44 protein-coding genes, 1 tRNA gene and 1 pseudogene (2 of these 46 cut by a window edge) are annotated in these 57,671 nt (G+C 62.5%); 21 read left to right on the top strand and 25 right to left on the bottom strand.

Translation table 11 applies throughout. The features are described from left to right. The 5 genes from ACMAUO_RS12195 to ACMAUO_RS12175 all read left to right on the top strand — a co-directional run. Positions 1-39 carry the 3' end of an NAD kinase gene (locus ACMAUO_RS12195; protein ID WP_420357128.1) on the top strand. It extends 765 nt beyond the left edge of the window, so the window shows 39 of its 804 coding nt (coding positions 766-804); its start codon lies beyond the left edge, outside the window; it ends in the stop codon at positions 37-39. 195 nt (positions 40-234) lie between these two features. Continuing rightward, positions 235-2,454 carry a TonB-dependent siderophore receptor gene (locus tag ACMAUO_RS12190; protein ID WP_420357127.1) on the top strand — a complete coding sequence of 740 codons (2,220 nt, stop codon included), beginning with the start codon at positions 235-237 and terminating at the stop codon, positions 2,452-2,454. 22 nt (positions 2,455-2,476) lie between these two features. Further along, positions 2,477-2,737, top strand: coding sequence for a hypothetical protein (locus ACMAUO_RS12185; RefSeq protein ID WP_420357126.1), 261 nt, complete (start codon positions 2,477-2,479; stop codon positions 2,735-2,737). Continuing rightward, positions 2,734-4,173: a PepSY-associated TM helix domain-containing protein gene (locus tag ACMAUO_RS12180; protein ID WP_420357125.1), complete on the top strand. Its 1,440-nt coding sequence runs from the start codon at positions 2,734-2,736 to the stop codon at positions 4,171-4,173. Before ACMAUO_RS12185 ends, ACMAUO_RS12180 begins: the two co-directional genes overlap by 4 nt. Before the next feature lies 1 nt (position 4,174). Then, the gene (locus ACMAUO_RS12175; protein WP_420357124.1) at positions 4,175-4,510 is read left to right on the top strand and encodes a hypothetical protein; all 336 of its coding nucleotides are present in this window, start codon (positions 4,175-4,177) and stop codon (positions 4,508-4,510) included. Here the strand turns inward: ACMAUO_RS12175 and ACMAUO_RS12170 are convergent. From ACMAUO_RS12170 to ACMAUO_RS12155, 4 genes are all read right to left on the bottom strand, one after another. After that, positions 4,483-7,188 carry a TonB-dependent receptor gene (locus ACMAUO_RS12170; RefSeq protein WP_420357123.1) on the bottom strand — a complete coding sequence of 902 codons (2,706 nt, stop codon included), beginning with the start codon at positions 7,186-7,188 and terminating at the stop codon, positions 4,483-4,485. The genes ACMAUO_RS12175 and ACMAUO_RS12170 overlap by 28 nt on opposite strands. A gap of 129 nt (positions 7,189-7,317) precedes the next feature. Then, the gene (locus ACMAUO_RS12165; RefSeq protein WP_420357122.1) at positions 7,318-8,253 is read right to left on the bottom strand and encodes a FecR family protein; all 936 of its coding nucleotides are present in this window, start codon (positions 8,251-8,253) and stop codon (positions 7,318-7,320) included. Beyond that, entirely contained in the window at positions 8,250-8,720 is a 471-nt protein-coding gene (locus tag ACMAUO_RS12160; protein WP_420357121.1) for an RNA polymerase sigma factor, read from the bottom strand. Before ACMAUO_RS12160 ends, ACMAUO_RS12165 begins: the two co-directional genes overlap by 4 nt. A 143-nt stretch (positions 8,721-8,863) precedes the next feature. After that, a complete protein-coding gene (locus ACMAUO_RS12155) occupies positions 8,864-9,457 on the bottom strand; it encodes a cupin domain-containing protein (RefSeq protein WP_420357120.1) in 594 nt (197 codons plus the stop codon). 200 nt (positions 9,458-9,657) lie between these two features. Between ACMAUO_RS12155 and ACMAUO_RS12150 the strand changes: the two genes are divergently transcribed. Both ACMAUO_RS12150 and ACMAUO_RS12145 read left to right on the top strand, forming a co-directional pair. After that, entirely contained in the window at positions 9,658-11,655 is a 1,998-nt protein-coding gene (locus tag ACMAUO_RS12150; protein ID WP_420357119.1) for an FAD-dependent oxidoreductase, read from the top strand. 56 nt (positions 11,656-11,711) lie between these two features. Then, the gene (locus ACMAUO_RS12145) at positions 11,712-13,052 is read left to right on the top strand and encodes an amino acid permease (protein ID WP_420357118.1); all 1,341 of its coding nucleotides are present in this window, start codon (positions 11,712-11,714) and stop codon (positions 13,050-13,052) included. Positions 13,053-13,128: 76 nt separating this feature from the next. Here the strand turns inward: ACMAUO_RS12145 and ACMAUO_RS12140 are convergent, their stop codons facing one another. The 4 genes from ACMAUO_RS12140 to aroE form a co-directional block, all read right to left on the bottom strand. After that, positions 13,129-15,324 carry a pyrroloquinoline quinone-dependent dehydrogenase gene (locus ACMAUO_RS12140; protein ID WP_420357117.1) on the bottom strand — a complete coding sequence of 732 codons (2,196 nt, stop codon included), beginning with the start codon at positions 15,322-15,324 and terminating at the stop codon, positions 13,129-13,131. After that, on the bottom strand, positions 15,324-15,620 hold the full coding sequence (locus ACMAUO_RS12135; protein WP_420357116.1) for a glycerol dehydrogenase: 297 nt from the start codon (positions 15,618-15,620) through the stop codon (positions 15,324-15,326). Before ACMAUO_RS12135 ends, ACMAUO_RS12140 begins: the two co-directional genes overlap by 1 nt. Before the next feature lie 369 nt (positions 15,621-15,989). Continuing rightward, positions 15,990-16,583, bottom strand: a complete 594-nt coding sequence (locus ACMAUO_RS12130) for a DedA family protein (protein ID WP_420357115.1) — start codon at positions 16,581-16,583, stop codon at positions 15,990-15,992. Between the two features lie 268 nt (positions 16,584-16,851). Beyond that, entirely contained in the window at positions 16,852-17,709 is an 858-nt protein-coding gene (aroE, locus tag ACMAUO_RS12125) for a shikimate dehydrogenase (protein ID WP_420357114.1), read from the bottom strand. Between the two features lie 207 nt (positions 17,710-17,916). Here aroE and ACMAUO_RS12120 point away from each other — a divergent pair, with 207 nt between their 5' ends. Next, positions 17,917-19,074: an SMP-30/gluconolactonase/LRE family protein gene (locus ACMAUO_RS12120; RefSeq protein ID WP_420357113.1), complete on the top strand. Its 1,158-nt coding sequence runs from the start codon at positions 17,917-17,919 to the stop codon at positions 19,072-19,074. Between the two features lie 128 nt (positions 19,075-19,202). Here ACMAUO_RS12120 and ACMAUO_RS12115 read toward each other — a convergent pair whose 3' ends face one another. Continuing rightward, positions 19,203-19,763, bottom strand: coding sequence for a phosphate-starvation-inducible PsiE family protein (locus ACMAUO_RS12115; protein ID WP_420357112.1), 561 nt, complete (start codon positions 19,761-19,763; stop codon positions 19,203-19,205). Positions 19,764-20,126: 363 nt separating this feature from the next. Further along, positions 20,127-20,414, bottom strand: a complete 288-nt coding sequence (locus ACMAUO_RS12110) for a hypothetical protein (RefSeq protein WP_420357111.1) — start codon at positions 20,412-20,414, stop codon at positions 20,127-20,129. Positions 20,415-20,563: 149 nt separating this feature from the next. On the opposite strand from ACMAUO_RS12110, the gene ACMAUO_RS12105 reads away from it, so the two are divergent. Further along, a complete protein-coding gene (locus tag ACMAUO_RS12105; protein WP_420357110.1) occupies positions 20,564-23,104 on the top strand; it encodes an ABC transporter permease in 2,541 nt (846 codons plus the stop codon). Positions 23,105-23,258: 154 nt separating this feature from the next. Further along, positions 23,259-23,558: a hypothetical protein gene (locus ACMAUO_RS12100; protein WP_420357109.1), complete on the top strand. Its 300-nt coding sequence runs from the start codon at positions 23,259-23,261 to the stop codon at positions 23,556-23,558. A gap of 222 nt (positions 23,559-23,780) precedes the next feature. On the opposite strand, the gene ACMAUO_RS12095 is transcribed toward ACMAUO_RS12100, so the two are convergent. After that, positions 23,781-25,664, bottom strand: a complete 1,884-nt coding sequence (locus tag ACMAUO_RS12095) for a hypothetical protein (protein ID WP_420357108.1) — start codon at positions 25,662-25,664, stop codon at positions 23,781-23,783. 24 nt (positions 25,665-25,688) lie between these two features. Next, positions 25,689-29,657 carry a tetratricopeptide repeat protein gene (locus tag ACMAUO_RS12090; protein WP_420357107.1) on the bottom strand — a complete coding sequence of 1,323 codons (3,969 nt, stop codon included), beginning with the start codon at positions 29,655-29,657 and terminating at the stop codon, positions 25,689-25,691. Between the two features lie 387 nt (positions 29,658-30,044). Here ACMAUO_RS12090 and ACMAUO_RS12085 point away from each other — a divergent pair. Continuing rightward, a pseudogene (locus ACMAUO_RS12085) lies at positions 30,045-30,836 on the top strand (IS5 family transposase). A gap of 6 nt (positions 30,837-30,842) precedes the next feature. Here the strand turns inward: ACMAUO_RS12085 and ACMAUO_RS12080 are convergent. From ACMAUO_RS12080 to ACMAUO_RS12040, 9 genes are all read right to left on the bottom strand, one after another. After that, positions 30,843-31,337: a metallophosphoesterase gene (locus ACMAUO_RS12080; protein WP_420357106.1), complete on the bottom strand. Its 495-nt coding sequence runs from the start codon at positions 31,335-31,337 to the stop codon at positions 30,843-30,845. 187 nt (positions 31,338-31,524) lie between these two features. Then, on the bottom strand, positions 31,525-31,887 hold the full coding sequence (locus ACMAUO_RS12075; RefSeq protein WP_420357105.1) for a site-specific integrase: 363 nt from the start codon (positions 31,885-31,887) through the stop codon (positions 31,525-31,527). A 20-nt stretch (positions 31,888-31,907) separates the two neighbouring features. Beyond that, positions 31,908-31,964, bottom strand: a complete 57-nt coding sequence (locus tag ACMAUO_RS12070) for a hypothetical protein (protein WP_420357287.1) — start codon at positions 31,962-31,964, stop codon at positions 31,908-31,910. Positions 31,965-32,113: 149 nt separating this feature from the next. Beyond that, positions 32,114-32,199, bottom strand: a tRNA-Leu gene (locus tag ACMAUO_RS12065). A gap of 63 nt (positions 32,200-32,262) precedes the next feature. Further along, on the bottom strand, positions 32,263-32,985 hold the full coding sequence (locus tag ACMAUO_RS12060) for a M48 family metallopeptidase (RefSeq protein ID WP_420357104.1): 723 nt from the start codon (positions 32,983-32,985) through the stop codon (positions 32,263-32,265). Then, complete coding sequence (locus ACMAUO_RS12055; RefSeq protein WP_420357103.1) at positions 32,982-33,464, bottom strand: YcgN family cysteine cluster protein; 483 nt, start codon at positions 33,462-33,464, stop codon at positions 32,982-32,984. Before ACMAUO_RS12055 ends, ACMAUO_RS12060 begins: the two co-directional genes overlap by 4 nt. Before the next feature lie 48 nt (positions 33,465-33,512). After that, the gene (locus tag ACMAUO_RS12050) at positions 33,513-33,959 is read right to left on the bottom strand and encodes a hypothetical protein (RefSeq protein WP_420357102.1); all 447 of its coding nucleotides are present in this window, start codon (positions 33,957-33,959) and stop codon (positions 33,513-33,515) included. Then, positions 33,956-34,984 (bottom strand): extracellular solute-binding protein, encoded by a 1,029-nt coding sequence (locus ACMAUO_RS12045; protein ID WP_420357101.1) that lies wholly within the window; start codon positions 34,982-34,984, stop codon positions 33,956-33,958. Before ACMAUO_RS12045 ends, ACMAUO_RS12050 begins: the two co-directional genes overlap by 4 nt. 1 nt (position 34,985) lies before the next feature. Next, positions 34,986-36,050, bottom strand: coding sequence for an ABC transporter ATP-binding protein (locus ACMAUO_RS12040; RefSeq protein WP_420357100.1), 1,065 nt, complete (start codon positions 36,048-36,050; stop codon positions 34,986-34,988). A 405-nt stretch (positions 36,051-36,455) separates the two neighbouring features. Between ACMAUO_RS12040 and ACMAUO_RS12035 the strand changes: the two genes are divergently transcribed. From ACMAUO_RS12035 to ACMAUO_RS11990, 10 genes are all read left to right on the top strand, one after another. After that, positions 36,456-36,893 carry a hypothetical protein gene (locus ACMAUO_RS12035; protein ID WP_420357099.1) on the top strand — a complete coding sequence of 146 codons (438 nt, stop codon included), beginning with the start codon at positions 36,456-36,458 and terminating at the stop codon, positions 36,891-36,893. 479 nt (positions 36,894-37,372) lie between these two features. Continuing rightward, positions 37,373-39,607 (top strand): FUSC family protein, encoded by a 2,235-nt coding sequence (locus tag ACMAUO_RS12030; RefSeq protein WP_420357098.1) that lies wholly within the window; start codon positions 37,373-37,375, stop codon positions 39,605-39,607. After that, positions 39,607-39,801: a DUF1656 domain-containing protein gene (locus ACMAUO_RS12025; RefSeq protein WP_420357286.1), complete on the top strand. Its 195-nt coding sequence runs from the start codon at positions 39,607-39,609 to the stop codon at positions 39,799-39,801. Before ACMAUO_RS12030 ends, ACMAUO_RS12025 begins: the two co-directional genes overlap by 1 nt. 42 nt (positions 39,802-39,843) lie before the next feature. Continuing rightward, positions 39,844-40,755 (top strand): HlyD family secretion protein, encoded by a 912-nt coding sequence (locus tag ACMAUO_RS12020; protein WP_420357097.1) that lies wholly within the window; start codon positions 39,844-39,846, stop codon positions 40,753-40,755. Between the two features lie 22 nt (positions 40,756-40,777). Then, a complete protein-coding gene (locus ACMAUO_RS12015; protein WP_420357285.1) occupies positions 40,778-42,289 on the top strand; it encodes an efflux transporter outer membrane subunit in 1,512 nt (503 codons plus the stop codon). Positions 42,290-42,626: 337 nt separating this feature from the next. Further along, positions 42,627-43,043 (top strand): hypothetical protein, encoded by a 417-nt coding sequence (locus ACMAUO_RS12010; RefSeq protein WP_420357096.1) that lies wholly within the window; start codon positions 42,627-42,629, stop codon positions 43,041-43,043. Positions 43,044-43,073: 30 nt separating this feature from the next. Beyond that, entirely contained in the window at positions 43,074-46,085 is a 3,012-nt protein-coding gene (locus ACMAUO_RS12005) for a glycosyltransferase (protein WP_420357095.1), read from the top strand. A gap of 26 nt (positions 46,086-46,111) precedes the next feature. Further along, positions 46,112-49,060, top strand: coding sequence for a glycosyltransferase (locus ACMAUO_RS12000; RefSeq protein ID WP_420357094.1), 2,949 nt, complete (start codon positions 46,112-46,114; stop codon positions 49,058-49,060). 75 nt (positions 49,061-49,135) lie between these two features. Continuing rightward, a complete protein-coding gene (locus tag ACMAUO_RS11995; protein ID WP_420357093.1) occupies positions 49,136-50,239 on the top strand; it encodes a glycosyltransferase family 61 protein in 1,104 nt (367 codons plus the stop codon). Positions 50,240-50,440: 201 nt separating this feature from the next. Continuing rightward, positions 50,441-51,817, top strand: coding sequence for a hypothetical protein (locus ACMAUO_RS11990; RefSeq protein ID WP_420357092.1), 1,377 nt, complete (start codon positions 50,441-50,443; stop codon positions 51,815-51,817). A 57-nt stretch (positions 51,818-51,874) separates the two neighbouring features. On the opposite strand, the gene ACMAUO_RS11985 is transcribed toward ACMAUO_RS11990, so the two are convergent. From ACMAUO_RS11985 to ACMAUO_RS11970, 4 genes are all read right to left on the bottom strand, one after another. After that, positions 51,875-53,293 carry a glycosyltransferase family 2 protein gene (locus tag ACMAUO_RS11985; protein WP_420357091.1) on the bottom strand — a complete coding sequence of 473 codons (1,419 nt, stop codon included), beginning with the start codon at positions 53,291-53,293 and terminating at the stop codon, positions 51,875-51,877. A 233-nt stretch (positions 53,294-53,526) separates the two neighbouring features. Next, entirely contained in the window at positions 53,527-55,896 is a 2,370-nt protein-coding gene (locus tag ACMAUO_RS11980) for a phosphoketolase family protein (protein WP_420357284.1), read from the bottom strand. Positions 55,897-56,083: 187 nt separating this feature from the next. After that, the gene (locus ACMAUO_RS11975; RefSeq protein WP_420357090.1) at positions 56,084-57,286 is read right to left on the bottom strand and encodes an acetate/propionate family kinase; all 1,203 of its coding nucleotides are present in this window, start codon (positions 57,284-57,286) and stop codon (positions 56,084-56,086) included. 224 nt (positions 57,287-57,510) lie between these two features. Then, positions 57,511-57,671: the 3' portion of a nucleoside phosphorylase-I family protein gene (locus tag ACMAUO_RS11970; protein ID WP_420357283.1), read on the bottom strand. The gene runs 466 nt beyond the window's last position; the window shows 161 of its 627 coding nt (coding positions 467-627); its start codon lies off the right edge, out of view — the gene reads right to left on this strand; its stop codon occupies positions 57,511-57,513.

Raw genomic sequence — 57,671 nt, 5'->3', positions numbered from 1 at the left:
CTGTCCGAACGGATCCTGGCCGAGCAATTCACGGTCTGACCTGAATCGCACCTCAGAGACTGACCTAAAATGCGCGCTGGCGGCGATCCAGCGCGCGTTTTAGGTCAGGCTCTCAGACATGACCGCTCCACAAACCTGCCAGAAGGCACACGCATACAAGTTTTGTTTCATTAAATGTAGTTGAGATTAATTATCATATGCATGATAGTGCGCCCCCTGAAGCGGAGAGCGCAATTGACTGCCGAAACACGTCGCCCCAGATCCTTTTCCCTTGCCGTCGGGTTGCTACTAGCAACGACACCGGCCCTGGCGGCAGAGAGCAGCCAGCCCGTGCCGGCCAAACAGGTGCAGGACGGGAAAACGCAGGCCACTGGAACGAAAGCAACCGGCACGAAAACCAGCGCCACGGAGGCCGAACATATCGTCGTCCGCGCGCACCGTGCCGCGACCGTGGCCGCCTCGGCCACCAAGAGCGACACCCCGCTGATCGACACCGCGCAATCCGTCACCGTCGTCACGCGCAGCGAAATGGACGTACGCGGCGTGCTGAACCTGAACCAGGCGGTGCGCTACGCGGCGGGCATCACGCCGGACCTGCGCGGCGGGGGCGTGGGCTCGCGCTACGACCAGTTCCTGCTGCGCGGCTTCATGATCCCGACCTTCCTCGACGGGCTGAAACTACAGGACAGCCCCACCGGATACGCCATCGCCCAGACCGACACCTCGCGCCTCGACCGGCTCGAAATCCTCAAGGGCCCGGCATCCTCGCTCTACGGCCAGTCCAGCCCCGGCGGCCTGGCGGCGCTATCGAGCAAACTGCCGACCGACCTGCGCTCCTACGGCAGCGTGGCCGCGACGGGCGGCAGCTTCGACCTGTATCGCGTGGATGCCGATGTCGGCGGCTACGCGACCAATGACGGCCTCGTCCGCTACCGGATCTACGGCACCGCCAACGGCCAGCACACCCAGCTCAGCAAGACGGGCAGCCGGCGCTTTTCCATCAGCCCCTCCTTCACCTTCGGCGGCGACGGGCCGACGACGCTGACGCTGCTGGGCAATTATCAGTACGATCCCGAAAGCGGCACCTATGGCGGCGTGCCGCTGGTCGGTTCGCTCAAGCCCGCGCCCTTCGGCTACCTGCCGCGGAACTTCTATGACGGCGACGTGCCGTTCGAGAAGTTCAACCGCCGGCACGGTTCGGTCACCTATATCTTCAACCACCGCTTCAACGAGGACTGGAGCTTCACGTCGCGCGGGCGGTACGACGATATCATGACCGAATATCGCAGCGTGTATGACAGCGGCTACTACAATCCCGACGGCACGCTGGCCCGCTCCGCCTTCGGCACCAACGAACACACGCACAACCTCGCCTTCGACAGCCAGTTCAAGGGCCATGTGCGCACCGGCCCCCTGCAACATATGCTGATGGTCGGCTTCGACTACATGCAGCAGAGCGCAACGGAGCAGGGCGCCTACGGCAGCGCGCCCGACATGGACGTGTTCCACCCCGATTACCACATGGCCATCCCCGCGATGACGCCCTACGTGAATTATCGGACCAATTCGCATCAGGTCGGCGTCTATGCGCAGGACGAGGTCCACTGGCGCGGCCTGGTGCTGACCGGCAGCCTGCGCAACGACTGGTACCGGTCGCACCAGACCGAATATCTCTCCCAGTCGACCTCCAACCAGAGCCCGAGCCAGATCACCTGGCGCGCCTCGGGCCTGTATCATTTCAATTTCGGCCTGGCGCCCTACATCAGCTATTCGACATCTTTCCAGCCGCAATCGGGCCTCGTTTCCCCCGATGGCGGGCAGACGTTCCGCCAGGCCAATCCCTCGATGGGCAAGCAGCTTGAAGGCGGCCTGAAATACCAGATTCCGGGGACCACGGTCCTGCTGACCGCCGCCGGCTTCCATATCGAGCAGACCAACGTCCTCGTTCCCGTCAGCAACACCGTCTACAATATCGCAAGCGGCCTGGTGCATTCCGACGGTTTCGAGTTCGAAGCCCACGCGGAAGCCTTCAGGAACCTGATGATCGACGCGGCGGTCAGCGTCCAGAAGGTCCATGACGATTCGACCGGCAAGCCGCTGATCCAGTCGGGCAAGGGCAATGCCTCGCTGTTCGCCTTCTACACGATGCCGTCGGGCCCCGTAAAAGGCCTGGGCTTCGGCGGCGGCCTGCGCTACACCGCCAAATCCTATGGCGGCGAGGCCGATTACGGCAGCGTCTGGGTGCCGCAATATGCCGTCTTCGACGGGTCGCTCCGCTATGATCTGTCGAATGCCTCCCCCGCTCTTCACGGCTGGACCCTCTCGGCCAGCGTCCGCAACCTCTTCGACAAGAAGTTTGTCGCCAACTGTCTGGCCTATGCGTCCTATGGGCAGGAATTCTGCTACTACGGCGAACGCCGCAATGCCCAGGCCACTATTGGCTACACCTGGTAATTCCCGCCAGGCCGCCATGCGCATGGGCATGATCCTGCGCGTGGCGGTGGCCATCGTCGGCGGCTACGCCGTCGCGGCCCTGGCCGGGATCGCACTCTCCACCTGCCTGCCCTGGTCGCGCGCCGAAAACGTGACGGCCGGCCTTCTGGCGGGGCTCCTGCTCTGGCCCGCCATGGTCATGACGGGCTTCGCACTGCGTACGCTCCTGCATGTCTGCGCGGCGATCACGGGCATTGCCGCGTTGCTGGCCGCCCTGGCGCTGCTGGGCGGATGGCGTCCATGAAGCCCAATTTCCGCGCCGCGATGACGTGGCTGCACGACTGGACGGGCATCCTCACCGGCTGGGTGCTGCTGGCGATCGTGCTGTCCGGCACGCTCAGCGTCTTCCGCCCCGAAATCACCGTCTGGATGCACCCCGAACTGGCCGGGCGCACCGCCGATCCGATACGGGCCAGCGTTGCCGCCGTCGACTGGCTGCGCACCCATGCACCCCATTCGCCTGCCTGGTACCTGACGGCAGCGGGACCACGCGCGCCCTTTACCTGGGCGGTGTGGCAGCAGCAGGACGGACAGTTCGTCCAGCGTGCGCTTGACCCGGCATCAGGCGCTCCGGATACGATCCGCGATACACTGGGCGGCGAATTCTTCTACCGCTTTCACTTCGAACTCCAGATTCCCTATCCGTTCGGCCGGCTGATCGCCGCCATCGCCGCCCTGGCACTGGTGCTGGCCCTGGTCACCGGCATCGTCGCCCACCGGCGATTTTTCACCGATTTCTTCACGTTCCGCCCCCGCAAGGGGCAGAGAAGCTGGCTGGATGCCCATAATCTGCTGGGCGTGACCGTGCTGCCGTTCCACCTGATCATCGCGTTTTCCGGCGCGGTCACGCTGGCCACCCTGCTGCTGCCCTGGGGCATCCTCTCCGCCTATCCCGGCGCGCCGGCACAGTTCGAAAACGAACTCTCCCCCGCACTGACGGAACCGCCGGCAACCGGCACCCCCGGCACGCTGGCCCCGATCGAGCCGATCCTGCGAGATGCGGCCCGCCACTTCGGCCCGGACGGGATCGCCCAGATCTACGTCTACAATCCCGCCGATACCGCCGCGACCATCATCGCCTTCGGCGGCAACGGCGCGCATGTCGCCTTCAATACCCATGTGCTGCGCTTCGACGGCACGACCGGGCGCCTCCTGGCGGATTATACAGAACACAGGCCCCTGATCTCCGCTTCCGCCGCCCTTTATGGGTTGCATGTCGCCCGCTTCGCGCCGTTGCCCACGCGGTGGCTCTATTTCACCTGCGGCCTGCTGCTGGCGGCCGTGATCGCCAGCGGCCTGCGGCTGCGCACGCTGCGCCGCCGCAGGCAGGGCAAGCCCACCGAAGCGGTCGAACGGCTGAATGCGGGCATGATCGCCGGCACGCCCATCGCCTTCGCGGGCTATTTCCTGGCCAACCGCCTGCTGCCCGCCACCATGCCCGACCGTGCCGGGCACGAAGTCCAGGCCGTCTTCATCGTCTGGGGCCTGATGCTGGCCCTGGCCCTCGCCCTCCCGTCCGCCCGGAGTTGGCGCGTGCTGTCCGGACTGGCCATGCTGATGCTGGGGGGCGTCGCCGCCTTCAGTGCCCCCTGGCTGAACGGCGTGGACCAGGGCACGGCCGCCGTTGCCATCCTGCTGGCAGCGGGCTTCGCCTGCGCCGCCTGCCGCCGGGCGAACTGACATGCCCATGATCCCGATCCTGTGCGAACTGGCCGGGGCGCTGCTGGTGGCGGCCGGCAATGAACGGGGCAGCCGCGCACTGCTGCGCCGCCCTGTCCTCCCTGCCCCGCGTCGCCTGGCACGGATCGCCGGCTTCGGCCTGCTGGGCACGGCCTTGTGGGTGCTGATCCGCGATGACGGCAACCTGCTGTTCGCCCTGACCGCCTGGGCCCTGTCCTGCGGATGGGCCTTCGTCGCCGCCGCCCTGGCCTGCACGATACGGGACAGGAACTCCGCCCGGGCGCCCGTATCCGAGCGGGTCCGGACCCGTCAGAACGCCACCGACACCGTGCCGTAGAAAGTCCGGGGCGTCATGGGATAGGCCGTATAGCTGGTCGAATCACCCGGCGAGAGGCTGGACCAGGTGCGGGCATCGGTCAGGTTGTAGATATTGAACTGAAGCGTCAGCGCGCTGACGCGCGGGATGTCGTGGAATGTGTATTTCGTATTGAACCCCATGGTGAACCGGGCGGGCGCGTAGAGCTGGTTGGTATAGGTCCCGTGCCGGATGTCCATCCACTCGCCGTTCAGCTCGGCCTGGAACCCGCCATACCCGTAGCGCAGCACGAACTTGTCCGACCATTGGGGAATTCCCGCGACATTATCCCCCCTGATCCGGTACAGGGTCGTACCACTCGTGAAATCCTTGTCGTAGACGCTGCGGATATACGAAACCGCGTCATAGAGCGAGACATGCTCGCCAAGACGCACGCTCCACGCCGCATCCACCCCGTCGGTGGTGACGCTGCCCAGATTGGCAACCGTGCTGCCCACCCCCGAGATCCCGGCATCCGGCGGGGTGATCCTGCCGATCCGGTTTGCGAAATCGACGTGATAATACGCGATCTGCCCAGAAATCGCCCGCAGGATGCCGGCATCGAGCGGCCGTGCCGTACGGATACCCACTTCGTAAGTCCACGAGGTCTCCGGATGACCGTTCTTACGGAACGCCTCGAAATCCTGCTGGGAACTCACGCCCCACGGCGAGGCACCGCCATATCCGTCCTCGGCATAGGAATTCATGTTCTTCTGGATATTGAAGAACATTTCTTCATATCGGGTAAAATCCCACACCGCGCCGACCGCCGGCAGGAACGGCCTGAACGAGGACAGCGTGCCGCCGGCCACGGTATTCGTCCGCGCATTCAGCGTCACGGCCCCCTCGGTCGCGGAAGACTGCGCCTGCGGCAGCGAGGCAACCGGCAGCGTGCCGTTCGTATTCACATGCTCCAGCTTCATGCCGGCCATGAGCCGCAGATGCGGCAGGACGTGATACGTGTCCTGCATGTGATAGACGAACGTGTCGGTATGGAAGACGTTGACGAACTGCGTAATCAGCGGATTCTTCGGCATGTCATAAGGCGAAAGCGTATCGGTCGCACTGAGCGGATACCAGAAGCGCCCCTGCGCATTGTCGTTGCGCTCGTACCAGATGCCCGCCTCGACATCATGCCGGCCCGCCCGGTAATGGACGGTGCTGGTGATGCCACCGCGATTGTCGTTGTACTCGGTCGTACGTACGGCAAAACCGGTACCACCGGTCCTGTTCCAGACCACCGGGTCGATGCCGTTATTCGCGTAGGTAAACTGGCCATTCCTGATATATTGCGAAGCCGTCGGGTCCAGATAGGCCCCCAGGATGGTCAGGATGGCCGCACTGCGGATAGACGTGGCGACAAGGCCCGCACCCCGGTCGTGATGGTAGTAGAGGGTATTGTCCCACCTGACCTGATCCGAAAATTGATGTGAAATATTCAGATAGGTCAGATAGTCCGTACGCTGCGCGGCCGAGAAGTAATATTGGTTGTTCGGCGCCGAAGGGCTGGCCTGCGTTGACGACCGGGCGGGATAATTGGCCATCGCGGCGCCGAGATCGGGATAGAACGCCCCGCGCGTATAGGCTTTGGCCGGATTGTCCAGCCAGTCGTTCGTGTTGATGCTGAGGCCCTGCGTATTCGGCTCCACCTTGTCCTGCCAGTCGAAATAGGCCGCCACCCTGGTCTTCTCGCCCTCATGGACGAATTTTCCGTTGACCTGGTATCCGCCCTGCCGGTTGGCCGGCCCCAGGTTCCACGGCCGCGCATCCTGCCGCGCGAAGGCGAAATAGGCGGCGTTGCCATCGCCAAAGCGGCCGGTATCCACCCGCGCGAAGGTGCGGAAGGTGGCAAAACTGCCGAATGTCTGCTTGAGGATCGCCCCGGCCCGCATGGCGGGGGCGGATGTCTTAAAGGCGATGGTCCCGCCCAGATTGCTGGTAGACGCGGTGCCGAGCGCGCCCGTGCCGGACGACAGCGACACGCTGGCGATATCCTCGCTGATCGCCGCGCGCTGGGATGACAGGCCATTATAATTGCCATAGGCCCCGGCACCCAGGGGCACGCCATCGAGCGTATAGCCCAACTGGGTGGTGGAAAACCCATGGACGTACATGCTCGCATTCTGCTCGTTGTTTCCCCACGGATCGACATCGGTGAAGATCACGCCGGGCAGGATGCTCAGGGCCTGCATGGGGTTCTGTCCCGGCATCAGGTCCTGGATCTGTTCGCCGCCGACACTCATCACCGACCGCGTCATCCGCTGCCCGGTCGCCACGATATCTTCCCGCACCACCCTGGCACGGCGCGCGGGCACCGACGCCGCGCGCGCGGCATCGCCCCTGCCGATCATCAGGCCGCCGGCCGGCGTCGCGCGCAGGGTCAGGCCGCTACCGGCCAGCAGCCGGCGTGCCGCGTCCTTTAGCGTGTAATCCCCTTTCACGGCGGGCGCCTGACGCTGGCCGACCACATCGGGCGCGAACAGGACATTCTGCCCGGCGGCGCGGCCGAGTTCCATCAATGCCCGGGCCAGGGGCTGACGTGCCATCTCCACATGAACGGTGCCCGACGGCGCGGCAATCGCGTCGGGCCCGGCCGCCGGCAGGGCGGACACAGTGGCGAAAAGAAGAAGGAGGCGCGCGCGGATGACGCCGTCTGCCATGGTTCCGGTATGCCCCTCGTCGCCCGGCCACCAGCGCGGCCCCGCAGCACAGACAGCCCTGATGCCGAAAACTTTCAATACCGCGAAAGGATCTTCATAAAATCTTCACGGAACCCCACGCCGGGCCGCTCATACCGGAATCAGCCGGTAGCCGGATGGATCGACAACGACGCCCAGCGGCAGCAGGCGTGACAGGATTTCGAGAAAATCCCGTTCCTTCCCGAAATTATAGACGCCGCTCAACCGCATGCCGGCCAGACGCGGCGTGGAGAGGACGATCTTGCGCGTCGTATAGCGGTTGATTTCGGCCACGATGTCGGCAAGCCGTCCGTCGCGGAACACCAGGTTACCCCGCCGCCAGGCCAGAAGCTCGTCCAGATCCGGCCGATCATGCTCCAGCCGTCCGCCTGCAAGAATCCGCAGGCGCTCGCCCTGCCCCAGCCACATCGCCCGTCCATGCTGTGGCGCCTGCACCATGACCCTGCCGCTGACGGCGGTCACGCCGGTCAATGCCGCCTCTTCACGCATATCGACTTCGGCGCGGGAAAAGAACCGCAACACCAGCGGCCCGGCGCGGAAGGCGAACGGGTAGGCGGCCCGCCAGTCCATGAAAACCTGCCCCCCGTCCAGAATCCCCTGTCGCCTTTCGGGAAACAGCGTGACGCGGCTGTCGGTATCCAGCCGGCACACCGCCCCGCCATCGAGCGCGAAATCGCGCGTCTCGCCCACCCGCGTCCGCAGGATGCGCCGCGCGTTCGCTGCGGGCGCCAGGGGCACGACCAGTCCCGCCACGCCGCACACGGCGACCGCCATCGCGTAGCGCCGCGACAGGGCGGGCATGGGCAGGCGCCGCGCCACCACCGCCGGCGGAACGGGCAAGCTGATGCCGCCCCCCATCTCCCATAGATCGGTCAGAATTTCGAACGCCCGCGCATGGGCTGCATCGGCATGAAGCCAGTGCAGGAAACGCGCGCGATCCTCATCGGTGCAATCATCCGCATGGAGACGGGCAATCCAGAGCGCAGCATCGTCCCGAATGCGCCCGGCTTCAGAGCCGTCTTTCAATGCTCCATCCATGATTGCAGAAAAACCAAGGCCTTGGCCATTTCCTTCTCGACCGTGCTTTCGGAAATGCCCAGCGCGGCCGCAATCCGCCTGTAAGGCATCTTCTCCACGCGATTCAACACGAAAACCTGCCGCATCCGCCCGGGCAGCCGCGCGCACCCTTCCTGGAAGCGGGCCATGCGCTCCCGCGCCTCGACGATCTGGTCCTGCAACGGCGCGACGTCGCCGGCCTGGCTGTCCAGGACGGTCCAGTCCACCGATTCCGCCGGTGCCCCCTGCTCCCGCCGGCGCTCGTTATGCGCCAGGTTGACGGCGCTGCGCACGATATACGCCTCGGGATGCTGGATGCTGCCTTCGGGCCGCTCGATATAATTCAGCAGGGCGGCCTGGAGATGATCGTCCGCATCGTCGCGTCGTGTGGCCGCCCGCACCCGCCGGGAGAGGCTCTGCCATGTTTCCTGACACAAGGACCAGTATTCCGCCATCGGAGCCGCGATTCTCACCCTGGAAAATTCGCGCATAAGTAATCACGGGGCGGGGCTCGCAATGTGAAGTTTTGATGAAACGCCGCCAGCGCGCAACCGGTGGCGTCTCCCGGCAGCGCTTGTCGTCAGCCCGCTCCCCCGGCCGGCATGGCGCAATTGACCCACAGCACCCGGCTTTCGCCATCATGCGCGTTCATGAAACGATGCGGCCGGGGGCTGGCAAAGCGAAAACTGTCGCCGGCTTCCAACAGCATGTCCCGATCTTCCACGATCAGCCTGATCCGGCCTTCCAGCACCAGCCCGGCCTCGATTCCCTCATGGGTGTACAATTCCTCGCCCGTCGTGCTGTCCGGTGCCAGCGTCACCATGAACATCTTCAGCGGCGCCTCGTCCTGCGGCGTCAGCAGCCGCTTCGCGATGCCGTTCTTCAGCGCCACCGGGGGCCGGCGCGTCCGCCGCACCATGATCGGATCCGGCACCGTCCCGGAAACGCCCATGGACCGATCGCCGGACGGGTCGAGGAAATCGCTCGCCGAAGCGTGCAGGGTCTCCGCGATCCGGATCAGGTCGCGTACCGAGGGCGAGGACAGGCCGCGTTCGATCTGGCTCAGATGCCCGACCGAAATACCGGCCTGATCCGCGATCCGTTGCAGGGGCAGGCCCAGCGCCTTCCGCCGCTGGCGCAGATGCCGCCCCAGGGCCCCATCCGGATTGTCCATGCGTCGATGCGTCGCCTTCGCTTGCGGGATGATCAGCCTGCCCGATATAGCCGGATTTTTCACGAGCGTGAAAATTTTCTTGCCCGCTCATCATATCGTTCCTACAATGACAGGGACAATCCAGCCATCATTCGCGTCCTGATCCCATCCGGCGCACCGCATGGAGGGGCCTGCGGAATCACGTCCGGAGTCGCGCGCCCATGTCCGACCACCCCGCCTCCCGGCCCGCGATCACACGCCGCGATTTCATCAACGGCCTGGCGGCCACGCCCCTCCTGGCCGGTGCCCCCTTCGGCATGGGCGCGGCCCTTGCCGCCCCGGACCCGAGCACCGTACCGCCACCCCGTCGAACCGGCCTGCGCGGCAGCCATCCCGGCGCGTTCGAAGCCGCCCACGCCCTGCGCGACGGCACGCTGAAACCGACGGCAGGCCATGATGACGGCGAGATTTACGATCTCGTCGTGGTCGGCGGCGGCCTCAGCGGACTGGCCGCCGCCCATTTCTTCCACCGCTATGCAGGCGCCGGCAAATCGGTGCTGATCATCGAAAATCACGACGATTTCGGCGGCCATGCCAAGCGTAACGAATTCGTCGTGGACGGCCACCTGCTGGCCCTCAACGGCGGCACGCTCGAAATCGAATCCCCGACCCGCTACGGCGAATGGGCCCGCCGCGTGCTCGACGACATCGGCGTCGATCTCACGGCCTATCTGCGCGAGAACCGGCGCGAGGCCGGCCTGTACGAGCGGCTGGGCATGGATCGCGCCTTTTTCTTCGACCGTGGCGCCTGGGCGTCGGAAGCCCTGGTCCCCAGGCGCATCCCCTCCGGCGCGTCCTGGTACGGCTTCGGCCCCGATTTCGTGGCCAACGCCCCGCTGGCGGCAAAAGCCCGCGCCGATCTGACCCGGCTCCTGGCACCGCAACAGCCCGACTATCTCCCCGGCTTCAGCCCCACGGAGAAGAAGAAGCGCCTGGCCGCCATGCCGTACGACCGCTACCTGCGCGACTGCGCGAAGGTCGATCCCTCCGTCGTCCAAGTCTTCGCCAAGGCCGGGGCCGGCGTCTTCTGCGTCGGGGCCGATGCCATGCCCGCCCTGTTCGCCTGGGCCATGGGCTATCCCGGCTTCTCCGGCCTGGGACTGGGCGACCTGCCGCGGGGCCTGCTCTCCGACCTGCCGGGCGGCCAGCACGGGCGGCAGGCCGAAAGCGGATCGTCGGTGCATTTCCCCGACGGCAACGCCACCCTGGCCCGCCTGCTGGTCGCCGGCCTGGTGCCCGCCGCCACCCGCGCGCGCAGCCAGGACGACATGGGCACGGCGGCTTTCGATTATGCGAAGCTGGATATCGCGGGCACACCCACCCGCATCCGCCTGTCCACCATGGCCCTCAACGTCGCCCATGACGGCCCGCCCGACCAGGCCGAAACCGTCTCCATCCTCTGCGCCCCGGCCGGCAATCCGCATCCCGACGCCATCACCCGCGTGCGCGCCCGGCAGGTCGTGCTCGCCTGCTGGAACATGGTCATCCCCTATCTGGTCCCGACCCTGCCCGCGCCGCAGCGCGAGGCGCTGTCCTATGGGGTGAAGGGGCCGATCGTCTACGCCAATGTCGCCATCCGCAACTGGCGCGCGTTCCACAAGCTCGGCGCCGCCGACATCGACTGCCCGACCCAGTATTTCGAGCAGGTGCAGCTTGCCGAGGCCGCGTCGCTCGGCGGCCTCAAGGCGTCCTCCGACCCCGCGATGCCCAATGTGGTGCGGCTGATCAAGACCTACGGCGTGCCCGGCCTGCCCACCAAGCGCGACCAGCACCGCGCCGGCCGCGCCATGCTGCTCGCCACGTCCTTCGAGACCTTCGAGACCGAAATCCGCGCGCAACTCCAGCGCATCCTCGGCCCCGGCGGCTTCGATGCCGGGCGCGACATCGCCGCCATCACCGTCAATCGCTGGCCGCACGGCTACGCCTATACCTACAACAGCCTCTACGACCCGCCCGAATGGGTCTTCACCGAAAGCGCGAACCGCCCCTGCGTCATCGGCCGCCAGCCCTTCGGCCGCATCGCCATCGCCAACGCGGATTCCGCCGCCAGCCCGCATACCGATGCCGCCTTCGCCTCCGCCCACCGCGCGGTCGTGGAACTGCTGGACCGGCAGGCCTTTCCCTTCGTCGCCCCCTCCCCCGGCCCGGCCACCTTCTAAGCCGGACGCCCCCATACCCGGGCCGGGCGGCGCCCGGACAACGGAAAGGAAAGCCCATGGCGCCCGGCAGCACCGAACCCACCCAGGCCGCATCGCTGCGCATCCGCCATATCACCATGATCTCGCTCGGCGGCGTCATGGGGGCGGGCTTCTTCATCGGCTCGTCGGGCGCCATCGCCATGGCCGGCCCGGCGGTGCTGCTGTCCTACGCCGTCGCCGGCATCCTGATCTTCTTCGTCAACCTGATCCTGTGTGACCTGCTGGGCCGCTCCCCCCATCGCGGCTCCTTCGTCAGCCAGGTCGGCCATATCCTCGGCCCGCGCTACGGCTTCGTCATGGGCTGGACCTATCTGCTGGTCTGGATCACCACGCTGGCGGCGGAAATCATGGCCGCCGCCTCTCTGCTCGCCCCGCTGGTGCCACTGCCCTACGGGCTGCTGGAACTGCTGGTGCTGGGCAGCATGACCGCGCTCAACCTCGCCTCGGTGCGCGGCTATGGCGAGACCGAATACTGCCTCTCCTTCACCAAGGTCGCCGCCGTGGTGCTCTTCATCCTCATCGGCGGCGTCACGCTGGCCATGGGCCACCACGTCCCCCGCGCCGCATTCGCGGCCGGCGGCCTGTTTCCGCATGGCGGCGTGGCCATTCTCAGCGCCGTGCCCATCGTCGTCTTCTCCATGGCAGGCACCGAAATCGGCACCATCGCCGCCCTGGATTCCGACCGGCCGGAAAAGAACATCGCCCGCATCGCCCGCACCATCGCCATCCGCCTGCTGGGCTTCTACCTGACTTCCATCGCCGTCATCCTGTGCCTCCTGCCCTGGCGCGCCATCACCCCCGGCCATTCGCCCTTTCTTCAGGTGCTGGACGCACTGCACATCCCCTTCGCCAACAGCATCATGACCATGGTCATCCTGGCGGCCGTCCTCTCGACGCTGAATTCCGGCCTCTACGCCTCCTCCCGAATCCTGCGCGACGTCGCCCTGGCCGGAAACGCCCCCGCCGCCCTCCGCGCCACGCACGCCGAAAGCGCCATTCCCCATCGCGCCATTCTCTGCGTGGCCGCCGCCAGCGCCGCCGTCGCGGCCTCGGCCATCCTGTCGCCAACGGTAGTCTTCGCGTTCCTGATCAGCGTCGTGGGCGTCTTCATCATCGCAGGCAACATGATGATCGTCCTCGCCCGGCTCCGTCTCGTGCGCGACGGGCGCCATTCCGCACTCTTCACCCTCGCGGGGCTCACCGCCGTGCTCGCCGCGATGGCGGTCGATCCGCAGGCCCGGCACGAACTCGCCCTCGGCGTCATCGGGATCGGCGGTATCTTCGTTCTGGAACGTATCGTGGCGACCCTGCGCCGGCGGGCTCTGCCCGCACCCGCAAGGGGCCAGTCGGCCCCTTGACCCCAATTCGTCAAAAACAAATGGTTTCCAAAGGCACCGCCTTTGGCGGGGTGCGGGGCAGAGCCCCGCTCTTGCGTCACCTGTTCTCAGGCAGCGCGTAAACCACCAGCGCATCGCTCACCGGCGTCATCATGAAATGATGCCCGCCCGCCATGATGGCGACATACTGCCTGCCCTTGTGCTCATACGTCATCGGCGTCGCCTGCCCGCCGCCCGGCAGCACGTCGTTCCATAGTTCCTTGCCGGTCCTGGCATCGAACGCATGCAGCATGTTGTCGGTCGTCGCGGCCACGAACACCACGCCGCCGGCCGTAATCACCGGCCCGCCATTGTTGGGCGTCCCGATCGTCAGCGGCAGATAGGTCGGTATCCCCCACGGACCATTCGCCCGCGCACTGCCCAGCGGATGCTGCCACAGCACCTTGCGAGTATGCATATCGATCGCCGTGATCATGCCGTAGGGCGGCTTGTTGCACATCATGTGCGTGTACTGGTTCCAGAACGGCGACACCACGATGCCATAGGGCGTATCGGCCATGGCGCCATTGCCTTCCGCCCCGCCGCCACCGGGCTTGAAGTTCGGATCGTCGATCGGCATCAGGCCCAGTTGATCGGCCTTCTTGCGGGTAACGAGCTGATCGTACATCGGCGTCACGTTCCAGTTGGCGATCAGCACGCCCGTCCTGGGATCGTACGCCATGCTGCCCCAGTCGCTGCCGCCGTTATAACCGGGATACTCGATCCACGGCCTGTCCACGCTGGGCGCCGTGAACTCACCCTCATATTTGGCCCGACGGAATTTCAGCCGGCAGAAAAGCTGGTCGATGGGCGACATGCCCCACATATCGCTTTCCTTGAAGTCCGGCAGTCCCAGGCGCGGCATGCCGACCGACCAGGGCTGCGTGGGCGAACGCGGATCGCCCACCACATCGGTCGCGGTCGGCGCCGGACGTTCCTCGACCGGCAGCAGCGGCTTGCCGTCGCGGCGATCGAGCACGAAGGTCTGGCCGCGCTTCGTCGGCACCACCAGGGCCGGCACCGGGCCGTCCTGGCCGGGGAAGTCGATCATGGTGGGCTGCGACCCCATGTCGTAATCCCACACGTCCTTGTGCACGGTCTGGAACACCCAGCGCGGCGAACCGGTCTTCACATCCAGCGCCACGATCGCCGACGACACCTTGTTTTCCTCCGGCGAGCGCATGGCGGAATAATAATCGGCCGCCGAATTGCCGGTCGGCACATAGACAAGCCCGAGTTCGTTGTCCCCCGTCATGGTCGCCCACGAATTCGGCGTGCCCCGGCTGTAATGCTGGCCTTCGGCGGGCTCGCCATGCGCGTCCGGACGGTTGACGTCCCACGCCCACAGAAACTTGCCCGTCTCGGCGTCATAGCTGCGGATCACGCCCGAGGGCGCCCAGCGGCGCTGCCCATCCAGCACCTCATGATTCACCACGATCGCACCGTTCACGATCGGTGGCGGCGCCGTCATGGACACGAAGCCGGGCACCGACTCCCCCATGCCCTTCATCAGGTTGACCTGGCCGTGATAGCCGAAGCCTTCGCACAATTTGCCCGTATCGGCATCGACCTCGATCAGCCGCATATCCAGCGTGCCTTCAAGGATCCGGTTATGGCAGGGCTCTCCCTCCGGCACGGTCGAGGAGGTATAATACACCACCCCCTTGCACGCCGCCGTGTAGGGAATGCTGGCATATTTCACCCCGGCCTCGTGCCGCCAGACTTCCTTGCCGGTCGCCGGGTCCAGCTTCACGATGTCATTCATGGCCGAGCACATATACAGCCCGTCACCCACCTTGATCGGCGTGGTCTCGGCCGCCCATTTGTTCACCTGCCCCGGCGCCGGCTTGCTGCCGGTGTGGTAGACGAACGCGCGCGCAAGCTGCCCCACATTCGCGGGCGTGATCTGCTCCAGCGGCGAAAAGCGCGTGCCATCGGTATCCCGCCCATAGGCCGGCCAGTCCTCACGCGCCGGATGGCTGCTGATCTGCTCGACGGCCGGCGTCACCTCACCCGGCTCGGCGGGCGGCCCATCGGGAATATTCGCGGCATTCACCCCCGGCGCCTGCGGCGCGAAAGGCGACGGGCCGGCGAATTTGTCACTGGGCTTCTTCCCCGGCGCGTCCGCATCCCCCGGTCCGGGCGGCGCGGGCTGATAAGCGCTCTGGGCCCGCGCCGGCGCAATGCCCGTCCCGGCGGAAAGAAGCACAAGGCCGCACAACGCCGTAGCGGCGGAAAGATCTGTCCTGGACATCACGCAATCCCCTTCTGCACCAAGGATGTTCTCTGCACGCGACGCAGAACGGGAATGGTCAACACCACGAGCACGGCAATCAGCGTCGGCCCCAGCAGGCGCGGCAGCAGCCCCCAGCCATCGAACCCGACTTCCCACAACGCCCACGGCCAGGTCAGCAGCCACGCCAGCAGATACAGCAGCGCCCCCGAAACCGACCCCATCAGCATGAGAATGCCACCGGCAATAATCGCAGCGCCCGCCAGCACATAGTAAAGCGAGCCCCCGAGCAGGGCCAGTTCAGCCCCCATGATCAACAGGGGAAGCCCAAGAAGAACGAGCAGTACCGCAACCGCGCACGTCGCCCATTCGGCGGCCCTTCGAGGCCTGTATAAACCTGCCATTCGACAATGCTCCAAACAAAACACAATCCAAACGTTTCGGGAGCTACCGGGTTCATTGAAAAAAAGACCCGAACAGAACATGGCAGTTCAAAATAAAGTGCGACCACTATCGGGGAATATGCGCCAAAGCCGCCTTCGTTCTTTTTTGAAAAAAAGAACCAAAAAACTTTGATTCGTTCAGGAGTTTTGTGCCTGGAACGCGTAATGGCCCTGAACGGATAAAAGTCTTTTTGCTTCTTTTTCTTCAGAAAAAGAAGACAGACTTCTTACCCGTTTGACCGCTCACGTTCCCGGATAAGCGGAAAGTTCTGCCGCTTCCTTCATCGCCTGCTGCGTCAGCCTCTTTTCATTTTTCCTGAGAAAGAGGCCCGAACCGACCAGGCCGATGAGCGTCACGATGCCGATGGCAATGCCCGTCGGCCCGGAAACCTGCGAAATCTTGCGCCCGAGCATATAGGTGCCCAGCGCATAGCCGCCCGCCCAGCATGTGCCCCCCAGCGTATTGAAGAGCATGAAGCGGCGCCAGCGCATGTTACATGCCCCGGCCAGCAGCGCCACGAACACCCGCAGAAGCGAGACGAAGCGGCCGATAAAGACGATGGCGCTGCCATGGCGGCTGAACAGATAGCGCCCGAGGATCAGCCGTTCGCGGGTCAGGCCGATGCGGGCGCCATGTTTCTCGAGCAGCGGCATGCCGAAATGCCGCCCGATCATATAGCCGAAATTATCACCGATGATGGCCCCGGCGATGGCAGCCAGCGCCACCCCCTGGATGGCCAGGTGATGCGTCTTGAGGCAATAGAGCGACGCCGTGATGATGCAGGTTTCGGCCGGAATGGGAACGCCCATGCTCTCCAGCAGCACGGCCAGGGTCACGATGCCGTAACCATAATGATGCAGCAGGCTGTCCAGGTGCTGAAGCAGGGGAGGCTTTCCTTGTGCTGATCGACCACCCTGTGTGATGGCGGCAAAACCCCCTCGGAGGGAAGAGGGAATAGCGCATGACAGCCCTTCCCCATCAGTCGACAGAGGCTAACACGACAAAAAACGGCGGCGGCCATGGCAACCGGCCCACGGTCGAAAACGGACAGGCCGCCTGAAAATGCGCGCAAGGCGGCGCCGACGGGCGCCGCCATCCGTCACATCACGCGGCGGCGCCGAAAATATCCTGAAGCGCACGTTTCATGACGCTGGCATCGACCGTTTTTCCCAGCCACAATTCAATGCCGATCACCCCCTGATTGACGAGCATCCCCAGGCCATCGAGCGCCGTGCAGCCCCGCGCCTGCGCCTCGCGCAGAAGGCGCGTTCGGGGCGGATTGGGAACCACGTCAGCGACGACCTGCCCCGCCTTCAGGCTGTCCAGAGCGATCGCCGGCATCGCGTCCCTGTCGCCCATCCCGACAGGGGTGGCATTGATGACGATATCGATGCCGTCGGGAACCGTCGCCGCGCCGTCCCACGCCACGGCCGACGCATCGCTTCCGGTATTGTCGCGCACCAGCCCCGCGATGACCTCGGCCTGCGCGGGGTCGCGATTGACGATCGTGATATGCGCGGTGCCGGCCAGCCCCAGCTCCACGGCAATCGCACGGGCGGCGCCCCCCGCCCCCAGCAGCAGCACCCTCTTGCCGCGCGGGTCGGTCACCTCCTTCAGCGAGGCCAGGAAACCCTTCCCGTCCGTATTGTCGCCGGTCAGCCGGCCATCGCGGATCGTCACGCAATTGACCGCGCCGATAATCTTCGCGGCCTCCGACAGCGCATCCAGATGCCGGATCACCGCGACCTTGTGCGGCAGCGAGCAATTGAAGCCCACCCATTCCATCGCCTTCGCCCCTCGCACGGCATCGGCCAGATTATCGGGCGTCACATCGCAATTGATATAGCGGGCGTCGATGGCATGATGCCGATAGGCTGCCTCGATCATGGCAACCGTCGGGTTGTCGGCGCATGGCGTGGAGAAAGATCCTGTGAGGATACTCAGGAAGTTCTTGTCACTCATTCGGCGCTCCGAAAACAGAGGGTGCGGTCTGGACAGCTATGCATAACCGATGTCTGGATGTCCAAGACTGAGACATGACACAAAGTTTAAAGGCAAGATCAGGCGCCATTCCGTGCGATCGATTGTGCTTCGGTCACGTTTTACGAAATCCAGATCCGTACTGTCTCGCAAAAGGATCTGGAATGATGCGGATAAAGGAAAAATGCGATGCACACCGGAGGTAGGATGCGGCAGAATGGCAAGGCAAAAGGCGCGGCATTCACACTTTGCGCGGTCCTCGCGCTGGCACCATGGGGCGCCCGCGCGGCAGACAGCGTGGATCACGGCACCGCCCCTTCGGGCAACGTGACCATCGCGGCGCGCTTTGCGGACATGCAGCCCTCCGGCATCGTCGTCCTGCCCGATGGCAGCGTGATCCTCGGCTTTCCCCGCAGCGCGCAGGACCATCCGGGCCCCAGGCTCGCGCGCCTGACACCCCACGCGGACAGCCACCCCGAACTGACGCCCTACCCCGATGCCGCCACCCAGGCCCGGCTGGTCTCGCCGCTGGGCATGACGCTGGACACACGCGGGCGCATCTGGATCGTCGACGAGGGCACCGTGGCCGGCACATCCGGCCCCGCGAAACCGACCCTCGTCATGATCGACCCCGCACGGGGCGGCGCGGGGGTCAGGATCCTGCCGCTGCACGCCCCCGCGATCCGCCCCGACAGCCACGTCAACGACGTGCGCATCGACCTCACGCATGGCCGCGCGGGCCTCGCCTTCATCACCGATACCTCCCTGGCCGACCATCCGGCGATCATCGTCGTCGACCTGGCCGATGGAACGGCCCGGCGCATCCTCGATGCCGATGTCTCCACCCGCCCCACGCCCGGCTTCGCGATGGCGGTCGACGGCCAGATGCACCGCTTCGACCTGGCCCACCCCACCATGGGCCAGGGCGGCGCCGACGGAATCGCGATCAGCCCCGACAGCAGCATGCTCTACTGGCAGCCCCTGTCCGGCCGCCGGCTCTACAGCGCCCCCACCGCCATCCTCGGCGATCCCCACGCCACCCCGGCGGCGCTGGCAAGCGCGGTGCGGGATGAAGGCGAGACCGGGGTAGTGGACGGCATGGCCACCGCGCCGGACGGCAGCCTCTACCTGACGGATCTGGAACGCCACGCCATCGTGCATCGTGCGACCGACGGCACGCTGTCGATGGTCGCGCACGATCCGCGCCTGATCGCACCGGACGGACTGGCCCTGCAAGGCGACACGCTATGGCTGACGATCGGCCAATGGTCCCGCCTGCCGGTCTTCCACAATGGTCAGGACCGGCAGGGACGCCCATGGCTCCTCGCCCGCATCCGTCTTCCCTGAAAACCTGACCTGAAATGCGGGCTGGCGGCGATCCGGCGCGCTTTTCCTGTGCTTCGCGGCGGCCGGCCATCAGGGCCGCTCTCGCTCGCCAGCCCACATTTCAGGTCAGGCTCTGAAGACGCCGCACCTCACCCGTGCGGTTTCGCGGGCAGGTCCTGCGGTATCTTCTCACCGCCGGACAGCATCGCCGCACGGGCCGCCACGCGCGTATCCTGCTCGCGGATCAGCCAGTAGACGACGCCCAGCGTCAGCACGGCGGCCGAGAACGCCATCATCTCGACCGGATGCACCTCGTTGAGATCGAGGATGATGAACTTGCGCGACACGGCCAGCAACGCAATCAGCACGATCGTGCGGACGCGCACGACATCCTTGTTATGGGTCAGGCTGATCCGCAGCGAGCTTTTGAATTCCAGGGCGATGATAACGGTGAAAATGCTGCCGAACACGCTCTGAAAGGTCGGCGCGTTGGCCGGATTGATCTGACCGACCCACACCAGCCTCCAGACGTCCTTCGTCAGGCTCCAGGTTGCAATGGCCGTAATGACCATGATCAATGCCGTCAGGATCAGCATGATCAGCAGTTCGAAGCCTTCGTAGAGATTCATTTCCCGAAAGATGCGCCCCAGACGCAACGCTTCCCGAGAAAACGGATCATGCGGCTCCCGCCCGCCCGTCGGTCCATCCATTCCAATGCTCCCCTCACCTGTCACATCGACAATCCAGCGGAAAAGACACCGGGCCCGCCACAAACCCCATACAGGCCATCGGATACGCCGGAAGCGATAGAAGGACACCTCTGACACGAAGCATACGATCTTCCCGGAACCGGGAAGAAACGACGGCACAAAAGCAGATTCCCACGTATTTTGGACAAAAATCACCGCCGCTTCAAGCGTCTGAAAATGCACGGGCAGAAATCGCGCACGCCACGATCCACGCCCCCTTCTCCAGGAGACTGAGCCCATATGTTATTTCAAATAATTAGATAAGATTTTGTATAAGAGTCCCCAACAGAATCCCGTCCGACCGAACGAATGCCAGCAACCCCGTCAGAATCCGCTTTCCGGCATGGCGATAGGCAGAACATAGGCGAGATGCTCTATTTTCAATCTCGAACAGGGCATCCCAGTCATCCGACCGCGCGCAGGCCGCCCCTCGGATTTCGTAAGAGCCTGTGAAAACAGGGTCAAAGCCGCCATCCATTTAGTTTTTTCTTGACAGATCATCTGGCGGTGTCCGATCGCGGACACCATGTCCGATTCCGAACCGGTCTCTATCAGAGGTTGAAAAAACATCCGTTTTTCAACTGGATAAAACCCATTGTTTTGCTGATACATTGTTTTTCAAGAGGAGAAACGGTACATGGATCGACCAACGTCCAGCAGTTTGTCGGCAGTTGACACGCCCCGTGTCCTTTCGGGGGCAGGGCTGGATCAGGCTGTGCCACTGTCACGCTGCGCGCTCCTTCTCCACCGGGCTCCGCGCTATGGGCGGCCTCGTCGCGTGGATATGCTCGACAGTCGGATCGTCGTGTCTGTGCGAAATGCGATCTGACGCATTCCCGCGCGGGAAAGGGTCGAACATGCTCTCGATAGTCTCGGATTTCTGGCGGCTCGCCACCCGCTACAAGCTTTATGCCACGTTGAACGTGGCAGGGCTCGCTCTGGGTATCGCCACCTTTCTCACGCTCGCGCTGGTCGCGCGTTACGAGCTGAGCTGGGATCGCTTCTATGCGCACGCCGGCTCCATTTACGAATTGCAGAGTGACGCCCGGATCGGCAGCAGCACCTTTCACATGGTCCATCAGCCCGCGCCCCTGCTACCGGGCATCCAGACCCGTTTGCCCAGCCTGAAAGCGACCCGCTCCGAAGATGGCACGGCAGATATCGAAAATCCGTCCGGTCCCGACAGGACCGTGCGTAATGACGTCGGCGTCAATTTCGTCGACCGGAATTTCTTCGATCTTTTCGACCTGAAATTCGCCTCCGGCTCCGCGGCCGCACTGTCGTCACCCGACAATATCATCCTTTCCACCGACATGGCGCGAAAGCTCTTCGGCAACGCGCCGGCGATGGGAAAGACGCTCAACGTAACGCGGAACAGGAAGACGCATGTCTATCGCCTCGCCGGAATCCTGGCGCCCCATCCTGCGAACACGACAATCAGCGCGGACCTTGTCGCCCCGATCCCGAACGAAGTGGCCGAGCGCCCGTGCGAGGGCTGGAACACGCTCTGCGCGCACACCTACGCCATTCTTCCTACCCTGACCGATCGGACGACGTTCATGCGCATGGCGCATGATATGTTCGACAATTCCCCGATAGCCAAACAGATGAGCCAGAATGGCACAGGCGGGGACAAAATGGATTTTCACCTTGTCCCGCTGACGGATATTCATTTCGGATCAGATGGCGTCGCCAATGATGGCGCGTCACGCGATGTGGTGCTGGCGCTCGCGGTGATCGGCTTTCTTTCACTCACCGCAGGGGCCCTGAACTACGTCAATCTCGCGACGGCACAGTCTCTCGGCCGGGCACGGGAAGTGGCAATCCGGAAGGTTCTTGGCGCATCACGCATGCGGCTCATGATGAGGTTTCTCGGCGAGGCGTTTGTGCTGACGCTGCTTGCCGCCGCACTCGGCCTGGCACTGCTTGAAATGGCGGTCCCGACCGTCGCCAGCCTGTCAGGCTGGCCGGTGACACTCGATTATGCCTGGACGCTCCCCTTGCTGCTCGGTGTGGTGTTGGTCCTCACACTGGCTGCGGGCTTCTATCCGGCGTTTCTGCTGTCGTCTTTCCTGCCCGCGCCGGTCCTGGCCTCGGCGCGACTGCCCGCGCAAGGGCGATTCGGCGCGCGGATACGGCTCTTTCTGGTGGGTTTCCAGTTCGCCTTCGCCGTCACGCTCGGGATATGCACGCTCGTCGTCAACGCGCAGGCGCTGCATCTGCGGCATCTGGATCGAGGCATGACAATCCCCGGTCTCGTTGTCATCTCGACGACGAAACTGAATGGACTCGACGCCCACCAGGCGGCGGTTGTCGACGCCATCCGTGCCATGCCCGACATCCATAGCCTGACGGTGTCGTCAGGCGGGAGTCTCGGAGGATTTACGGTCGGGGGCGTACGGCGCGCGTTCGGGCAGAAAGCGTTCATGGCGCAGACCGTGCCCCATGACGCGACATTCTTTCAAACCTACGGAACACGTCTTCTCGCGGGACGCATGGCAACGCCGGACCGTGCGACGGATGTGACGACCACGAAAAATGGCGAGCCCGATATTCTGGCCCAGAATTTTGTCATCAGCCGCGACGCGGCGCGCAAGTTAGGCTTTTCCGACCCGCAGGCGGCGATCGGCCAGACTTTTCTTTTCGGCGAGAGCGGCCGTGCCGACAAGCGCACCATCGTCGGCGTGGTTGAAGACGTCATTCTCAATTCCGGCCAGAACACGCTACCGCCCGTCATTTACGAACTGGAGGCGGGTCCGATCACGGATGCCATCATCAGCTTCCGCGCCACGCCGAACGCGGTGCCCCGCGTGCTGTCATCCCTGCGCGCTGCCTGGCCGACGCTGGCTCCGGACGTGCCGTTCGAACCGCAGGCGATGACCGAGATCATTGCCGGCACCACCCGTAACGACACAGCGCGCGGCAAGCTCTTCACACTCGGCGCGGGTGTTGCCATTGCCATTGCCTGCCTCGGCCTCTACGGGCTCGCCGCGTTCAGTGCCGAACGCCGGATGCACGAGGTCGGCATTCGCAAGACGCTGGGAGCGACAACAGGGCAGATCATGCACCTCATGCTGGCCCAGTTTCTGCGTCCCGTCCTCTACGCCAGCCTGATCGCCTGGCCGCTGGCATGGATGTTCATGCGTAACTGGCTTGCGGGTTTCGACAACCGCATCACTTTGACGCCCCTGTATTTCGTTCTCATCACGCTGCTGGCCGCGCTGCTCTGCGCGCTCACGGTCTTCAGCCGCACGATCGGCCTCGCGCGCGCCGAACCGGCTCGCGCCCTGAGAGTGGAATAAACGCCATGAGCATCGCCATGATCTTCACGGCTTTCCCGCGCCAGATGCGCAGGCACCGGCTCCATACCGCGATCGACAACACCGGTCTGGCGCTCAGGCACCGTCGCTGGTCGAGAAGCTGGTGCCCGCGTAGAGGGCGCCGCAGGAGCCGGTGTTGTCGCCGGTGTTTCCAGCCCTGTCGCCGGCGATCAAGGCAGCTCGTATCGAGCTACCTCTGCCGGACGTCCACGGTCGTCTGGTCCAACCTGGCGACAATTCCATCGAGGCGGGCGCGATCGACGGCGCCACGCCGTTCGCCAGCAATCAGGAGCCGTCTCCGGCGCCGCAGCCTGTCTATCGCCGGCCCCAGATTCCAGTTCAGCGGGCGCAAACGCAGCAGTCTCCGAGCCATCCCCACGGGCGGACGGTCGAGGATTATCTGGAGAGTCTGGGTTTCCTTGCTCCGCCGGAGTGATTGCGCCTGATCAGTATCGCCTTTTTGCCGATTTCAGAACCCGATGCGCCTACGCATGTGAGATGTGCGGTAGCGGGAGTGGAGAATGCTTTCAGCGCTGGCTTGACCCATTGGGCAGTATTATCGGCAATGGGCGTGCCTTTTACCCATTGCCGATCGTCATACTTGCAGGTCGACAGCCCGATACGTCCCACGGCACTTATGGGGCAAGGCCAGACGCCATCATCTCTTCAGCAGGTCGATTTTCTGCTTTAGAGAGCGCTCCACCCAGCGGGCAGTATCACCAGTGAGAATCTCGATCCCCAAGGAACGGGCAACATGGCGAAGATTATGTTCGGGCTGGGACTCATCCTCGACTCCCAATGAGGTCTCTTTGCCAACTGAGGCAGAAACATCAGGCAGATATTTCAGATTATCGTCGAACTGTTTTTGCGCCCGCGCGAACAGATATTTCGCTCTCGTGTAATCCTCAACATTGTCAGTATCTCCTGAAAATTCGAGATATGCCAGGAGAAGGGCACAAAGTTCGATCAAAAGCTCCGCAAGGTGCTCAAGAATATGGAAAAGCAACTCAAACGAGCTTTCTCCTTCCCCATGAAAGAAGCCTATGGACCCGTTGATGGTCACTGATACAAGAAACAAGACACCAAAGCAGAACAATAACTTACTAATTCGTTTCAGATATCTTACCGCACCTTCCTCCGGCTTTGTTTTTCCGGAGTAATACATGAACTGATCATCGATCCAGCGTGTTTTTAAATCCCGAAACGCATCGACAGTCCGGTCCGTGGACACTTTTCCGAAACGAGTTCCCTTAAGAGCGTAACTGACACGCTGGAGAAGGTCTTCTTCATGATGCATATAGTGGAGGGACACGCCGTCTCGAACACCGATGGTATTCCAATGGTCCTGTATGCGGAGCCCTTCGGTCAGTGCTCTCTGTTCGATATAGTCTTCCGGAACGCCTTTCCATCCCCGGCGATACAGCAAATAGGCAAGCCCAAGCAACGCGAGCAGTTGTCCCCACAACGAAAGGGTGACCCACCACTCCGGATCGCCGGGCGCACGGCTGCCGATCAGCAACGCAACCGCCATAACGACAAAAACCAGTTTCAGCCGACCCCGCCTTTCACTGATCTTTTTCGTCACAATCTTGTCGACAATACAGCGCGTTCCCAACAAGGGCGTTCTGAGCGGATCTGGTGCGGTGGAATATTCCGACAAGGAGGCTGGCCAGCCCGGTTCATGCTGAAGGGCTTTCTGAACATTGCTGTTCCAAGAAACTATCTTGTTCAGGCTATCGAGAATCTGAGGCGTCTCGTGTTCTCCGAAAGTGCTGGATTTCGAGAATAGAACGGCCAGACTTTCTTCTTTTCGTATATCTTTTTCTTCTCTTGAGCTTCCTGCTGTCCACTCCACGTCATGAAGTTTACATCCATCGGCGACAGATCCTGCCGCGCTTTGCCGGTCGCAGAAGATCTTGCAGACGAGTCCGGTTTCCGGCGGATAAAGCGGATTGGTCGGGAGCAGCATATCGCGAATGCGCGGCGTCACATGCCCGGACTGGCTGGTGCCTTCGAGATCAAGATAGCCGGTCTCGCGAAAATTGACGATCTGCGCAGTGCCTCCCAGACCCACAGCCGGTTTCCCATCCCATAACGCAATTAGGATATGACTGCACTGGGCCATTTGAATCCCTGCTTCCGCGTATTGCAGGTCCCGGTGAAGTCCTTTCTGTGTCACATCCTGTTCTGAACCAGGAACGACGACACGAACCGTGGTGCAGGTCTCCGCCTGCTTGCAGAGTATATCGAACTCGCTCTTCGACTCCTCACTTATGAAATCGACCCTGTAGACTTCAGGTGCGAGCGGTAAAATGACATGCAATTGCCAGCCGCAATCGAGTGCCAGTTGCGCAAACAGTCGATCCGCCCCTTCAGCCAGAGCCGAGAGCGCGTAGAGCGGCGTATTTGGAAAGCGCGGCCGAATGGCTTGCAGTTGCTCGCGTAATATCTCCCGGACTTTATCAGTATCCCTGATGTCACGATGGCCCGTGATACCAACGGTAATTGGGAGGCCATAAACAAAATTTTTGTAATCAGACATAGCAGTCAAATTTCTTTCACATATTCAGTCAGCATAATACGCTGCGTTGATCGTTCTGATATGCTCGGCCTCGCGATAAAGTGGCTCCGCATCGATGTCGCGGCCCTCATCTCGATACAGGTTCGCCAAGCGGTCAAGGCTATCCGCGATATCGAGATCGTCTGCCGAGAGGGCTTCACGACTGATCGCCAACACCTCAAGATATAGTGGTTCCGCATCCGTATAACGGCCTTGAATTTGATACAGAGAAGCAAGATCGTTGAGACTTTTGCACAGGTTATAAAACTCTTCTTGATTTATTGGAATATCCGAATCTTTGGAATCGATAGCATTACGAACTCTATCCAGTACTTCGCGGCATAGTTTTTCTGCCTCGTCATTTTTTTTCAGTGTCCGATACAGGCCAGCAAGATTCCGCAAGCAATCGACGATACGTGGATCGCTGTCGGGGAAGGATTCGCGACTGATCTCCACCGCCCGTCTATAAAATGGTTCCGCACCCGTTTTTCTGTCCTCTGCCTGATAAAGCCCCGCAAGGCTGTTAAGGGTTGTGATGACTTCTTGAGCGCTGACTGGGAGAGCCTTGCTGAGGATGGCCAGCACTTCTTGATAGAATGGCTCCGCATCCATGCGGCGACCTTCCCAGCCACGATACAGTTTCGCAAGCCTCTCCAGAATCACGATAAATTTCGGATCATCGGTGGAGAGTGCCTTGCGCCGGATATCCAATATTTCCAGGAGCAGTGGCTCGGCTTTATCATAGAGATTCTGCGATAGATATACGTTCGCGATGTTATCCAGACTTTGAGCAATGTCCGGCTGATCTATGGGAGGAAACTTGCGACGGATATCGAGAGCCTCGCGATAATAACTCTCCGCCGCGGGGTAGCGGTTATGCTGGAGAGAAAGCTTTCCAAGACTATCCAGAATCGTTGCCATGCGAACATCATTAGCTGGAAACACCTCGCGAAAGATGGTCAAAACTCTGGAGAGGAAGGAATTAAGGTATCTTGGTAATATTAAGCCATAATTAACCGATGATTTTTCAGAAGAGAATTCTTTGTTCAAGGCGCTTAATGCTTCATTATAAAGAATTTCCGCTACACTGCGATAGAGACCATCTGCCAATGCGTCATGACCTTGCTTCTTGTACAAGCCCACGCTGTCCAATATCTTATCTAAAAGATCGCCAATACCCTTATAACGGCTCCCCCCTGCCTCACAGACCATAATGTGGAGCCTCTCACCGTAGAGACGCACTGCCTCCGGATAGTTGCCCTGTGCCTTGCAAACATCAGCAAGCTTTGTGATGGCCTCGGGAATGCCTCCATGACCATCTGAAAAAGACTCCCTAATAACACTTAATGCTTTTCGATAGAGACGCTCTGCTGCCGGATAACGACCTTGCCCGTTAAATACATCCGCGATATTTATCAGGCTCTGCGCTATCCTTTTATTGTCGAGCGGGAGAGCCTTGCGATGGATGTTCAGCACCTCTCGATAAAGCCGAACCGCCTTCGTGGAACATCCGCGCTTCTGAGACCGGCCAGCATAGACATTCAGAGCTTTGATGATACCCTGGCTATCGTCTGAAAGATACTTGCGACGGATATCCAGTGCGTCGCTCTCAAGCGCCGCCGCCTTATCATAAAGTTTCTGAAACCAATATATGTCCGCGAGATTGTCGATGGTTTTAACGAGACCTCTCTTATCGTCCGGTCGATACTTACGGAAAATATCCAGCGCCTCGTTATAAAGCGGTAATGCCTTCAGATAAGGCTCCTGATCCGGATAACTGCCCTGTTCTTTATACAGATCCGCAAGATATGTCATTGTCCACAGCAAATCAGTATGGTCGAAGGAACGAGCCTTGCGGAGCATGTCCAGCAACCCTTCAAGGAGCGGCCCTCTCTCGTCGAAAGATCGCTGCATGCGCCCCTGATCATCTTCATAAAGAAAAGCATTGCCCGGATTTTGGTATTCTTCGACGGAAACGATATTCTTTACGAGCCATTTCACTTGATATACTGCCTCGCAGACAGCAACAGAATCGCTACGATCCTTGAAATATAAGATTAATTTCCGTCGCTCTTCATCGAATTCCGTGTCTGCCTTTAGCTTACTCATATCAAATTGAGTTCTGCGTCGTCGCTTCTGAGACGCCTGGCGCAAAATGGCGTGCATCAACGTCATGCGTCCATCGTCATTCAGGCAGAAAGGGGAAAGACGCGCAAGCAACGGGGCGAGAGTATGGTCCGGCAAGCGGGGTTTGCCGCTTTCGGGTTCGAGAGGGTCGTTCGGAGAGGCCAGCAAGCTACCGAGATCGGAAGGACGCAAGCCACGCCAAGACGCTGTCATCAGACGAACAGCCTGGGTTGCAAGACCCGAGTGCTGGTCATCCGCGAAATCGCGATCCATCTCATTCAGGATATGGTAGAATAGAGCGTAAGCATCTGAGCAGACGAGAAGCTCGCGCGTCTTCTCCGTCAAGTTCTCATATCGCGCGTGAACCCGAAGTTCTTCCAGCACCAGCCTTAGAAAGAGTGGGTTCTCGCACTTTTTTTCCGATGCAAGGGTCGGCATCAGGTCTGTAGGAAGATCGGACGAGAAGTTTTTACTGTGGATTCTAAGAAATTTCCTGATCGCGTCCTCACGTTGCGTCTGGTCAAGAACGGGTAATGCGATGGGTTGGGCTTCGGGAACCGTCTTGTCCGGTGTCGTGGACATGATCAGCACAACGCCTTCAGGCAGCCGCAACGTGCCCAGGCGCCGGGAAACCTCGGCGGCGACGGCGGCGGCGATGTTCTCAGGAGTCGCTTTGGCGTTAGCAGCCTTCGCTCGGGCTTCTGCACCAGCGTCAGTGAACTGGTTGATGGCGTCCAGCAGCAGGACAAGGGGTTTTCCCAGCCATTTGGCGCTTTCGCCCAACAGGAACGGAAGGCTGTCCCAACGCTCTTCATCCTGGTCGAGCGTCGAGGAAATCGAGGGGCCACTTTTCCGGAGGAAGGCGATCAATCGGTCCCGCCAGGCTGTCAGTTCGGGCGAGCCGTCTGCTCCGACAAAATGAACGAATATCGTGGCATCGTCGTCGCCCGTAAAACGTCCCGCAAGGTGGGCCAGAAACGCGCTTTTACCGTAGCCGGACGGAGCCGTAACCTGGATCGGGCGGCTATCGGGCCGGATTCTGGCCATTCGGAACGCCGTAAGAACCTGATCTTCGACGTCCTGCAAGGGGACGTATGCTTGACACCGCGACAGGGCGTAGAGCGCGTGGGCACGCGTAATGCGTTCATCGTGGCTCGGCATAGCATCTGCGGGAAACCACCGGTCGAGTTCATCGTTCAGGAAATTCTTTACTGCCTCACCGAAGGCTTCGAGGCTCTTATAGTCATCCAATCCCATATAGGATGTGGCACGCAGGGCTTCCTTGAAACGGGTGAGGCGCCCGTCCGCCGGATCATAAAAGGCCGGATCACCCGGAGCGATTCCGGCCTTGCGAGCAATTTCGTCCGTAAATGTCCTTGCACGCAGAAAAATTCGCCCGCGTGTTTCATCTTCTTTAGGAGAAGGCTCCAGCAGTGCGACCCGCATTTCCAACTCAGTGACGCTGATCCTGTCCTCAAGTGCGGATTTGATCCGCAGAAGATAGGGAGAGGCCGCATGGTCCGTCCAGTAACGTCCCAATTCCTCTGACTTGGGAATCCAGCCATACCGTTCGCCCAGAAACCCTATGAAGAATGGCGGCGGCCTGATGTCCCGGCACCGATCGATTTCATTGAGGCAGACTTCCACAGTCCGACCGTTCTTGGCCTCGTCCTCCGTTATACCCCATCGCAGATCGATTTCGGTGAAGGTGACCAGCCGTTCCAGGCAGAGAGTGCGAAACACCGGAAAGACATGGGTCAGGAGGTAATCGCGTTCTTCTTCCATATCTCGAAACGTTGAAGACAGAAAAACCCGGATTTCGCGGGATGCGGGTATCGTCAACGTCATAATGTTCTCTCTTTCCAATGCATGCCGTGTTCAGGTCAGGAAACAGGGGGGGTGTCCTGTATCCTATTGTATCGAAGTGCCATTACGTCAGCCATCGCATTGCCTCGTATAAAATGTTCCTGAAGTGACGATTGTTGCCTTACCTGAAATGCTCCCTGGAATGATATTCGGGGCGCCGGGGATGAGGCGGGTCAGTATGGCAACACGTGATGAAATCATAGCGGCGCTGCAACGACGCTACGTGAGTTCAGAGGTGGACCCATCCGTTCGGACTTTTTTTGGGTTTGAATAAGCTATACCCGGTTGTCGTTATACGGCGCTGCTGTTGACCCTCTGGTCCGGGATTAGGATCTGTTAGAGCTTGAAGATCGTTCCCATATACCGGAAATGACCGAAAGCAATGCGACGCAGATTTTCACCGACGAAGCCTGGGCGGTTTGGGAACCGCTGATCGAAGCGGTGCGCCCGCAGGGCAAGACGCCGCCGAAAGATCTGCGGCGGACGATTTCGGCGGTGTTCTGGCGCCACCAGAACGGTGCGAAATGGCGCAGCATTCCTTCAGAATTGGGTCCGTGGTGGCTGGCGGCGCAGTTGTTCATCCGCTGGGCCAAACGCGGGGTCTGGGAACGCTTGTTCGCCCTGGTGCAGGAACGTGGGCAGGCTCTGGGTATGGTCTTTCTCGATGGCACCAACATTCGTGCGCATCACAAAGCGGCCGGAGCCCAAAAAAAGGGGACGACAGCCGACAGCGAGACCATCGTGAAGCACTTGGCCGCTCTCGTGGTGGCTATGGAACCAAGGTCTGCGTAGTCGCTGACGGGCGTGGCCGTGCCGTTACCTTCACCCTGGCGCCCAGTCAGACGCACGAACTACCACTCCACCCGCCATGCTCAACCGCCTGCCACGCGAACCATTATGGGTCATCGGCGACAAGGGATACGCCTCCAATGCCTTCCGGGAGCATGTCTGGGCCATAGGGGTTCGACCAGTGATCCCGCCCAAGCGCCGGGACGCCGCGGTCGCCTGTCCACAATGGGCTTATCGCAACCGCCACCTGGTGAAAACCTCTGGGCTCGTCTGAAGGAATGGTGGGCCGTCGCAACGCGATACGAAAAGACCGCCGCTTCATTCCTCGCTATCCTTCACCTCGCCGCAACCGCAGATTGGGTCAAGATCTAACAGGGCCTAGCCCGAAGCCACCATCCGCTCCCTGAGTTCATCCAGGGAAACCGGACGGTAATCCCAGCAATCCACCCCCACGTCGCAGGACTGGCGCGTGGGTTCCCGCTGTCCATGGACATGACCGTAAAGGTGCAGGCTCCCGCGATAAAAGCCGTTCCATTCCGCGATCGGGTAGTGGAACAGGATCAGCCGGACGTCATCCAGCTTCAAGTCGGCATAGGGCTGCACGCTCGCCCAGCCGTCCCACACCTGAGCGGACGGCCTGTCGTGGTTGCCGATAATCAGATGCTTGCGGCCATTCAGGTGCGGTCCATACCTGTCAGGCGACCCCCGGCAGAAATCACCGAGGCACCAGATGTCATCCCCTGGCACCACCCTGGCGTTCCAGTTGGCGATCAGGGCCGCATCCATCTCGGTCACCGATGCGAAGGGCCGGTTGCAATGCTTCAGGATGTTGGCGTGGCCGAAATGCGTGTCGGCGGTAAACCAGGTGGCCATGGGCAATACTTTATCACCGCCGGGCGCAAATGTCCCGAAAGGAGGCTCTCTATAATGAACCGAGGCAATGAGGCCGAGGACGATGTCGGCATCTTGTCAGACCAAGCACCGGGGGTGAGGGCTTTGACGTCAACAATAGGTCTGGCCTGCATCGTCGACCCGACCGTTAACGCTAGATCGGACATGGCTACCCCATCAAAGTCCGGACGTCCCAAAAGTCCGCGTAATTCACAGCCTGGGCGACTTTTGCGACATTTTCGAGATCGATCCCGTCGAGGTATTTCTTTACCCCGACACTTCCCCGCCCATATTCGTGGCCAAGGAAATCATCGATCCAGGATTCGCGGATACCATGCTCCCCACTTTCCGGCATATTCCGAAGCTGGGTGGACACATTGTGGCGAAAACTGTGGAACACGACCTGGGCCGCCGGTATTCCGAGGCGATTCTTATACACTGAAAAGGCGCCGCCAAAACCAGCGCCACGCCTCTTGTCGCGCCCGACGAACCTGAGTTCATCGAATAGATAGTAACCCGCGACCTCGGCCAATTCGAGAATTCCCGCCGCGATCAGAGGGAATGGCAGATTTCCTTCCGGCCCAGCGCACACCGAAGGCGCACGGGCACGGCAATCCGAAAATAAAATCCGGTCGCGCGGCGTTGAAGCACGATAGAACTTTCGTTCTGTCCCCGGAACGTATGTAAGAAGTTATGTAAGAGTCCAGGGGTCAGGTTGTGGATAACCTTGAACCATATCGTGATTTCAATATCTTATATGGTGCGAACTGCGGGACTCGAACCCGCACGCCCTTGCGGGCGCAAGATTTTAAGTCTCGTGCGTCTACCATTCCGCCAAGCTCGCCCGGTACGCCCTCTAGCACACTCGCGTGACGGGTAAAATCCGGCGGCGGCGGTTTTTGGCAGGTTACGCGGCGCGTAGCAGAGCCGGTCCATGCCGGCGCAGCCAGGCTTCCGCCATATGGCGATGCGGCGTCAGGCCAGCCACCAGCACCCAGAAATCCGGGCCGTGATTCATATGCCGCAGATGCGCCAGTTCATGGGCGATCACGTAATGCTGCACATCCACCGGCGCCATCACCAGCCGCCAGTTCAGCATCACCGTGCCATCCGCGCTACAACTGCCCCAGCGGCTGCTGGTATCCTTGATCACCAGCCGTCGGGGCCGCAGGCCGGACAATCCCGTAATCTCCGTCAGCCGCGCCCCCAGCCGATGCCCGGCTTCCTGCCGCAGGAACGTCGCCAGGCGGCGGCGCAGGAACGGCGCTTCACCGCTCACCTTCACCACCCCGTCCTCTATCCACACCCCCCGTCGCCCATCGGGACAATGGGCGATGCCATGCGCGCACCCATCCAGCACCACCTGCCCACCATCATGCCACGGCGCGGCCGCCGGCAGATGGTCCAGCCGCGACAGCGCCCAGACGGCATGGCTCCGCAGCAGCGCCAGCCCGGCTTCGCGCTCCGCCCTCGGCGGCAGGGTAATGACGATTTCGGCCGCGCGCGCATCGATCCGCAACGACAGCCGCCGAGCCCGGCCCGACCGGCGCCAGCGCACCGGCACATCCCGCCCGGCCAGTCGCACGGTCTCGGCCTCCACCGGCATCGGCCCGGACAGGCCGACCGTCATGCCCGGTCGCGCGCCCGTGGCCGGCGCGGACGGGGCATCCTGCCGGGCCAGTCGACAATGTGATGCTCCAACGGGCCGGCCCGCCGTTCGCTGATCGCCCGCCCCCGCACCGAAACCCCGGCCTCATGCACGGTGTCGGGCGAGCCCGAAACCAGCGGATGCCACCATGCCAGCGGTCGCCCCTCGGCCAGCAGCCGATAGGCGCATGATGGCGGCAGCCAGTCGATCTCCGCCAGGGCTTCGGGCGTCAGTTGCACGCAATCGGGCACCTTGCGCCGACGGCACGCATAGTCCGAACACAGGCAGGTTTCCAGATCCAGCAGCCGGCAGGCGACATCGGTAAACAGGATCTGCTCGGTCACGTCCTCACGCAGCTTGTGCAGGCAGCAGCGTCCGCAGCCGTCGCACAGCGACTCCCACTCTTCGGTCGTCATTTCGTCCAGCCGGCGGACCTGCCAGAACGGCTTCATATCGGTCATGGCGACCGTCTTACTGAATCCGGGCGGCAGAGAGAAGAAAAACGCCGCCTACCCGTCGAGCACGCCAACCAGCACGGCCCCCGCCACCGCCAGCACCGCCGCGACCAGCGCCGCCGGCCCCAGCAACGGCAGCCACAGGCCACGCAACCGGACTGCCCGCCCCGCCCCCAGACCTGCCGCCGTCCGCGCCAGCCCAGGCGGCAGCCGATCGAGCGCGCGCAGAAGCGGCAACAGAACAAGCGGAACCAGGCAGGCAGCCTGCACCGCGACAGGCCCGGCACCACCATCGCGCCAGGGGCCGGACAGCATCACCGCCCCCATCCATCCCGGAATTGCCAGTGCGAGGGCACCGATCCGGGCGCCCGACAGCACGCACCGCCCCTTCGGCCCCACCCGCAGCAGCAGGCCGAGTCCGCATGCGGCTCCGGCCGCCCCCCCTTCCACCAGCAGACTGACCGCCAGCGCCGGCACCGAGAAAGCCGGCAACCCGGTCATGGCGCAGCCAGCCAGTCCGCGAAGCGTTTGGAGAGATCGGGCAGATGCTCGTGCCAGAAGGCGGCATCCATCAGCAGCGGCTGGGCCGAGCCCACATCGCCATGCGCGTGATAAAGCGACGCGAACCGCGCCACCTGCTCTGGCTGGGCCATGAAATGCAGCAGGCTGCGCGCCCGGTCGCGCGCCGCCCGGTCCAGATCGGGCGCAACACCCCAGGACAGGCCCTCATCCAGGCTCTGCTCCCATTGCAGCCCCACATCGCGCTGGCCGGTCCCGGCCGCCATCACCTCGCCCCCGGCCGCACTGGTCATCAGCACGCTGCCATTGCCGATGATACGCGCGGATTCCACCGGGCTGGTCCACCACTCGATATAGGGACGCAACTGGCTGAGCTTGCGGAAGGCCCGCGCGACACCCTCGGGCGTGCCCAGCACGGCATAGACATCGGCCGGCGCCACGCCATCGGCCATCAGCGCGATCTCCAGCGTCGAGCGCGGATCACGGCGCAGCCCCCGCTTGCCGGGATAGCGCACGACATTCCAGAAATCGCTCCAATGCGGGGCCACCGGAATACGTCCGCGATCCCACGCCAGGGCGATCCCCTCGCGCAGGGCCGGCACGCCGCAGGCATCCGCGCTGCCGGGGGCACCGCCCAGACGCAGCAGAAATCCCTGCATGCAGGCGGCACGGGCGGTACTGTCTTCCATCAGCGCCACGGTCCAGGCACGGCCGGCATGCCCCGGCCGGGGTTGCGGATCGCCGTCCCACACATAGCGCAGGATGCCGACCCCCATCTGCGCCGCGAAGGGGCGGAAAAACGCCTTGTCCTGCGCCGAACTCAGGGCGCCACCCAGGCTGTTCACCACCAGCGCATGCGTGCGCCAGCCTGTCCGGGCATTCCCGCCGGTCGGCACGATCGCCAGCAGCAGCAACCCGATCAGAAGACGGCGGAGCGATCGGAAGATGCGGGGCGGGCGGGACAGGGGAATGGACTTTCGCAGGAGGCAGGACAAACAGGCGGGCACGCTAGCCCATTTCCCCCCGAAACGGAAAGGCCACCGCATGGGCCGGCTGCCACGCCAGCCGCGCGGTCCGCCCGGGCACGAGCCCCGTCAGGTTCTGCGCCGGCGGCCGGCGGACCAGGACCTCCTGCCCGTCCTCGAGGCGAAAACGCAGCCGGATATGGTCGCCCATATGGTGCAGCCCCGCCAGCACCGCCGGCAGCGTGTCCTCGCCATCATCATCGGCGGCGGCCCGGCCGGTCGGAAACAGGGTGGCGATCCGGTCGGGCCGGACGCACAGCGTGCACAGCATGTCGTCGGCCAGCCCCTGCCCCGCCATGGCCTCGACCCGCGCACCGCTGGCCAGATGGACCGAGGCCAGATCGTCCTCCACCCACGCGACGCGCCCGGTCAGCGCGTTGGCATCGCCAAAGCCGGTGGCAACCCGGTCGCAGGCCGGCCGGTCGAACAGTTCGGCCGCATTGCCGGTCTGCAACAGCGCACGACCCGACAGCACGCCGATCGCATCGCCCAGCAGCAACGCATCCTCCCGATCGCCGGTCGCCAGCAGCAGCGTCAGCCCCTGCGCCCGCGCCACCCGCGCCAGCAGGCGGCGCATCGCCAGCCGGTCGCCACGCTCCAGCCCAGCGAACGGGTCGTCCAGCAACAGGACGGGCGGCGCGAAGACCAGCAACCGGCCGAGACGCGCCCGCCACTCGTCCTGCGGATCGAGGGCGCGCGGCCGGCGGGACGCGCATCCATCCAACCCCAGCAGCGCCAGCACCGCGTCCACCCGCGCCGCGATCGCCGGACGCGCCATGCCCCGCGCCTCCAGCGGAAAGGCCAGGTTCCGCCGCACTGTCAGATGCGCGAACAGCGGATCGCGCGCGCTGAACAATCCCAGCCCCCGATGGCCCGCCGGCAACCCCGCCACGTCCTGTCCGTCGAGCAGGATTTCGCCGGCCACGCACGGCAGATGACCGGCCAGCGTGTCCAGCAGGCGGGAGAGATCGACCGCGCGGTCCCCCAGCAACGCCAGGCACCCGCCGGGCGCGATCGAAAACGACAGCGCGGGCGTGGAAGGCTCCACCGGCGCGCACACAAATCCGCGAACATCAAGACGTGGAGAGAGGGGAGCCATGCGAGAAGCGAAACCTGCCAGGACGGAGCGAAAGCCGCCGAGTGTAGACCACCCACATGAAAGATACGACCGATCTCGCGGCGCGAGCCCGTAAAATCGCCCGCAGCACGCCGTGAAGGGCCGTTTCCGTCCCGCCATGTACCAGGGCGCAACCCGTGGGCCAGCCCACGCACCGGGGGCCCACGGGTCGTTGCCAAGCCACGCGAAGTGGCCGATCATCGGGCCCGACATCCGGGCCGCCGTGCGCCGAACGCGACCGGCGGCCATCGCCAGCCATGCCGCGATCAGCTATCTGGCCGGGCGGGCATTCCGGCGGAACGCCCGCCAACGAAGCAGAGGGAAGAAGCAAGGACCATGAAGATAGCCGAACTTGGCAAAGCCACTGTCCAGGCGGAACTCACCGTACGCCGCGAGATGGCCATCCGCATCGGCAGGCAGGTGGCGTTCCTGGTCGTCGCCGGCGTGTTCGGCCTGCTGGCAATCCTGTCGGGGCACGCGCTGCTGTGGGCCTTCGCCTACCAGACACTGGGGTTCAGCGTGCTCGGCGCGGCCATCCTGGTCTTCGCGGTCGATGCCATCATGGCGCTGCTGTTCCTGCTGCTCGGCCGCCGTTCGATCATGACCGCGACGGAAATCCGCGCCCGCTTTGCCCGCGAGCACGCACTGAACGAGCTGCGCCAGGCCATGGCCCTGACCGCCGTGACGACCGCAATCGCCGGCCCGGTCGGCCGCCAGGCCCTGCGCGCGATCATGCACCTCGTCCGCTCCGTCTTCGGCCGCAAGGGCATCTGACCCCTCCGATCAGCGCCGTATCGCCTGAGAGTCTGACCGCAAATGTGGGCTGGCGAGCGAGAGCGGCCCGGAACCGGTCGCGCCCAGCGTGTGTTTCCGAGCATCGGAGCGGAGCGGCCTTATGGGCCGCCCGCCGCGAAGCACAGGAAACGCGCGCCGGATCGCCGCCAGCCCACATTTGCGGTCAGGCTCTGAGAAACGCCAAAGCCGGTTGGGGACCATGCTGAAATTGCATTGGCCCCCGCCCGCCATTTCTGGAAACGTATCCCTCGTCACAATTTCATGAGCACGCAGACCTGATGCGTCCTCATGACAAGTCAGGGAAACCGGGTAGCTGTGGAGATGGCGGACTCCGAGCGTAGTGCGCGGGCACGATCCTTTGGACGTCGTCTGACCCATAAGAGTGCCCCCCGGCAGGGACGGCCCGGCCGTGATCCGTTGCATTGCGGTCCGGTCACCGCAGGCGCGGCAATCCGGATATGAGCATCCGGCTGGTCCCTCCCCACACGGCGCTGCATTTCCCGCGCTCGCTGGTCCGCTTCGGCGGTTTCGCCTTCCCCGACTGGAAGGCCCTTTCACCCACCATCGCCTACAGCATCCGCGCGCTGCTGGCCGTGGGACTGGCCCTGTTCCTGGCGTTCTTCCTCCAGCTCCAGACGCCGATGTCCTCGGTCACGACGGTCCTGATCGTGGCCAACCCGGTCGTCGGCGCGATGGTCTCCAAGAGCTTCTGGCGTATTTTCGGCACCGTGATCGGCGCGACGGCGGCGGTGCTGCTGATGGCGGCCTTTCCCCAGTCGCCGATGCTCTATTTCATGGGCCTGTCGGTCATCATCGGCATCGCCTGCTGCGTCTCCACGCTGCTGCGGTTCTACAAGGCCTATGCCGCCGTGCTGGCGGGCTACACCATCGTGCTGGTTTCCATTTCCACCTTCGCCGACCCCGACCGCATCTTCATGGCCGCCATGTCGCGCCTGTCGGCGGTCACGGTCGGCATCGTCAGCACGGCCGTGGTGTTCCTGGTCACCTCGGTCAGCCGGCCGGAGAAGGTCCTGCGCCAGGTCGACCAGACGCTGCGCAACATCACCGGCCAGTTCTCGCACCCGGCGGACCTGGAAGACATGGTCCCCGGCCAGACCCCCATGCCGGACGATGGCGGCCAGCCCTTTTCGTTCCGTGCGATGACGCTGACCAGCTATGACGCACGCGCACGCCTGCTCTCCCAGGCCAATGCGCTGGTCGAGGCGATCGAATACGCCGCCGCCGACAATTTCGCGTTCAGCCGACGTGCCGATGGCCTGCGCGCGGGCGTGGCCCGGTTGCTGGGGCTGCTCAGCACCGATCATCCGATCTGGCGCGACGACCCGCCCGACAATCCGCAATCCGCGGCGGCCCGCGACCTGGTGCACGAGGTCATGGCGAGCTTCGCCGTCACGCCCCCCGAGAACCTGCATCTCGACGATCCGGCCGGCATGCGTGCCCGCCTCGCCACCGCCATCGACACCCTGGACGACCTGTCCGAGCAAACCAAGGACCTCCCCACCATCGCGTTCATCGACAACGAACGCGACATCCTGGTGCAGTTGCGCAGTGCGCTGGACGATTTCGTGGGCCCGCAGGCGAATGTGCGTCCCATCAGGCTACGATTATTCTTCGACTGGCCGGCAGCGCTGCGCAACGGCACGCGCGGCGCGTTCGTCACCCTGCTGGGCTGCCTGACATGGTACGTCTTCCGCTGGTCGAACGGCGCCGCCATGCTCGCCTATCTCATCCCGGCTTCCTGCCTGCTGGCCACCAGCCCGGTGGCATCCCGCGCCAGCGTCATGTTCGCCAGCGGCACCCTGGCCGCGATTCCCGCCGCCTTCATCTGCCAGACCTTCCTCCTGCCCCGTATCGACGGCTATCCGCTGCTGTGGCTGTCCCTTTCGGTCTGCCTGCTGCCGGGCATCTGGCTTCAGTTCCATCCCCGCCACGCCATGCGGGGCTTCGGCTATGCGGTGTTCTTCAACGCCATGGTGCAGATCCGCAACCCGATCTCATACGACGACCTGTCGCTGATGAATGTCTGGCTGTCCTACCTGATCGCCCTGATCGGCCTGGCGCTGGTCTTCCGGGTCATCCTGCCGTCCGACCACCGGCTGGATACCGCCCGGCTGGTGATGTCGATGAATCGCGCCACCCAGCAACTGGCCAGCCTGCCGCTGAACCGCCACGTTAGCTGGCCGGTGTGGGAAAACCTGCAAATGCAGAAGATCCTGCGCATGATCCAGCGCTTCTCGCTGGTCGCGCCGCCCACCCGCGTCTATGAAACCACCGATGCGGCGTTCATCTGCGTCTCATTGGGGCGCCTGATCGCGCGGCTGCGGCACCTGGTGCAGAATCCGGCGGTTCACGAACAGGACCGCACCTGCACGCTGGCGGCTCTGGCGTCGTTCCAGCATCTGTGCACCCAGCCCACCCATACCGCACTTATCCTGCGCACGGCGGCGCAGGACGTCATGCGCGACGTCGAAGATCGGCCCGCTGCATCCCACGTTCCCACCCGGCGCATTGCCGCGTGCCTCGAACAGGCATCGCTGCTGGTAGACTCGGCGCCCGGATTCTTTCACAAACAAGGTCCGCTGCAATTGCCTGGCGACATGCCGGGCGCCAATAACAGGCTGAATATGGCCGTCCCACCCCAGGCGCGTTCGTTCGCAATGAGAGTCGCGTGATGCTGACCGAGTTCAATTTCTTCGGCGTCTTCATGGCGCCGATCGTCGTCTATGCGATCGCCGCGCTGCCGGTGACCATGCTGATCCGCTTCGTGCTGTGGTGGACCGGCATCATGAAATGGTTCTGGCATCTCGCGCTCTTCGAGGTCGCCCTCTACACTTGTGTTCTATGCCTGATGATCCTGTTCGTCTGAGAAACGGTCGAATAACTGCCCCTGCAAGGTCCGAGATAGACAATGCCCCTTCTACGCACCCTGATCCGCGTGGTTCTGACCCTGAGCGTCGTTGTGCTGGCGATCGTTCTGGGGGTGACCCTGTGGGACACCTATATGATCGCCCCGTGGACACGCGACGGGCGCGTGCGCGTGTATGTGGTGGACGTGGCGCCTGAAGTTCCGGGCACGGTGGTGCAGGTTCCGGTGGTGGACAACCAGTTCGTGCACAAGGGCGAACCGCTGTTCGTGCTGGACCCGGTGCGCTTCCGCCTGGCGATCCGCGAGGCGCAGGCGCGGCTGGATGGAGCGGAAGAAGACCTGAAGCTGAAGCGCAACGACGCAAAGCGCCGCATGGGGCTGGGCGGCATCGTGTCGGCCGAAGAGCAGGAAGTCTTCAACTCGAACGTGGCAACGCAGGTGGCGGCGGTGGACGCGGCACGGGCGGCGCTGGATCTCGCGAAGCTGAACCTGCAACGCTCGGTGCTGTATTCGCCGGTCAACGGCTACGTGACCAACCTGAACCTGCGGGTGGGTGATTATCTGACGGCGGGCCAGCCCCGGCTGGCGGTGATCGACGCCGATTCCTACTGGGTGAACGGGTATTTCGAGGAAACCAAGATGTGGGGCGTGCATGTCGGCGACGTGGCCCGGGTCAAGCTGATGGGCTACAAGCAGATCATCCCCGGCCATGTCGTCTCGATCGCGCGCGGCATCAACGACCAGAACGGCAATCCGGACCGGCTGGGGCTGCAGGACGTCAACCCGATCTTTACCTGGGTGCGTCTGGCGCAGCGTATTCCGGTGCGCATCCATCTGGACCATGTGCCCGAGAGCGTGACGCTGGCGGCGGGCATGACCTGCACCGTGACTGTCGGCCCGGAAGCACGCAGCCAAAGAGGGCATCTGACCACCTGGCTGCAAGACCATCTGTAAGGCCCCCGGCGCGAGCATGACCATGATGACGAAGACCCGACGGGCCGGCCTGGTCCTGACCTCGGCGCTGGTAATGGCGGGTTGCACGGTCGGTCCGCGCTACCAGCCGGACCGGATGAAAGTGCCCGAGCACTTCACCGAGGACGAGCATCCGGCGACCGATGCCGAGATCGCGCGCACCAATGCCGAGCTGAAGGATTGGTGGCACCGCTTCAACGATGCGGAACTGGACCGGCTGGTCGATCGCGCGATCGGCGGCAATTACGATCTGCAGATCGCCGGCCAGCGTATCCTGGCCGAGCGGGCGCTGCGCGACAGCCAGGCCTCGGCCTGGTATCCGCAGGTCGACGCCAATACCACCAACGGTGATTCGCGCTACTCGCTCAATATCGACAACTGGCCGCTGCGCCCGGGCAACCCGGTCAACCGTCCCGGCGCGTCCTACCTGTCCTATGGCGTCAGCGCGAGCTGGCAGATCGACGTGTTCGGCCGTATCCGCCGCAGCGTGGAAGCGCAGGAACGCGCGGTCGAAGAGACGATCGAGGACCGGCGCGCGGTGCTGATGACGATGCTCTCGGCGCTGGTCAGCGACTATATGGTGCTGCGCGATACCCAGTTACGGCTGGAGATCTCGAACCGCAACATCAGCGTGGCGCAGGAAGCCTATGATCTGACGCAGCGGCTGTATCTGGAAGGCGTGGGCAACACGTTGCAGATCGCGCAGGCGAAGGCGGAGCTGGACAGCCAGCTTGCGGCGCGCGAGCCGTTGCGCACGCATATCGCCCAGATCACGCATGCCATCGACGTGCTGATGGGGCAGATGCCCGGCACGACGGAAGCCGAACTGAAGATCGCCCGGCCGCTGCCCAAGGTGCCGGATTTCCCGGCGACCATGCCCTCGATCGTGCTGGCCAACCGGCCGGATATCCGCCGCGCCGAACGCGCCTACGCCGAAGCCACGGCGCGGATCGGGGTTGCGGTGGCGCAGATGTATCCGAATTTCAGCATTCCGCTGAACTTCAACCCGAATGCGTCGGCGATGTACCAGCTTTTCCAGGCGGGGGCGCTGAGCTGGCAGTTCTTCATGCTCGCCTCGCTGCCGCTGGCCCATGGCGGCAAGCTGACGGCGCAGGTGCGCGGGATGCAGGCGGCGGCGGAAGCCAGCCGTCTGAGCTATCGCCAGACGGTGCTGACGGCGTTCCGCGAGGTCGAGGACGCGATGGCGGCCTGGCATGACGACGTGGAACATACCGAGTTGCTGCACCGCGCGGCCGAGGACAGCCGGCTGGCCAGCGACCGGGCGCGCAAGCTCTACAGCGCCGGCCTGGTCGGCTTCCTCGACGTGCTGACGACCGAGCGCACGGCGCTGGCGGCGGAGAATGCCGAGGCCGAGGCGCGGCTGGAGCGGTTGCAGGACGCGGTCAACCTCTACACCGCCATGGGCGCGGGCTGGCAGGGCGTGGCCGTCACCGCCACCGCGCTGCCCGTCTCGCTGGAAAAGCAGAACATCCTCGCCCGCGCCTTCAAGGAGTAATCGGATCGCCTTTCTTCCTGTCCTGACAAGGGAGAAAGGCGACCGAACATGCCGGCCCTGCCTCTGTACCAGCGATGCCAGCCTGATCATCCAGCATAGTGACACTGTTCTTTTTGCACAAAAGAACCCAGGATGGCACACGCCCTCCTTCTACATAACCACGAAGAAATAAAAACCGTATCTTTATTAAATATTCACTCTTTATCCGCATAAAAAGACCGACAGACAACCCGGCTTTATGCGTAGGGTGATAAAAATTTTTACCTTATATTTACTTCCAAGCGGTATCCAGCGGAAGAGATATCCATTTTACAGACTCTTGCGCTGGAGGAATATTGTGATTCTTTATTCTTCAATTCAACATATATTAAAAACTGAAAACGGAAAAATCGTTCTTCCAGAGGACGTTTTCAAATTCCTGATAACCTCCTACCTGAAGACCGTGCCGTTTGACGAAGCGGCCTATCTGCGGGCGAACCCCGATGTGGATGCCGCGATCCATCGCGGCGAACTGAAAAATGGCCATGACCATTTCACCCAGGTCGGTTTCTTCGAAGGCCGCGACACCGACGGCAGGGAATTCGACGAGAAATGGTACCTGAAAAATAATCCGGATGTCGCTGCCTCCGTCCTTCGCGGCGAATGGACCAATGGCAAAATGCATTGGCTGACTGTCGGCCGCGCGGAATTGCGGGCTCCATCCAAGGCGCTGGAACCAGTCTATGACACCTGGCGCGGCTTCTGCGTCGCGTAACGTCCCCATGACCGAACAGGCCGGCGCATAATGGAGACGACGATCGACAGCTTCGTGCGGAACATCTCCGCCCGGTACGGCGACGTTCTCTCGTCCCGCCACGAGGAGCTGGAAGGCGTTCCACAAACCCCGGAAGCCATCCTGCCCCGGCTGGAATATCTGCAACGATCCCATCCGAGCGCGCGCGACATCACGCTGGGGATCGGCTTCTGCCGGCTGGCACTGCACGAGCCACGCGCTTCGGAGGCTTTCGAATTTCTCTCGTCGGTCACCCTCTCGCCGCTGGCCCGATTTTTCCTGCTGATCACCCGCATGCGTTTCGGTGCCCACGACCGCGCCTTTGTCGAACTGCGTGCCCTCCTGCGCGAAACCGCGGTCATTTTTCCCGATATCGCCTTCCCCCTTTTCAGCGCCATCGCCGAAGCCAATCGCTGTTCAGGGTGGTGCGCCATGCTGCCCGACGGGCGCCTCGTCGCCGGCCTGCCGGACCATGCCGCCCGCGACCTCACCCTGCGCCATGACGGAAAGGAACGCCCCGCCGACCTGACCTTGCTGGCCCACCCGCCCGGCTACCAGGTCTGGGAAATCGGCAATTTCACCCTGCCGTCCCATCTGCCACGCATCGACATCCTTCATGAGGGTCGCGGCCTGCTGGGCAGCGGCATCGACAGCCGAACGGTCTGGACCTTCGAAGGATTCATCGAGGGCGCCACCGAGGGTCTGAGCGGCTGGTGCCGCTACCCCAACAATCTGGCAGCCACCGACCATATCCAGATACGCATCGCCGAAGACGACCGCACGCTGTTCGATACAACGGTCGGACAGACCGGTGACGAGCGGCATGACGAACCGCTCTGGCCCGAAAAGCCACGTACCGACTTCATCATTCCATGGCACGACCTCCAGGGCGACCGGACGCCGGCGGTCAAGGTCACCGACCGCTTCGGCCGCGCCTTCTACGGCAGCCCGCTCGACCCCCTCGCCGGCGGACGCTACGCCCGCACCCAGGCGGAATGGGTCGCCACGCAGTTTCCCAGCACGCACCCCACAGCGGTGCGGCCAAGTTTCAACCAGCCCTTCCCGACCCTCTACACGCCCCGCTTCGCGGTGCCCGAAACCGATGCGCCCACCATCTCCGCCCGCCGGGTCGCGGTCATCATTCCCGTCTATCGCGGCTATGAGGTCACGCGCACATGCATCACGCTGGTCCTCCAACATCGCGGACCGAACGAACGGGTGGTCATCGTCAATGACTGTTCACCCGATGAGCGGATCACCGCCTTTCTCGACACATTGGCCGATCTGGATGGCGTCACGGTCCTGACCAACGCCCGCAATGGCGGCTTCACCTTTTCCTCCAATCGCGGCCTGCGCACCGTGGAACGGGATGAAGACGCCATTCTGCTGAACAGCGACACGCTGCCGCCCTCGCACTGGATCGCGGCCCTGCGACGCACCGTCTATCGCGCGCCCGATATCGGCACCGCCACACCGCTCTCCAATGCCGCGACGATTTTCAGCTACCCCAGAGCAGACGGCCAGAATCCCGTGCCGATCTATGAGGAGGTCGTCGAGACGGCGAAGCGCCTCGCGGCATGCGAGAGCGACGCCCTGATCGACGTCCCGACCGCGCATGGCTACTGCATGTATATCCGCGCCGAGTGCCTGCATCAGACCGGCCTGCTGCGCGAGGACGTCTTCGCGCAAGGCTATGGCGAGGAAAATGATTTCAGCCGCCGCGCCGCCGCCCTGGGCTGGCGCCATGTGGCCTGCCTGCACACCTTCGTCGGCCACGCGGAAGGGCAATCCTTCAGCGCCGTGCGCAACGACCTGATCCGCCGCAACCTGGCAACCCTCAACGGCCTGCACCCCGGATATGACCGCATGGTCCAGGCCTGGCAGGCGCGCGATCCGCTACGCCCCTTCCGCCGGGATCTCGATCTTTCCCGCCTGCGCCACGCCATCGCCGGGCGACCCGTCGTGGCGCTGCTGACCCATGACCGACAGGGCGGCGTCCAGCGTTTCGTGACGGAGCGCGCGCGTGAAAATCTGGCGGCCGGCCGTGTGCCGCTGATCATCTCGCCCCACCGGTCAGGCAACGAGGGCGCGGGCTGGACGATCATCCCCTTCCTGCCGGAGGATTATCCGAACATCACCGCGCCGCGAAAGGGCGCGGAGCTGCGCACGCTGCTGCTCGACCTCGGATGCAGCAGGATCGAAATCCACAGCTATATCGGGGCCGGAATCCGCGACGTTCACTGGGTCTCGCGCAGCGGCATCGATTATGTCGTGTATCTGCACGATTATTCCTGGTTCTGCCCGCGCATCACGCTGGTGTCGCACAACAATCTTTATTGCGGCGAGCCGGCGCGGGATGTCTGCCAACGCTGCGTCGCCGATCTGGGCCCCCTGAACAGCGACGACGCCCCCCTGGAACTGCTGCGCGACCTGAGCAACGATCTGTTCCGGCGTGCCGGCGCCATCATCGCCTCCTGCCAGGATGTCGCGGACCGCTATCGCCGCCATATCGACGCCCCGATCACCCTGGGCCAGTGGGAACCGCCCGTCCCGACCCACCCCGCGACCTTCCTGCCGAAGGCGCCGGACGAGATGCGGCGCATCCTCCTGATCGGCGCCATCGGGATCGAGAAGGGTTATAATATCCTGCTCGCGCTCGCCCGGCATGTCGCCGATCACGACCTGCCGATGCGCTTCGTCATCATCGGCTACACCTGTGACGATCCAAGGCTGCTGGCCACCGGCGTCGTCGAGATCACAGGCCGTTACGGCGAGCACGAACTGGCCGCCCTGATCCGGCACCACCCGTGCGACTGGGGCTTCCTGCCCGCGATCTGGCCGGAAACCTGGTCCTATATCCTGACCGAATTCTGGCGGCGGGACATACCGGTCATCACCTTCGATATCGGCGCGCCGGCCGCGCGCGTCAGGGCAACGGGCACCGGCCTGGCCGTGCCGCTGCACCTGCCCATCGCCTCCCTGGCCACCGTGCTGCTGACGCCCTGGCTGCTCCGCATCCATTGACCCCGGCCGACGACAAGGACGCGATCATGACCCCCATGGACCAGCCGGCGGAACGACCGGCCACGAAGCCCGCATGGTGGCAGTTCGATGCCACCTGGTATCGCCACCGCTACGCCTTCATCCCCGCCATCGCCGACCTGCGGGACGAGGCGGATATCCTGGCCTTCTACCAGGAATGCGGCGAACCCCTGGGCCACTCCCCCAACCCGTTCTTCGACGAGGAATGGTATCGCCAGGCCTATGCCGACGTGGCCGATGCGATTCACGCGCACACGGTCCCGTCGGGCTTCGCCCATTATTGCGCGGAAGGCTTCAGGGACCGCAATCCGAACGGTTTCTTTGACGAACCCTTCTATCGGGAAACACAGCTCGGCCTGTCGCTGGAAGAGATTGCCCGTCACGGCCTGCGCAACGGCTACGATCATTTCCTGTCCTACGGCGCCAGGGAAGGCCGGGACGCCTCTCTTTTCTTCTCCACCTCACTCTTCCTCAAGGAAAACCCGGATTTCCTCCATGACAGCCGCCTCGGCCCGTTCGTCGCCTTCATGGAAAACCTGCACGCACCAGAGAACGCCGCCCGCCGGACATCCTGGTTCTTCGATCCCGCCTGGTACCTGCGGGCCTATCCCATTGTCTCGGACCAGATACCGGCATGGGGCCACCCCCTGCGCCATTACCTGATCACTACGACACCGGCCGCTTTCGATCCCCTGCCCTTCTTCTCCGAACGGTTCTACGCAACCAGCCACCCGGACGTGGCCCATGCCGTCGCGACGGGCGATTTCCGCAACGGCTATGCGCATTTCCTGCGATACGGCCAGCAGGAAGCACGCCGGCCCCATCCGCAGGTCGATCTCGCCGCCTATGCGAAAGACCCCGGCGTAATCGAGGCCATCGGCCTCCAGCACTACCCTACCCCCTTCGCCGCCTATGCCGCCCTCTCCGGCAAGCTGCCGGCCGGCGAGAAGCCAGCGAAAAACGCCGAACTGCATTGCCGCCGCGCCTTTCGCCTGCTGGCCGAGGCACGCACCAGCACCCTGCTGGCCCACCCGCTCGATTTTTCCTGCGACCTTCCCGATTTCAGCGTCGTCATGGTCGTCCACGACCAGTTCGCCTTCACCATGACGGCGCTATCCTCGCTGCGCGCCGCCTGTCCGGAGCCGGCGCAGGTGATCCTGGTCGATGGCGGCTCGCGGGACGACACCACCCGGATCGAACGATATGTCCATGGGCTCGACATCGTCCGGCTGGCCGAAAATATCGGCTTCCTCGTCGGCTCCAACGCCGGACTCGCACGGGTCGCGACCCCCTACGTGCTGTTCCTGAACAACGATGTCGAGATCTTCCCCGGCGCGATCGAGGCCGCGCTACACCGCCTGCGGCAGGAGCCCCGCACCGGCGCCGTGGGCGCGAAACTGATCCGCACCACCGGCCAGCTTCAGGAGGCGGGCAGCATCATCTGGAATGACGGCACCACATCGGGCTACCTGCGCGACGCCTCCCCGCTCTGCCCCGAAGCCAATTACGTGCGGGCAGTCGATTTCTGCTCCGGCGCCTTCCTGATGGTCCGTACCGAACTGGCCAAATCGCTGCACGGCTTCGATTCGCATTTCAGCCCGGCCTATTATGAGGACACCGACCTCTGCGTCCGCATCCGCCAGCAAGGCTTCGACGTGCTCTACGACCCTGACGTGGCCGTGCTGCATTACGAGTCAGGTAGCGGCAATCCGGCTGACATCGACACCATCCTGGGCCGGAATATCGGCAGGTTCTTCCACAGGCACCGCGACGAGATCGAAGGATACTACACGCGAGACAGCGCGAACCTGCTGCGCGCCCGCACCAGCACGCGCGGGCGGAAACACATCCTATTCATCGAGGACTTTCTTCCCCAGCCCGCCATCGGTGCCGGCTTTCCCCGCTCGAACGACATCGTACGCCTGATGGTCGATGATCTGGGCCTGCATGTGACCGTCTATCCGGTCTTCCCGCCGCGCGAGGCACCGGCGGGCCGCTATCGCGACCTGCCGGACCGCGCGGAAATCATCTGGGATCGCGGAATCGCCGACCTGGAATCCTTCCTGCATGCCCGATCGGGCTATTACGACGTCCTGTGGATCGGCCGCACCCACAATGCCGCCCGCCTCCGACCCATCATCGCGTCCTGCCGCGCCCAATTGACGGGCTGCCGGATCATCCTCGATACCGAAGCGGTCGCCTCGCTGCGCGAACGGGGCCGGATGCAGCTGGAAGGCCGGCCGGACCTACCCACGCTGGCGGGCATGCTGCACCACGAATTCCGCGCCACCGATTTCATCGACCGGTTCGTGGCCGTCAGCCCGGCCGAAGCCGACCTGCTCGCCCCGGTGGTGCACCGCGACGTCGCAGTGCTTGGTCATGTCAAAACGCCTGCCCCGCAATCCCGCCCCTTCGCCGCCCGCGCGCATTTCCTGTTCGTCGGCGCGATCCAGAACCCGCAATCCCCCAATCTGGACGCGCTGAGATGGCTGAACGACCGACTTCTACCCGAATATGGCCACCTCCTGCCCCCCGAAGCCCGCATCCGCGTCGCCGGCCATCTCGCGGATGGCATCGACCTCGCTTCGATCCTGACACACCCGCGCTTCGATCTGCTGGGCTTCGTGGAAAACCTGCCGCCACTCTACGAAGCCCATCGCGTCTTCATCGCACCGACCCGCTTCGCGGCCGGCATCCCCTACAAGATCCACGAAGCCGCCGCCCACGGTCTTCCCATCGTCGCAACCGATCTCCTCTGCCGGCAGATCGGCTGGCATCCCGGATCCGATCTCGCCTGCGCCCCGGCCAACTGTCCGGGAACATTCGCGGCGGCCATGAATGAGAACTACACGGACGAGGCGCTATGGAACACGCTGCGAAGAAATGCGATTCACCGAATCTTCATGGAAAACAGGAAGAATGCCTCTCTGGGCATTCTGGAATCGATCCTCGGCTGAAAAGAAAGACCGCATCTCCGCACGCAGCCGCACACAGGAACGGGAAAACAATCCTTTCAAGACAAGAGACCTGCGATGACCGAGAAAAATGGATGGTTCGACATACATTTCCACACCACGGACAGACTGGAAGATTTCGGATATCTACCGGACCCCCATAAAATTTCCTACGGACCCCCCCTTCTGAGCGCGCCCACTCCTGCCATTTTGAATGAGGACGCCATCGGGAACAGGACGATCGTCGACGGTCACCACAGACGGGAATCCGTTCCGGGAATAGAGTACTATTGCCTTCCCGGAAAAAACTTCACCCTGGGCAGCGCGGGTTTCATAAGAAATAATACAAACGACATTTTCTCAAATAGCAATATTTATTCCACATTCGTTTCCGGCGCCATTATTGATTCTCTTCCAGAAAGCTGGCGAGGATCCATTTTCAAAAAAAATGCCGAATCTGTCTTCCATGACGAACCAATCGTGATCCTGATCAATTATCCTTTCGTCTACGGGCATGTTCTCCTGGAAATGTTCCCGAAAATCTATGCTTATGCCAGACTTCAGGAAATGGGCATACGATTCAAAGTCGCAATCCCGATATCCATTCCCGGATGGATGCATGATTTTGTTTCTATGTTTATCAAAACAAAAGATATAATCTACTATGATCACGAGAATGTCGTCATGGAAGCAAGATCCTTTATCATGATTTCCACTCTCAACCGTGGATATATCTTCCATCCGGAAATGAATTGCTTCGTCGGCGAAGCCATCCGAAAAATCCGGACCATTCCCCAAAAGGAAGAGAATACAAAAATCTATTTATCCAGAAGGCTTGCACGCGTCAGCGAACGCGGCGTCGAGAACGAAGAAGCCCTGGAATATTTTTATTCGGGCATCGGATACCAGATCATATACCCCGAGCAGCTCACCCAAAAAGAACAAATCTATATTTTTTCTCGCGCAACAAGAATAGCGGGCCTCTTCGGGTCCGGACTTCATAATACCATCTTCTCACCCCGCAGTGCAAAAGTACTCTGTATCGGGTGGCTCAATGCAATCCAATCCTATATTTCCAATCTGAGAGGACATACAATAGCTTACTACCTGAATGACACTGAACACGGAACGACGATCGATGTCCGGCACATCGAAGACATAACCTGTCAGTATCTGTCATAAAATCATATTCCTCCCTGATGCCCCGACCCGGAGAAGGACCGGAGAAGCACTTGCGGGGCATGCGCGCCGTAATATTCCGAGCAGGTTCCCGGCCGAACGAGAACCCCGCGCCGCGTTACGCCCGGCATGTATTTTCAAGCCTTTGGGCGAAATGCGAAAAGAGGGCGGTTACAGGCAATGAACCACGCGCGCTTAAGAAGCATGATCCTGATCATCGGGCTGTCTTCCAGCATCATCGCTTCTACATCGGGCGCTTTGGGAAAACGTCCTGATAGTCCGACGTCCCTACCAGACGACCGACATGATATTCTCATCCGTCAGGACGGCTCAATACGGCAGCAGGGCCCCGTTCCAACCCCCGGTCCTGATGACCAGGACCTGATGCTCTCGAACGATAACGGGGGTCTGGACGTCAATCGTTCCAACAACTGGCAGGACGAGTCTCCCGTCGTGTTCCTGCATCATAACATGACCCGCCCGATGAATGCCACGAATGGCAGCGGAACCAACGCACTGAAGACCGAATGCGACCAGCGTGCGATGCAGACCAGACAACCTTATTATTGTATCAATTCGATCATGATCGCACGCGGCTATGGCGGCTGGGACAATAATTCGGCAGGTAATTTCTTCGCTGTCCGGCCATCCGATGCGCTGGCCGATGGCAACGGCCATCGAAACCTCATAAATGGCGCCGATATCGGTGTTCGCGACGAGACCGGTTCAGAAGATGGCGGCGGCATGCTGGGCATGGAAGTCGATCTCTATGCGGATGGGCAGGACATTCACCAAAATCGCATGGTCCAGATGATCACGATCGGCGGCGTGAAATCGGACGCCGGCATGACGGCAAACGAGGGCCTGGAGGTCGCCGCAGGCCATAATGCTTTCAACTTTCCGATCAACATATCAGGAAAGTTCAACAAGGCAGCATTTGCATCCTGGGCTGCTACCCCAGCCTGCCGCGATCTGAACGATCTCGGCACCTGCGCTCCCGGCCTCTGGCTTGGTGACAACCAGCGAATCGTCCTGGATCAGGGACAGGATACATATTTCGGCCTGAACAAGAAAACCCTTCGGCTGGACTGGATTGTCAACAACCTCATGGCCCTGTCATTCGACCGGAATGCCGATGCCGAAATTCGGCAGAACCTGAAAGTCGATGGCTCGTCCGCGCTCGACACCGGGCGCATCGCCACGGACGGCAACGGCAACCTGACCGTGGGCTCCCTTCGTTCCGGCGAGGTCCAGGCAACGCATGAAAGTCATTTTTTCTACGATAGCTTTACCGATCCCGAAATCGGCATTCGTCGTGACGCCAAGTTCGGAAGCCAGGGCATCTCGTCGGTCGGAGACATCCATACCAACGGAGATATGGCGGCACGCGGCAATATCAGCGCCACCGGCTACATCACCATCGGCACGCACAGCAAACGGGAACTTCTCTCCCGACGGGCACCGGACGGAGCCATTGCATTCTGTTCCGACTGCCGGCTCAACCATCTGAAAGGCGCATTCGCCGTCTATCATCTGGATATCGGGGCCTGGACGGACACCATGAACAATCCCCTGCGGTAAAGGATTTTCGGATGGCGAACCCATGGCCAGACAGCAATGACCAGGCGGGTGCACGCCCTATATAAGGAACCGCACCTGCGAGATGCTGAGATACCGATCACGTCCCGGAAGGGATATCGTCACTTTTCTAATGGCGTCATTTATTTCTCTTATCGAGATATAGTCCCTGCTGGCTGTCGTTCCACTGCCGAACGACCTGACCGTTGTTTCACCATTCTCATCTTCAAGAATGATATCGAACGGAAACAGCCTGTCCTTGACACCCTCCTGATCGAAGCGGTTGACGACGACCACTTCCCTCAGAGCGACGCCTCGACCGAAATCGGCGCTCCACCATGGATTATCCTGCATGGCGGTATGGTTGTAATTATCGGGACGCATCGAACCATTGGTCAGAAGAGCAGAATCATCCTTCGTCTCTTTTCTGATTGCCCACACAGGATCGACAGAACTCTGCGATGTTTCGATATTTCCTTCATATTCCGGCAATGCAGGCATTTCCCCACATGCCTCTCCTGCCGTGATATGGTCTCCCCGGACCCGGTTCGAGATATCAGGGTATTCGTCTATTATTTTTCCAAAATCTGTAGCCAGTTCCATCGTGTATTTAAGCACCATCTGGATGCACTTATCCTTGTAATCCACGATTCCGGTATATTTCAGTTCACCCCCCAGATAAAATCCGGCGTCTTTTTCGAATATATTCACATTCGGCCGGACATTGAAAAAATCATGATTTTTCAATATCTCCTCAGGACTATTCAATAAAATATTGAATGGATGAATATAATGGCTTCCCGTTCCCTTTTCTGTTTCCGCCCGACCTGCTGCGGTAATCTTCAGCCGTCCTATCACCCATTTATAGATATCCTGCCAGCCGGAGCGTCTGGGATAATGAGAGATGGAAACCTTCTCGGACCTGAAGGAATTCATGGGTATGCCATCCAGATATCCGCAATGGTTTCCGGCATGAATGGAGACGATTCCTTCGAGATTCCCTCTGACGATGACCTTGAAGACATCGAGGGAACTTTTCGTCCGCCACAGAAGCCGGCGCGGAACATTCCTTTCATGACCGTCATCAAAAATACTGTCCGTATAATTGAACATATCCAACGAGACGCTATCGAAATTCTTCGGAATCCCCGCCAGATAGCGTTTCAGGTCATTGCCGACTCGCCTGACATCGACAAATTCGTCCGCATCGAAAAAGAGAACCCAATCGGCAGAAAATCTGTCTTTTGCCAGATTATACAATACGGTATTTCTATTACGTTCATCAAAGATCACACAGCGTCTCTGTATGATGGAAACGGGCAACCCTTCCCCGATCAGGGAATGGACGATGTCCGCCGTATTGTCATTGCTTCCGTCGTCCATCACGATAATATGGTCCACAAGCGCCAGATGATGCCGAATGACGGATTCGATAATATCGTTTTCGTTCAAGGTTCGCGTTACGCCGACCAGCTTCATGTCACCTATCCATCACGCATTCCGTCATCGCCGTGGAATCGGCGAGGATTCCACCGCTCCGGCAGCCCGGAGCAGACCGGACATTCAAACCAGATTCATCTTTACAAATGGTTTGCGACTGCCGGGATGGTCCGAAATAACCGGCCCGGATCAGATGGATATGAGGAAAGACAGATCAGTAACACGCGCTCTGGCGGCGGCGCGGCGACAGGGCGCCACGCCGCCTGCCGATCTTACGACCAGCGCCAGGCCTCGATTTCCGGCAGATCCCGGCCATGCTCCGCGATATAGCGGGTATGATCGACCAGCTTGTCGCGGATCGCCTGCTTGGCATAGGCAGCCCGCGTGGCCAGCCCCGGCACCCGGTCGATCACGTTCGACACCAGGTGGAACCGGTCGAGATGGTTGCGCACCACCATGTCGAACGGCGTCGTGGTCGATCCTTCCTCGCGGAATCCATGAACATGGAAATTCCGCGCATTGGCCCGGCGATAGATCAGCTTGTGAATCAGCTGCGGATAGCCATGGAAAGCAAAGATCACCGGCCGGTCGAGGGTGAACAGCGCGTCGAAGCTGGCATCGTCCAGCCCATGCGGATGCTGGCTGGGAGAATCCAGCGTCATCAGGTCCACCACATTGATCACGCGCACCTTCAGGTCCGGCGCATGCTCCCGCAGCAGCTTCACCGCCGCCAGCGTCTCCAGCGTCGGCACATCGCCGGCGCAGGCCATCACCACATCGGGCGTGCCGCCCTTGTCGTTGCTGGCCCATTCCCAGATGCCGATCCCTGCCTCGCAATGGCGGATTGCGTCATCCAGCCCCAGCCATTGCGGCTCCGGCTGCTTGCCGGCCACGATCACGTTGATGCGGTCCCAGCTTTGCAGGCAGTGGGCGGTGGTCCACAGCAGCGTATTGGCATCGGGCGGCAGATAGACGCGGACGAACTCGGCCTTCTTGTTGATCACATGGTCGATGAACCCCGGGTCCTGATGGCTGAAGCCGTTATGGTCCTGCCGCCAGACATGCGAGGTCAGCAGATAGTTCAGCGACGCGATCGAGCGGCGCCATGGCACCTCGGCCGCCGTCTTCAGCCATTTGGCGTGCTGGTTCACCATCGAATCCACAATGTGGATAAACGCCTCATAGCAGGACAGGAAGCCGTGCCGGCCGGTCAGCAGATAGCCTTCCAGCCATCCCTGGCAGGTATGCTCGCTCAGGATCTCCATCACATGACCGTCGCGCGCCAGATGGTCGTCATAGTCGAACGTCTCGGCGTTCCACGCGCGATTGGTCGCATCCAGCACCGCGTTCAGGCGGTTGGAATTGTTCTCGTCCGGCGACAGCACCCGGAAATTGCGCGATTCCAGGTTCAGCTTCATCACGTCGCGCAGCCATTCGCCCATCACGCGCGTGCTCTCGCCGGTCTCATGCCCCGGACTGGTGACCGCAACCGCATAATCGGCGATATCGGGCAGCCGCAGAGGGCGTTTCAACTGGCCGCCATTGGCATGCGGGTTGGCGCTCATGCGCAGCGTGCCCGTGGGCGCGAGGGCCGCGATCTCGGGGAACAGCCGGCCGGACTCGTCGAACAGTTCTTCCGGCTTGTAGCCGCGCAGCCAGGTCTCCAGCGCCTGAAGATGGCCCGGATGCGTCAGGTCGGAGAACGGCACCTGATGCGAGCGCCAATAGCCCTCGGTCCGCAGCCCGTCGATCTCCTTCGGGCCTGTCCAGCCCTTGGGGCTGCGCAGCACGATCATCGGCCAGGCCGGGCGCTCCGTCTTGCCGTCCTCGCGCGCCGCCTTCTGGATGGCGGCAATGCGGTCGAACGCCAGATCCATCGCCGCCGCCATCTTCTGGTGCATCGGATCGGGGTCATGCCCCTCGACGAAGATCGGATCATAGCCATAGCCGCGCAGCAGCGCCGCCAGTTCCCTGGGGGCGATGCGGGCCAGGATCGTCGGATTGGCGATCTTGTAGCCGTTCAGATGCAGGATCGGCAGCACCGCGCCATCGGTCGCGGGATCGACGAATTTGTTGCTATGCCACGAGGTCGCCAGCGGCCCGGTTTCCGCCTCGCCATCGCCGATCACGCAGGCGACGACCAGGTCCGGATTGTCGAACGCCGCGCCATAGGCATGCGAGAGCGAATAGCCCAGTTCGCCGCCCTCATGGATCGAACCTGGCGTGGTGGCGGCCGCATGGCTGGGAATGCCGCCGGGGAACGAGAACTGCTTCATCAGCCGTCCCAGCCCTTCCAGATCCTGCGACACCTCAGGAAAATATTCGCTGTAGGTGCCTTCCAGATAGGTGCTGGCGATCAGGCCCGGCGCCCCATGCCCCGGCCCGGCAATGAAGAGCACGGAGGTCTCGCGCGCCCGGATAATGCGATTGAGGTGCAGCCAGAGGAAGTTCAGCCCCGGCGTGGTGCCCCAATGGCCCAGCAGGCGCGGCTTGGTATGTTCCAGTTGCAGCGGCTCGCGCAGCAGCGGATTGGCCATCAGATAGATCTGGCCGACGGACAGGTAGTTGGCGGCATGCCACCAGCGGTTGAACAGGGCGAGTTCGGTTTCCGAAAGAGGCGCGACCGACGGAACCTCCGACAGGGGCTCGTTCATTTTCGTTCCTTCCCTTTGACGTTGCCGGCCGGCGTCATGCCCGTGCCGGACTACGAGACTGTCTGCAAAGTCACCCTACCGACGATCCGACGGGTCTTTTCTGCGCTTCGCGGCGGGCGGGCATCAAGCCCGCTTCGCGACACTCTCGCTCGGCAGACCGACTTTGCAAACACCTCTATGCCTGCATGAGACTGGCCGCGACGTGACGCCGGATCATGCTTTCCTCGTCCGTCGGGATCACCCGCACCTCCACCGTGCTGTCCGGCGTGCTGATCACGGCCGCATGGGCCTCATTGGCGGCCTGGTCCAGCCGCACGCCCAGCCAGGACAGACGGGCACAGGCCGCCTGCCGCATGGCGGCGTCATGCTCGCCGATCCCGGCGGTGAAGACCAGCCCGTCCAGCCCGCCCAGCACCGGGATCATGGCGCCGATCTGCTGCACCAGCCGATAGGTGAACATCTCCAGCGCCTCGCGGGCCGCCGCATCGCCGGCCGCGCGCTCCTGCAGGTCCCGCACGTCGCTCGACACCCCCGACACGCCCAGCAGGCCGGCCTGATGATACAGCACCTTCTCGATTCCCGCCGCATCCAGCCCCTCGGCACGCATCATGTACAGCAGCACACCGGGGTCGATCTGCCCGCAACGCGTGCCCATCACCAGCCCGTCGAGGACCGAGAACCCCATCGTGGTCTCGGTGCTGCGCCCCGCCGCCATGGCGCACAGGCTGGCACCATTGCCCAGATGCGCCACGATCGTCCGCCCCGCCGCCAGCCGGGGCGACAGACCCGGCAAGCAGGAGGCGATATATTCGTAGGACAGGCCATGGAAACCATAGCGCCGCACGCCCTTCGCGCCATAGCTGGCCGGCAGCGGCAGGCGCGTCGCAGTCACAGGCAGCGTATGATGGAACGCGGTATCGAAACAGGCGATCTGCGGCAGATCGGGCTGCAACGCCAGCAGCACACGGATCGGCCCCAGGCTGGCCGGCTGATGCAGCGGCGCCAGCGGCGTCAGCGCCTCCAGCCGTGCGAGCGTCTCGGGCGTGATGCGGATCGGCGCCGCGAATTCGGCCCCCCCATGCACCACGCGATGCCCCACCCCCAGCAGCGGCACATCCCCCAGATGAGACGTCACCCAGTCCAGCAGGCTGGCCACTGGGCCATGATGCGGGTCTTCGCCCTCGGGGGCGGGCGCCGGCCAGGTCTGGTCGACCAGCACAGTGCCATCGGCACCGGTGGCGCGAAAATGCGGATGGGTATGCAGCCCTTCCAGTTGTCCATGCGCGATGCGGCGCGCCTCGGCTCCCGGCTCCTGATGGAACAGGGTGAACTTTACGCTGGAAGAACCGGCATTGAGCGCAAGAATTGCCGTCGCCATGGAAGCCCCATTCCCTTGTTGTCCGCTACGCCACGCATCCTAACGTCCGACAGGGGCGAGGCTCATTGACCCGTATCAAGATTCTTGGGGGTCGCGTTGTTGTTCTTTTTTGAAAAAAGAACCAAAAAACTTTTGATTCGGTCAGGAACCTTGTGCTGGGAACACACGATGACCCTGAACGATTAAAAGTCTTTTTGCTTCTTTTTCTTCAGAAAAAGAAGATCTTACGCGATATCCCGCAACACCTGCACAGCCCGCGCGCGCGCCTGCGCCGCATCACGCCCCAGCGCAATCAACGCGGGAATCTGCACCGGCCGACGCAGCACACTCAGCAGGATGCCCCCCAGACCGATCCCACCATCGGGCTGCAACGCCAACACCGCCG

Source organism: Gluconacetobacter brunescens (assembly GCF_048695475.1).
GTDB lineage: Bacteria > Pseudomonadota > Alphaproteobacteria > Acetobacterales > Acetobacteraceae > Gluconacetobacter.
The sequence above is the reverse complement of the archived record's forward strand: the minus strand, read 5'-3'. Positions and strand labels throughout refer to the sequence as shown.

Coding starts and splice junctions, on each gene's coding strand:
- ACMAUO_RS12025 (WP_420357286.1), top strand. CDS start 39,607: ATGCTGACCGAGTTCAATTTCTTCGGCGTCTTCATGGCGCCGATCGTC.
- ACMAUO_RS11975 (WP_420357090.1), bottom strand. CDS start 57,286: ATGGCGACGGCAATTCTTGCGCTCAATGCCGGTTCTTCCAGCGTAAAG.
- ACMAUO_RS12185 (WP_420357126.1), top strand. CDS start 2,477: ATGGGCATGATCCTGCGCGTGGCGGTGGCCATCGTCGGCGGCTACGCC.
- ACMAUO_RS12120 (WP_420357113.1), top strand. CDS start 17,917: ATGCACACCGGAGGTAGGATGCGGCAGAATGGCAAGGCAAAAGGCGCG.
- ACMAUO_RS12060 (WP_420357104.1), bottom strand. CDS start 32,985: ATGACGGTCGGCCTGTCCGGGCCGATGCCGGTGGAGGCCGAGACCGTG.
- ACMAUO_RS12155 (WP_420357120.1), bottom strand. CDS start 9,457: ATGGACAATCCGGATGGGGCCCTGGGGCGGCATCTGCGCCAGCGGCGG.
- ACMAUO_RS11995 (WP_420357093.1), top strand. CDS start 49,136: ATGACCGAGAAAAATGGATGGTTCGACATACATTTCCACACCACGGAC.
- ACMAUO_RS12020 (WP_420357097.1), top strand. CDS start 39,844: ATGCCCCTTCTACGCACCCTGATCCGCGTGGTTCTGACCCTGAGCGTC.
- ACMAUO_RS12105 (WP_420357110.1), top strand. CDS start 20,564: ATGGGCGGCCTCGTCGCGTGGATATGCTCGACAGTCGGATCGTCGTGT.
- ACMAUO_RS12035 (WP_420357099.1), top strand. CDS start 36,456: ATGAAGATAGCCGAACTTGGCAAAGCCACTGTCCAGGCGGAACTCACC.
- ACMAUO_RS12095 (WP_420357108.1), bottom strand. CDS start 25,664: ATGTCTGATTACAAAAATTTTGTTTATGGCCTCCCAATTACCGTTGGT.
- ACMAUO_RS11990 (WP_420357092.1), top strand. CDS start 50,441: ATGATCCTGATCATCGGGCTGTCTTCCAGCATCATCGCTTCTACATCG.
- ACMAUO_RS12145 (WP_420357118.1), top strand. CDS start 11,712: ATGGCGCCCGGCAGCACCGAACCCACCCAGGCCGCATCGCTGCGCATC.
- ACMAUO_RS12170 (WP_420357123.1), bottom strand. CDS start 7,188: ATGGCAGACGGCGTCATCCGCGCGCGCCTCCTTCTTCTTTTCGCCACT.
- ACMAUO_RS12175 (WP_420357124.1), top strand. CDS start 4,175: ATGCCCATGATCCCGATCCTGTGCGAACTGGCCGGGGCGCTGCTGGTG.
- aroE (WP_420357114.1), bottom strand. CDS start 17,709: ATGAGTGACAAGAACTTCCTGAGTATCCTCACAGGATCTTTCTCCACG.
- ACMAUO_RS12140 (WP_420357117.1), bottom strand. CDS start 15,324: ATGTCCAGGACAGATCTTTCCGCCGCTACGGCGTTGTGCGGCCTTGTG.
- ACMAUO_RS12115 (WP_420357112.1), bottom strand. CDS start 19,763: ATGGATGGACCGACGGGCGGGCGGGAGCCGCATGATCCGTTTTCTCGG.
- ACMAUO_RS12050 (WP_420357102.1), bottom strand. CDS start 33,959: ATGACCGGGTTGCCGGCTTTCTCGGTGCCGGCGCTGGCGGTCAGTCTG.
- ACMAUO_RS12030 (WP_420357098.1), top strand. CDS start 37,373: ATGAGCATCCGGCTGGTCCCTCCCCACACGGCGCTGCATTTCCCGCGC.
- ACMAUO_RS12000 (WP_420357094.1), top strand. CDS start 46,112: ATGACCCCCATGGACCAGCCGGCGGAACGACCGGCCACGAAGCCCGCA.
- ACMAUO_RS12005 (WP_420357095.1), top strand. CDS start 43,074: ATGGAGACGACGATCGACAGCTTCGTGCGGAACATCTCCGCCCGGTAC.
- ACMAUO_RS12080 (WP_420357106.1), bottom strand. CDS start 31,337: ATGGCCACCTGGTTTACCGCCGACACGCATTTCGGCCACGCCAACATC.
- ACMAUO_RS12055 (WP_420357103.1), bottom strand. CDS start 33,464: ATGACCGATATGAAGCCGTTCTGGCAGGTCCGCCGGCTGGACGAAATG.
- ACMAUO_RS12090 (WP_420357107.1), bottom strand. CDS start 29,657: ATGACGTTGACGATACCCGCATCCCGCGAAATCCGGGTTTTTCTGTCT.
- ACMAUO_RS12015 (WP_420357285.1), top strand. CDS start 40,778: ATGATGACGAAGACCCGACGGGCCGGCCTGGTCCTGACCTCGGCGCTG.
- ACMAUO_RS12150 (WP_420357119.1), top strand. CDS start 9,658: ATGTCCGACCACCCCGCCTCCCGGCCCGCGATCACACGCCGCGATTTC.
- ACMAUO_RS11985 (WP_420357091.1), bottom strand. CDS start 53,293: ATGAAGCTGGTCGGCGTAACGCGAACCTTGAACGAAAACGATATTATC.
- ACMAUO_RS12110 (WP_420357111.1), bottom strand. CDS start 20,414: ATGTATCAGCAAAACAATGGGTTTTATCCAGTTGAAAAACGGATGTTT.
- ACMAUO_RS12180 (WP_420357125.1), top strand. CDS start 2,734: ATGAAGCCCAATTTCCGCGCCGCGATGACGTGGCTGCACGACTGGACG.